Here is a 49,273-nt window from a genome sequence, read left to right as displayed (position 1 = left end):
TTCAGAGAACTCGTTTGTCACCGGAGCGACTTTACTAATATAACATTTCGTTATATTTTCGTCAACAACTTTTTTTATTTAAAAAGTTGTTTTTCATTTGTTTCTTGCGTTGCCTTTCGTGACAACGAATATAAATATACCAGCTAATTTATTAAAATGCAATAGTTTTTTTACAAAATTTTTAACCTAGTAAAAAAGTATAAAAACAGTATCAATCTCCTATATAAAGATACCTTCCTTCTATATAATAATGAGCAATTCTAAATTCACCATATACAAACACAGAGTAACAAAAAGAAAAGCTTTGGAGAAATCTCCAAAGCTTAGTCTTACTTATGACGCATTGCTGGGAATAACAGTACGTCACGAATAGATGGTGCATTTGTTAATAGCATAACAAGGCGATCAATACCAATCCCTAATCCACCTGTAGGAGGCATACCATACTCAAGAGCTTCGATATAATCATCGTCCATCATATGAGCTTCATCATTACCTTGTTCACGCTCTTTTAATTGAGCCTCAAAACGTTCTTTTTGATCGATCGGATCATTTAATTCTGTGAATGCATTTGCATGCTCACGAGCAACAATGAATAATTCGAAACGGTCTGTAAATCGTGGATCTTCATCATTCTTTTTCGCAAGTGGAGAAATTTCCACTGGGTGACCATAGATAAATGTAGGTTGAATTAATTTTTCTTCTACTTTTTGTTCGAAGAATTCATTAATAATATGACCAACTTCCATTGTATCTTTAATTTCCACACCATGTTCTTTCGCTAATGCACGTGCTTCCTCCACGCTCATCGGGCTCCAGAAATCTGCTCCAGAATATTGTTTAATTGCGTCTACCATATGAAGACGTGTCCATTCTGGCTCTAAATTAATTTCTTGCTCACCGTACTGAATTGTTGTCGTACCTAGTACTTGTTTTGCGATATGAGCAATCATATTTTCTGTTAGTTTCATAATATCTTTATAGTCAGCATACGCTTCATATAATTCAATCATTGTAAATTCAGGGTTATGACGTGTTGATACACCTTCATTACGGAATACACGGCCGATTTCGTATACTTTCTCTAAACCACCTACAATAAGGCGCTTTAAGTGTAACTCAATCGCAATACGCATATATAATTCCATATCTAACGCATTATGATGTGTAATGAATGGACGAGCAGATGCCCCACCAGCAATCGCATGCATCATTGGTGTTTCTACTTCAAGGTAACCATTGTCATCTAAGTATCTTCTCATTTCGCGAATGATTTTACTACGAGTAACGAATGTTTCACGGCTCTCCATACTCGTGATTAAATCTAGGTAACGTTGACGGTAACGCTGTTCAACGTCTTTCAATCCATGGTATTTATCTGGAAGTGGACGAAGAGATTTCGTTAATAGTGTAAATCCTGTTGCTTTTACTGAAAGCTCTCCTACATTTGTTTTGAAAACTTTCCCTTCAATCCCTACTAAGTCACCTAAGTCAGCTGTCTTAAACAATTCATATTGCTCATCTCCAACAGCATCTTTACGAACATAGATTTGAACTTGTCCATGTAAGTCTTGGATATGCGCAAAACCAGCTTTCCCTTTACCGCGTTTCGTCATAATACGACCAGCGATAGAAACAGAGATTTCTTTCTCTTCTAATTCTTCTTTAGAGAATTCTTCATACAAGCTTAGTAATTCTTTCGTTGAATTTGTACGTTCAAAACGTTTACCAAACGGATCGATACCTTGTTCACGTAAGCTATGTAACTTCTCGCGACGAACAAGCAATTGGTCGTTTAATTCTTCGTGGTTCATGTTATCCATGGTATTGATATCACTCCAGCTCTATTAAATTTTACAATATATACAGTATATCATTTTCTACCCAACTAGAAAAACTGCCAGCAAGTAACTGGCAGTTCTTCTTTCTTTCACGTAATTATAGGAAGTGAACGAGAGAATGTCAATCATCCCCTCTCACTTCCTCTTAACCAACATGAATTGTTTTTTGTTTCGCTTCTACTTCTTCTACAAATGCACCTAATAAAGAAGCAAGGTCTTGACGTGTATTAGAAGTATTAATCGCATTACGTACTCCCGCATTACCACGAACACCTTTTAAGTACCAAGCTGCATGCTTTCTCATTTCTCTCACTGCAATATCTTCGTTCTTTAAATCAATAAGGCGATCTAAGTGCAGCATACATACATCAATTTTCTCACGCACTGTCGGTTCTGGCATTAATTCTCCTGTTTCTAAATACTTTACCGTACGATAAATCATCCATGGATTACCAAGAGCTGCACGGCCAATCATAACACCATCTACACCAACTTCATCAAGCATACGTTTTGCATCTTGAGGAGTTTCTACGTCACCATTTCCGATAACCGGGATATTTACAGATTGTTTTACTTGTTTAATAATATCCCAATCCGCTTTCCCTTCATACATCTGTACACGTGTACGTCCATGAACCGCTACCGCCTGGCCTCCTGCACGTTCAACAGCTCTAGCGTTTTCAATTGCAAAAATGTGGTCTTCATCCCAGCCGATACGCATTTTAACTGTAACTGGCTTTTCAACAGCATCCACGACTGCCGCAACCATTTCATATACTTTATTTGGATCTAAAAGCCATTTCGCCCCCGCATCACACTTTGTAATCTTCGGAACTGGGCAACCCATATTAATATCAATAATATCCGCTGTTGTATTCTTATCTACATATTTCGCAGCACCAACAAGCGTTTCTTTCTCACCGCCAAAAATTTGTAAACTTAGCGGTTTCTCTCTCTCATCGATATATAACATATCTAATGTTTTTTGGTTATTAAATAAAATCGCCTTATCACTTACCATTTCAGCACATACTAGACCTGCACCAAATTCCTTTACCGTTAAACGGAATGCAGAATTACACACTCCTGCCATCGGTGCTAGTACAACTGGATTCTTCATCTCAATGTTTGCAATCTTTAACACTTGACTATCACCTTCCTTTATCCTCACTTTGGCATTAATTCGTCTATTGAAACATTTAATGTCTTCGCAACTTCTACAACGAAATCTTGAGAAGGTGATCTATTTCCTCTCTCAACTTCTCCTAAAACCGATACAGATACCCCTAATTCTTTCGCAAAACCTTCCTGCGTATAACCTTTTAACTTCCGAAAAGCACGAATGCGTCTTCCCCATTTTTCTGCTTCCATACCGTTACTCCCTCTCGCCTTTTCATTTCTTCTACTTGTGAACGTGAAATGTTTTGTTTTATATCTTGATTAATCTCTAACAACGGAACGATAACAAAAGCTCTTTCAAACATCCGCGGATGCGGAACAATAAGATTCTCTGCTTCAATATTTTCTTGATTATAGAGTAAAATGTCAAGGTCAATGGTTCGTGGCCCCCACCTAATTCCCCTTTTTCTTCCTAAGTCAACCTCAACGTTTTGCGTTACTTTCAATAATTCTTGCGGCAATAAATTGGTAGAAATTTTTATAACTAGATTTAAAAAACGATTTTGATCTGTATACCCAACTGGATCCGTTTCATATACGGAAGAAACATCCTCAACCTGAATATGAGAATTGTTATTTAACAACTCAATTGCTTGAGTTAAATAAGTATAACGATCACCGATATTTGATCCTAGTGCAACGTACGCTATATTTTTCATGGTCGCTCTCTCGTGATTTCTACCGCTACAGCACGATAATGTCCTGGTATCGGCGGATCTGGCTTAATAACCTTTACTGTACAACGCGAAATACTTACATACTGCTTTAATATGTTTGCAGCTATATTTTCCGCAATACTTTCTACCAGTTTATATGTTTGATCCTCCACAACTTGTCGGCACAGTTCAAAAAGCTCTCCATAGTTTACGGAATGCTCCAAGTTGTCACTCTCACCCGCTGGCTTCAAATCTAGCTCTACCGTCAAATCTACCTTAAATCGTTGCCCTAGTTTATTCTCTTCTGGAAATACCCCATGATAACCGTAAAACTCCATGTCATGGATATAAATTTTATCCAATCACTTTACCCCCTTACCGAGCATCGCGTCCATCATCTTCGCCATACGCGCCATTTCTTTTACGTCATGAACACGTATCATTTCACAGCCTTTTTCAATCCCAAGACAAATTGACGCCCCTGTCCCCTCTACACGTTCCTCTACCGGTAAATCTAAAACATGACCGATAAATGATTTTCTTGAAGTTGCAAGAAGAACCGGATATCCTAATACATTTAGTTGTTCTAAATTACGCATCGCTTCTAAATTTTGTTCAGGTGTCTTTGCAAAGCCAATACCTGGGTCTAAAATAATATTTTCATCACGTACACCTGCGTCTTTTGCAATTTTAACACTCTCATATAAATCCGCAATCATATCAGCCATCAAATTGCGATAATTTGTATTGTCACGATTATGCATTAAAATAATCGGTACATTATAATGTGCCGCAACTTCTGCAATCTTCGGTTCCGCCTTCGCTCCCCAAACATCATTAATAATATGAGCCCCCGCTTCAATTGCTTGCTTTGCAACTTCCGCTTTATACGTATCAATAGAAATAGGCAGTTTCACCTCTCTTGAAACCGCTTGAATCATCGGAATTACACGCTCTAACTCCTCTTCTACCGAAACTTTCGCAAAGCCAGGACGAGTCGATTCACCGCCAATATCAATGATATCAGCCCCACTACTTGCCATTTCTTTCGCATGACGAACAGCTGTTTCTACCTCGTTATAGTTTCCACCATCCGAGAATGAATCTGGCGTCACATTCAAAATCCCCATAATTAATGTTTTCTCATTTAAATTTAATGTATATTCGCCGCAGCGCAAATCATAATTCCACTTCAAACTATATATCTCCTCTCTGCAATTCATTTCGGCTCCAAAGATTTTCTCTATGCATTTCATATACATGCATTAGTTCCCTTGTAACCTTACCCTCTTTACCCGGGAAATCTCTTCCTTCAATATGACGAAGCGGGACAATTTCTTGAACAGAATTTGTTACAAACACTTCATCTGCCGAAAGCAACTCACCTTTCGTAAAGAAGCCTTCCTTCACTTGTATATTTAACATTTCAGCAATCCTTATAATAAAAGCACGAGTGATCCCGTTTAAAATTCCCGTTTCAAGCGATGGTGTATATAAAATACTCTCTTTCACAAAAAAGAGATTCGAAACAATCCCCTCAGCTACATAACCTGCTTGAGTAAAGAAAATCCCTTCTTTACTCACAACATTTCCAATTTCACGTTTTCCTAAAATGTTATTTAAATAATGATGGGACTTTAAACGAAAGGCTCCTTCCGGCGTATTCCGAGCTTGATTCAAAATAACGCCTTCCTTTTCTACCACTGCACCTGAAGCAGCTAATGGTTTTATAAATACAATAACAGACGGCTCTTCGTATACCCCTGTTTGTAAGCCTATTTCATCTATACCAGCCGATACATTGAAGCGAACATACGCATGGTCGAGCCCATTCCTTTCGAGTAGTTCCTGCAAAATACGAAGCACATCATCTTTCGTCAGCTTCCACTCAATTTGCAATGCAGAAAGAGCATCCATTAAACGTTCATAATGATCATCTAATAAAAATGGATGACCATTATAAATACGGAATGTCTCGAAAACCCCCAGTCCATATAAATATCCATGATCATAAGGAGAGATTTTTGCCTCACTAGCTTCTACATACGTACCATTCACATAAATTAACATGATGATACACTCGGGCTGTAACTCCGAATAAAGTTTTGTAATAATTCTTTCCCATGTGAAGTCATAATGGATTCTGGATGAAACTGTACTCCTTCGATTGGCAATGTTTTATGACGTAGTGCCATAATCTCTCCTTCTTCTGTCCAAGATGTCACTTCTAAACATTCCGGCAATGTTTCTTTTTTGACAATAAGAGAATGGTAACGCGTTGCTGTAAATGGATTTGGAATTTCCGAGAAAATTGTTTTTCCATCATGATACATTGGCGATGTTTTTCCATGCATTAAACGTTCTGCACGAACAACATCACCTCCAAATACTTGCGCAATGGATTGATGACCTAGGCACACGCCAAAAATAGGAATCTTCCCTGCGAAATATTTAATAACATCCATACTTATACCAGCTTCATTCGGACTACAAGGCCCTGGTGAAATCATTAAAAAATCTGGTTTCATTTGTTCAATATCTGAAATTGTAATTTCATCATTACGTTTAACAACAAGCTCTTGTCCAAGTTCTCCAAGAAACTGCACTAAATTAAATGTAAAAGAATCATAATTATCAATCATCAATATCATTTCTCTCACCTAACCGTTTCTTCGCTGCTTTCTTTTGCACGCCATAAGGCAATTGCTTTTTTCAACGACTCTTTATACTCATTTTCCGGATTTGAATCAATTACAATTCCTGCTCCAGCCTGTACATATGCTTGACCGTCTTTTGCAAGTAGCGTCCGAATTACAATATTTAATTCCATATCCCCTGAATAGCCAATCCATCCAATTGATCCTGTATAGATACCACGCCTTACTGGTTCCAGTTCCTCTATAATTTCCATCGTGCGAATTTTCGGGGCACCTGTGATTGTCCCACCAGGAAATACTGCTCTCACTAAATCGAAAGCATCCTTATTTTCTCGGACCTCACCGCGAACATTTGAAACGATATGCATAACATGCGAGTATTTTTCAATTACCATGAATTCATCCACTTCAACAGTTCCATACTTACAAACTCGTCCTAAATCATTTCGTTCTAAATCAACGAGCATCACATGTTCTGCTCGTTCCTTTTCATTTTCAATCAGCTCTTTCGCTAAACTTTCATCTTCTTGTTCATTTTTCCCACGAGAACGCGTCCCTGCAATCGGTCTAGTACTTACTTGGCTTCCTTGTTTTTTAATTAATAATTCTGGCGAGCCGCTAACAATTTGAAAATCTCCAAGTTCTAAATATCCCATATATGGTGATGGATTAATTTCACGAAGGTTCGTATAAATTTCAAACGGATGTGTTTGTAATGTTTTCTCCTGCCTTGTAGACAGGTTTACTTGAAACACATCTCCGGCCCCAATGTATTCTTGAATACGCTGAACAGCTTTCATAAATCCTTCTTCTGTAAAAGCTACCGCTTCATTTCTATTTTCAGGACATTCAAATGGTATTTTAACTTCAGGAGCTTCCTTCATCCAAAGACTCTTCCATTCATTTAAACGCCTTTCTGCGTCTTCACGTTCATCTATATAATGTGTAATAATCCATAGTACTTTCTCTTGTTGATCATACACAAACACGTCATCAAATAATAAAAAGAATATATCAGGTATATCCACATCATCCTCCGCGAAGGAAGGAAGCTTCTCAATATAACGTATACAGTCATAACTAAAATACCCGATTGCACCACCTTGAAATGGCGGATAATCTGGATTATGATTCGTTTCCCATCGTTCCATATACGTTTGCATTAAGTCTAATGGATTTCCTCGTTTTATTGTTTCCTTACCGCTCTCACTTATATATAACGTTTCATTCTTCCCCTGAATCACCGCTACAGGATCGAGCCCCGCGATACTATAGCGACCTCCACGTCCACTTTCTAACAAAATATGTTGATTCTTATTCTGAGAAAGAAACTTATACTGCTTAAAAAAATCTAAATGATATGGAATAGAAAGCGCTAAAGATTTTCTTTGCTGCATATCAACACCCCGTCTTCTTTTATCCCACTCCCTTAGACTAATCATCCTAAATCATAGATGGTTAGTATGAAATAATTGTCCTTGAGAGCTTGTGAAAATAATTTAACTTTACTACTATTTATTTTACATGAAGTTTTCTAGTCATTCACTCTTTTCCTATTTTCAAACGAAAAAAGAACAAGCATCCCTTTTTCAGAAATGCTTGTTCTCGAACATATGAGATTATGATTCAAATTGATAAAGTGGTGTACTTAAATAACGTTCACCATTACTCGGGATAATAACAAGTACCTTTTTCCCTTTACCTAATTTTTTTGCCACTTCTGTCGCAGCATAAATAACGGCGCCTGAAGAGATACCAACTAAAATCCCTTCTTCACAAGCTACTTTTCTTGCATATTCAAACGCTTGCTCTGTTTTCACTTGAATGATTTCATCATATATTTCTACATCCAATGTCTCAGGAACAAATCCTGCCCCAATACCTTGGATCTTATGTGGACCTGGTTTTCCGCCAGATAACACTGGAGAATCCGCAGGTTCTACCGCATAAATTTTAATGTCTTTATATGTTTCTTTTAACACCTCACCAGCGCCCGTAATCGTTCCACCAGTACCGATACCAGCGATAAATGCATCTAATTGATCACCCATTTGTTCAACAATTTCTGGCCCTGTTGTTAAGCGATGAATTTCTGGGTTCGCCGGATTTTGGAATTGTTGCGGTATAAAGTAACCATGCTCTTTTGCTAATTCAGTTGCTTTACGAATTGCACCGCCCATTCCTTCAGCCCCTGGAGTCAATACTAATTCAGCGCCATAAGCACGCAATAAATTACGACGTTCAATACTCATCGTTTCTGGCATTACTAGAATTGCTTTATATCCTTTTGCAGCTGCTACCATCGCCAAACCAATCCCTGTGTTACCACTTGTTGGTTCAATGATTGTATCGCCTTCTTTTAATAACCCTTTTTGCTCAGCAGCTTCGATCATTGCTAATGCAATACGATCTTTTACGCTACTTCCAGGATTCATAAATTCTAATTTTAAGTATATATCTGCGCTGTCTTGTTCTACGATGCGGTTCAACTTAACGATCGGCGTTTTCCCGATTAATTCTGAAACTGACTGTGCCACTCGCATTCCTGTCACTCCTAACACCGAGTATTTTTATTGGTTTTATCTATATTTCGATTTTGTCAGAAAATTCCTTGTTTGTCAATCTATTTGGATGATTGATTAACCATTACTAATGGTTATTATTACAGGCCTTCAATTAGGTTTGTAATATCTTCTTTAGAAAACTTATATCGTTCATTACAGAAATGACAATGCACTTCTGTTTCATCTTCTTCCTCACGAACTTGTTCCAATTCTTTTTTACCTAGACTAATTAACACACTTTCGATGCGCTCGCGTGAACATGTACAATTGAATTGAACATCCATCGTTTCTAACACTTTCACTTTGTCTTCCCCTAGTACTTCATATAGCAATTCTTCTGGTGAAAGACCTTGTTCAATTAATTTTGAAACCGGTGGGATTTTTTGTAGACGTTCTTCAATATATGAAATGGTCTCTTCCTGTGCCCCTGGCATAATTTGCAGAATAAATCCACCAGCTGCCAATATACTGTCATCCCCATTCACAAGGACACCAACCCCAACAGAAGAAGGTGTTTGCTCAGAAACAGCAAAATAATACGTAAAGTCTTCTCCTAATTCTCCCGAAACAATTGGGGACTGCCCGATAAACGGTTCACGCATACCAATGTCTTTAATTACTGTTAAAAACCCTTCTGTACCCACTGCCTGATATACACGTAATTTCCCCTGCTCCGTCGCTTCAAAATCAACATGCGGATTTGTTACATACCCACGCACATCCCCATTTGCATGAGCATCCACTAAGATTGGACCAAGCGGACCATTACCTTCTACCTTAATTGTTAGTTTCTGATCACCTTTTAACATAGCTCCCATCATTGCACCAGCTGTTAACGAACGGCCAAGTGCTGCAGAAGCAGTTCTCCACGTATCATGACGTCTTTGCGCTTCACTTACTGTATTTGTTGTACGCACACTATACGCACGAACTTCTCCATCAAACGCTAACGCTTTTACTAAATAATCTTTCATACTGATTTATTCACCCTTCTCATGTTGTAAATTTGCATTACGTTCATATAGCATATGCAAACCTTTTAATGTTAAGAATGGATCCACAATATCAATTACATTAGATTCTTCTGCAATTAACTTCGCTAATCCACCAGTTGCAATAACTGTCGGTTCTTGTTTAGCTTCTTCTTTCATGCGCTTCACAATACCTTCCACTTGCCCAACATATCCATAAAGAATGCCTGCTTGCATTGCACTTACTGTATTTTTCCCAACAATACTACTTGGTTTTGTAATTTCAATACGAGGAAGCTTTGCAGCCCTACTGTATAAAGCTTCTGCTGAAATCATAATACCTGGTGTAATTACACCGCCCATATAATGCTTATCCTCATTAATATAGCAATATGTAGTAGCTGTACCAAAATCAACAATAATAAGCGGACTTCCATATAATTGAATACCAGCTACAGCATTTACAATACGGTCCGCCCCAACTTCACGTGGATTTTCGTATTTAATATTTAAACCCGTTTTTATTCCTGGCCCTACTACAAGGGGCTTAATTTTGAAGTACTTTTCACACATGCGCTCTAAAGCAAACATAATTGGCGGTACAACCGAAGAAACAATAATCCCTTTCACATCCTGAAAAGAAAGACCTTCATGCTCAAGTAATTGTTTCACTAACATACCGTATTCATCTTCCGTTTTATGACGATCTGTTTCCATACGCCAATGCTGGCGAAGCTTCCCCTCTTCGAACACACCAAGCACCGCATTTGTATTCCCTACATCCAATACAAAAATCATATTCTCACCACTTATCTTATTTAATCTATATTTGTGCAATATGTACAAAACTTATAATGCCATCATATCATACATACCTATATAATCAGGTTTTCCATCTTTATCATTTTACAAAAAGATTGTTCACTATTTCAATTTTTAATGCAAGGAGAATGCAAATTTATATCACATACAAGTGCACAAGTCCTTCAACATAGAAAAAAGGAGTGACTATTGTCACTCCTTTGTTTCTTCCTTATCCTCTGCGTTTTCATCATCTTTTTTCATTGTGATGTTCACTTTCACATCACCTTCAGAAGATTTTTTACGCTCAGGTAAAGTTCCATGCTCATATAAATGATTGATTTGCTCTGCATCTAACGTTTCTACTTCAAGTAACGTTTTTGCGATAATGTCGAGCTTATCTCGTTTTTCAGTAAGAATTTGTTTTGCACGAGCATAACATTCTTTCATAATGTTTTGCATTTCTACATCAATGTCATGTGCAATTGCATCACTGTAGTTTTGCTCTGAATGGAAGTCTCTTCCTAAGAACACTTGACCTCCTTGTGAGCTACCAAATTGCATTGGACCAAGTTTGTCACTCATACCAAACTCCGTTACCATGCGTCTAGCGATACCAGTCGCACGTTGGAAGTCATTATGAGCTCCTGTACTTACTTCTCCAAATACAATTTCCTCAGCTACGCGGCCGCCAAGTAAGCCAGTGATTTTATCAAGCAATTCTGGTTTCGTCATGAAGTAACGGTCTTCTTTTGGAAGCATTACTGCATACCCGCCAGCTTGCCCACGAGGGACAATTGTTACTTTATGAACGATATCGGCCTCATCGAGGACAACACCAATTACAGTGTGGCCTGCTTCATGGAATGCAACGATATTACGTTCTTTTTCAGAAATAACACGACTCTTCTTAGCAGGACCTGCAATAACACGATCCGTCGCTTCATCGATATCAGACATGTCAATTTTCTTCTTATCTTGACGCGCAGCTACTAGCGCAGCTTCATTTAATAAGTTTTCAAGATCTGCACCAGAGAATCCTGGTGTACGAGTTGCAATTGCTCGTAAGTTAATATCCTCATCGAGCGGCTTATTACGAGCGTGGACTTTCAGTACTGCTTCACGTCCATTTACATCTGGACGATCCACTGTAATCTGACGGTCAAAACGTCCCGGACGTAATAACGCTGGGTCAAGGATATCAGGACGGTTTGTTGCAGCGATGATAATAATACCTTCGTTTGCACCGAATCCATCCATTTCAACAAGAAGTTGGTTCAGCGTTTGCTCACGCTCATCGTGACCACCACCAAGGCCTGCGCCACGTTGACGACCCACTGCGTCAATTTCATCAATGAAAATGATACAAGGAGCATTTTTCTTCGCATTTTCAAATAGATCACGTACACGGGAAGCACCGACACCGACAAACATCTCTACGAAATCAGAACCACTAATAGAGAAGAACGGAACGCCTGCTTCACCTGCAACAGCACGTGCAAGTAATGTTTTACCTGTACCTGGAGGTCCAACTAATAGGACACCCTTCGGAATACGGGCACCAACTTCAGCAAACTTACGAGGGTCTTTTAAGAATTCAACTACCTCAACAAGTTCTTGTTTCTCTTCGTCTGCTCCAGCTACATCTCTGAAGCGTACTTTTTTCTTTTCATCATTGTATAACTTCGCCTTACTTTTCCCAAAGTTCATAACACGGCTACCACCGCCCTGCGCTTGGTTCATTAAGAAGAAGAATAAAATGAAGATAATGACAAACGGAATGATAGAAGTAAAGAATGTTACCCAAGCACTTGTTTCCTCTGCTGGTTGGTACTTCACCTCTACGCCTTGCGCTTTATCATTAATTTTCTTTTGTAATTCTTCAGTATTTGGTGCATAAGTAACAAATTGTTCATCCTTACTAGCAGTACTGAATTGTCCCTTTACTTCAAACACACCATTTTTCGGTTGAAGCTGCACATTGTGCACTTCACCTTTTTCAAGTTTAGTAATGAATTTATCGTAGCTAACTGATGTCGTTTTTTGCGTCGAACCATTAAAATAGCTCACGATTCCAATTACTACTAAGAATATCAGTAAATAAAAGATGGTATTACGGAAGATACGATTCATTCCTAACCTCCTCTCACGGCATAAACACTATAGTAAATCGTAACATAAAAAAACTTTCCTATACAATTATAACGCCTGTATTTAATTAATTTGAGTAAACGCTTGGTTTTAATACTCCTACATAAGGAAGGTTACGGTATTGTTCCTTATAATCTAAACCATATCCTACAACAAATTCATGAGGAACAGTGAATCCAACATAATCTGCTTTTAGGTCTACTTTTCGACCAGTTGGCTTATCTAGTAGTGTAACAATTTTTACAGATTTCGCTTTACGATATTTAAACAGGTCTACTAAGTAGCTTAATGTAAGACCACTATCAATAATATCCTCAACGATTAAAATATCACGACCTTCTACAGAAGTATCAAGGTCTTTTAAAATCTTTACCTCACCTGTTGAAACTGTAGAATGACCATAGCTAGACACAGCCATAAAATCCATTTCAAGATATGTATCTGTTCTCTTTAATAAGTCTGCCATAAATGGCATTGCACCTTTTAATACACCAATTGCAAGAGGTACTGTATTTTTGTAATCCTCTGCAATGATTGCACCTAGCTCGTGCACCTTTTCTTGTATTTGCTCTTCAGAAATTAATACTTTTTCGATATCTTGATTCATCATTTCATTATCCTCCCGGAAGACTCCTTGCTTTTGTAGTGAATAATCATATATTTATCCTTATTTGCTGTTTCTTGCGAAATAGCAAATGCAGATCGTTTCAACAAGGGAACCCAAATAATATTTCCACTTGCATCACAAACAATCGGCCACTCTTCTCTTTTTTCTTTTGGCACTTTTGCTTCGATAAAAATAGCTTTTATCTTTTTCGTACCACTCATACCTTGTATTGACATGCGATCTCCATTTTCCCGAGAGCGAATAAGAAGAGGATATGATATATCATTATACTTAGCAACAAATACCGTTTCATTCATGTTACTTGGTATCTCCTCATTTATTTCTGCTATAATCTTATCTCCATTCGCTAATGTAACTGCTCCTGGCACTGATAAAACTTGCGAAAAAGGGAAAACAATTTCTTGCTTAAATCGGAAACTACATTCTTCATATGTACGAACAATTTTCAAACCTTCAGGGAAATCAAGTGAACCTGATGGCTGTGTTCGTTTAAAAAATGCAATTACTTTGTCAATATGTATAGAAGAAAGCGAAGACGGAATCTTATATTCATAAAGATAGTTTAATATTAGTTGAATCCCTCTCCTTTGTAAAGGCATAGACATGGATTCAAAGGCAGGAATTGATAAGACGATATGTTTGTTACTTTTTTTTGTAATTACTTTATTCATCTTTTCAAAAGCTAATTCCTGCAAATATGCCTCATCCTCTTGCATAAGCATACTAAATTTTTGAAATCGCTCATGCACATGCGGATTTTCCTCTTTTAAATAAGGAAGAACATATTTGCGTAATCGATTCCTCGTATATATTTCTTTTTCGTTACTCGGATCCATACGCGGTATGATTCCTAAGCTATTGCAGTAATTAACAATCTCTTCCTTTGTTACCGCCAATAACGGCCTAATTAAATATCCATTATGAAAAGGACGCTTCACAGCAATTCCCGCATATCCTTTCGGAGTGCTTCCTCGTACAAGACGCATCAAAATCGTCTCTACTTGATCATCTCCATGATGTCCAAGAGCTACATACGGTGCATCATATTTCTTCATTATTCTTTCCAAAAAGGCATATCGGCATTCTCTAGCAGCCACCTGTGCATTCATTCCATATTGCTGTTGATATTGCGATACATTAATTCTTATTGTTTCGCAAATAACCCCAATCTCCTGGCAAAGATTTTCTACAAATCGTAAGTCTTCATAGGATTCATCTCCTCTAAACATATGATCCACATGTGCGACTACAATTTTCAATTTCTTCTCTTCCCTTTTCTCTAATAAATAATATAAAAGGGCTAAAGAGTCAGGGCCGCCAGAAACTCCTACAACAATTGTCGAATGTTCCTCTAATACATCATGCTGCTTTACAAAATCATCTACTTTTTCAACAAATGTATCTTTCAACTTTGCAATCACCTTTCGTTAAAACCAAACAATAACATAATTTACCTTGCTTATAATGGTACAACTTTTACAAACTTTGTGCAAAAAAAAGGTGTACAAAATTCACATTTTATCTTACATCTCTCCCTATATCTTCATAGGAAGAACGAAACTGCTTCTCTCCATAGAAAAAAAGGCCTAGGAATTACCCTAAGCCTCAGAAATTACGTTAACACTTTTATTGTGCTTGCATACCTACAATTGGAATTGTAGCCCATTTTGGCATATTCTTCTTTACCTTCGCAACGACAATAGTCATATCATCATTGATATATCCATCACCAGAACGAATGACCTCTTCCATAATAATGTCGGCAATTTCTTGTGGATTATCTGTTTGTAGTTCCTTAATTTTACGTTTCATCCACAATTCATGATTTTCTACATGCTGTGCTCCTTCAAAAATCCCATCGCTCATCATAATTAAAATATCCCCTGTTTTTAACTGTTCACCCACAACATCCACTTCAACATCCTCAATAATTCCCATTGGCAAATTACTTGCTTCTATTTTTATAATATTATTTCCGCGTTTTACAAAGCTTGGTGTTGAACCAACCTTCAAAAACTTCGCACTTGCATCCCGTAAATCTACCATAGCTAAATCAAGTGTTGTAAACATTTCTTCTGTCGTTCTCAGAGAAAGAATTGAATTAATAGATTTAATCGCTATCTCTTCATCAATACCGGACTGTAATATTTTTTGCAGTAATTTTACCGTCTCTTTGCTTTCCATATGTGCTCTCTGCCCATTTCCCATCCCATCACTAATTGCAAGAGCATACTTTCCAACACTTAAATCCATCATCGCATATGAATCTCCTGATACAAATCCGCCTCCCTTTGCGGCTGTAGCAAGTCCTGTATCAAGAGAAAACGTTTTTGCAGATCCAAACGATATCATACTATGACCATTCGGATAAGCAGATCGTTCCTCATGTTTCACAACAATATTTTCTTTTAAAATGTCTGAAAGCATTGGCGCGACTAATTTATCACATTCCCCATGCTCATTAGATACTGCTGGAATCATCATTTCAATATCAATATTCCCTCTATCTAAGCAATAAATATCAACGTGCTCAACCTCAACCCCAAAATCCCGGAACGCTTGTAAAATTCGTTCTTCCTGCACTTGGTGATTTTCTCGTTCACGCTGAATTTCTTTTGCGAAATCCTCCATTACTTTCGAAACGCCTAATAATTGTTCCGCAACAATTCTACGATTCTCTCTCATTTGTTTTCGTAATTTTTGCCCTTCATAGAAGTGATCCAATTCGCCAGCTACTAAATCCGTCACTTTTTTCCCTCTGACACAGTGTTTATCCCATTCACGAACCAACTTACGATTATGCTGAAGTGTCCCTTCTTCTGTCTCATTCATAATTTGTTTCATATAGTCATATGTTTTATCAAAGTTCACTACCCAGCATTGATCTTTCTTGAAGCATGTTTGGCATGTCTTCGCTGTAATTGTACTTAAAAATAAATCTGCTTCTGTTTCTCTATCCTCCTCCTCTACATATCCATACACTGAAAAGCTATTAGATAATGCAGAAAATACATTTGCAAACTGATTAATTTTATTTGCTGTAACATCACGCATTCTTCGTAAGTATTGTTGTTGATCATGCGAATGCTCTTGTGTCCCTGGCATAAATTTAGCAATTCGATCCATAATGACCTTTGGTGTTAATAGAAAGAAAATGATTGCCACACCAGATTCGATTAAAGTTATGACGATGCTAGCTTGTTTATCTACATACAACGTAATTAAGCTTGTACCAATCAATAAACCTAAGCTTACCCCAATTCGCTTTCCCTCTTTTAACAATCCACCAAGCAATCCTGAAAAAGCTAATAAGCTAAGTTGAGATAAACTTGCCACATTGGCTAAACTCAATATTAATCCAGTCACAACCCCCACTGTCGAACCAGTAGCTGCCCCTGCGACAAAAGCAAATAATAATACTAAATATCTAGTGAAAATATGTTGAATAGACGCGTCGTAAACAAACCAATCTGTTGTACCAGTTAGTACAGACGCTAGTAATATAATTAAACAAACGATTTCTTCGGTTTCTAATGCTTGCTGTTTCCCTTTTCTTTCTGTTAACAGCGGTACACTTTGTAAAAAAATCATTGTTAATACAAAGCTAAGTCCCGCTTCAATTGTACTTACGAGTAGGTCATACATAGTGACGGTTTGCTGTGCAAAATAAACAACAACAAGATGTGCGGTTAACGCGGAGATAAATACTTGAAATGGTACGAGTCCAACAGTTTTACGTGTGAACCGACTAAAGAAGATATTATAAATGAAGAAAGTAAAGATAGATGCAAAAGTAAAAAGTAAATTGTCTATCGAAACAGAAAGTGCACCACCCATGAGGGCAAGAAATGCAAGCGGCATTTTATCCCGCTTCATTACATAAACGGCAGCAAAAAATGGTAATGCAAACGGTAAAATATTCGTTAATATATATGCTCGTCCCAAAAGAAAACCGATTACAACGATAACAAATCCCCATCTAAAGAAAACATGCTCCAACTTCGCCTTCAATTTGCTTGTCCGCTTTATTGTTCTTAGCTGTCCATCTCCCATCGCTAACGTAGTACCTGTATTCATTGTATTCCTTCCTGCTTTAGGCATATTTTTAACACCACCTGCATAGTTTAATTACTGTCATTATAAAAGATAATTATTGGGATTTTTGTCAAAACAACAGGCATCGCCCTTAGAATCGTTCGACTTTTTATTCAAAATAAACCTATATATATACAAGTTATCAAGAAAACGCAAGTTATGTAGATGGAATATTCGGAAAACACAGGATGTTTTTGTAGAAATATTGTATGTATTTATAATTACTTAATAAAAAAAGATCATGCATGTATGCATGATCTTTTTTAGATGACCCGTACGGGATTCGAACCCGTGTTACCGCCGTGAAAGGGCGGTGTCTTAACCACTTGACCAACGGGCCATTAAATAAAATATAGCGGCGGAGGGGATCGAACCCCCGACCTCACGGGTATGAACCGTACGCTCTAGCCAGCTGAGCTACACCGCCATGTCGTCGTATTTAACGGACAATTAGTATCTTATATCAAATTCAATTTAAAGTCAACATATTTCAAAAAAGTTTTTTATTCTTTTTTAAAATATATTTATTCACATAAAAAAGCACCCTGAGTAGCTTACTCTGGGCACCTCTCTATATGTTAAGAATAAAACGTTCGTTTTATCCGCGACGAGCGCCACGGCCACCACGTTTAGATTCTGTATTACGCTTTAAAGAAGTCAAACGATCTTCACTATCTTTTAAAAAGCGTGCCATTTTTTGCTCAAACGTTTCTTTTTGATTGCCGCCGTTATCACGGCCACCACGGTTATCTTTGTTAAAAGAACGATTACGTTGTGGACGTCCAGAACGTTGTTGGTCACCACCACGTTGGTATTCACCGCGTGGACGATCTCCTTCTGTTCTTTCACGTTCTTTCGCTTTTTTAATAGATAAACCAATTTTGCCATCTTTTTCAACATTAATAACTTTTACTTCTACTTGGTCGCCTACTTTTAAGTGATCGTTAATATCTTTCACATAATTATCAGCAACTTCACTAATATGAACAAGACCCGTTAAGCCTTCTGGCAGCTCCACAAAAGCCCCAAAATTTGTAATACCTGTTACTTTACCCTGTAACTTGCTGCCTACCTCGATTGACATAAAAAAAATGCTCCTCCTTAGTGGTTAAAAAGTCAAATTTTACTTTATTATATATAATCCTAAAATATAGTGTCAATAAGACATACTCTACTTAGAAACAGGAAAAATTATCTCCCCTTTTCCGGAGAAGAAATAATCCCTTCTAGCAATCTTTAAAACGTACTCTTCATCATTTAACTTTTGAACATCATCTTTTAGCTTTTTTTCTTTCTCCGTTAATGAATCCAATTCTTTTTTCATGTCCTTAACTTTTGCTTCTCTTACTTTAATATCATTATTTTGTTGATAAAACGTCACAATAATACTCACAATAATTGTAAAAGCAAAGACAAGAAAAACTGCTAAACGGCGATAAAGTCGTTTCCTGTTTTCATTCGTTTGTATTATATGTTCTTTGACAGGATTTGGATTCTGTTCTTCAATTAATCTTTGTTTCAGTTCCCTCATTTCCGAGGTCCCCCTAACTTCTTTTTTATACGCTCCCAAAATTGGAAGATATGCTCCTTCAATTTCTTTGCACGTTGCAGGAACCCCGCATGTCTCTTTATAAAAAGTGTAACACGGTTAGGGAGAAGTTTCCATATGAGCAAAGCAATAAATCGAACAGGCCAGAAAAAAACTTTCCATACGAAAAGTAATATCCAAATCAAACATTTCCATAATACATGTCCAATTGAAAGCATGATACGAAATAAAAATAATATAAATGCAATAACAAGCTGCGCTATAATAATAACAGGTTTTATCATAAGTAGCTGTATAATTCGAATAAAAAATCGAATCGCTTGTACAAAAACATAGATGAGAACATTTAGCATTTTCATGTACAATGATTTCAATAAGCTTTGATATGCCGCAAAACCACATAGTAAAGCCACAAATACATATACACGTAACTCCGCCTCGTTAACAAGCAATAATACATAAAAGACAAATAATGCTTGGACAATCCAAAATAGTATATCATGTATAAATACAACCCAACGTTTACGCTGCGTACGCTTTAAGAAACGTTGGTATGTATCTAAGGCTGCTCCAATCCAAGCACCCATTCCAATCATCGAAAGCATTGTATACAATTGGACTGTTAAACTCATTTAAATAACTTACTAAAGAAGCCTTTAGCTTTCTCCCCTTGATTCTCATCAATATAAAGTATTTCATGAATTTTTCCTTTAATCGATACAATGCCCTTTTCCACATCTAAATTTTTCATCTGTAAGTTTTGTCCACGAATCGTTAAAAAACCCATTACGGTTTCTAATAAGAATTCTTCACTATCAAAACTTTCTACTTGTTTTACACCCGTAATATCAATTACACGTCTGCCACGCATAATAATATCATGCTCTACAGAAACATTTTGCTGATTAGAAGACATAGCTGAGTAGCCATTATTCACGCAAATCCCCCCATAGCTTTATACTAGCTAATAGTAATGTATGAGGGGATGAAAAGATTTAGAACAAGCCTTCTTCAGCTTTTACCTTTTCCTCGCGAACGACAGTATACATATTAGCTGCGTCTTCTTTTTTTGTTGTTTCTTTTAATTCATTTACTTTAACAGTTACTACCTTCTGCCCAAAACGAATTGTTAATTCATCTTCCACTTTTACAACAGAACTTGCCTTTGCAGCTTGTCCATTAATTGAAATTCTCCCTTGATCAGCTACTTCTTTTGCCAATGTTCTTCGTTTAATTAAACGTGATACTTTCAAAAACTTATCTAAACGCATTTTATTTCCCCCTTATCGTTTCTCTGTCCGTTTTGCTTCCTCCCACAGAACGTCCATTTGTTCTAATGTTAATTCCTGCATTTCTTTATTCATTTCAGCTACTTTTGCTTCCATGTATAAAAAGCGACCCATAAATTTTTCATTTGTCATATGAAGCGCTTCTTCAGGATCCAATTTATAGTGGCGAGCTATATTCACAAAGGCGAATAATAAATCACCAAACTCGCCTAGCATTTTTTCTTTATCCATTTTCGCAACTTCTTGCTGGAATTCCTTCCACTCTTCTAATACTTTATCCATCATTGGTTGTACATCAACCCAATCAAAGCCAACTTTCCCAGCCTTTTTCTGAATTTCATGAGCACGCATTAATTGCGGTAAGCTTTTTGGAACTCCTGCTAGAACAGATTCTCTTGCATTCCCTTTTTCTTGCTTTTTAATCTCTTCCCAATTTGAAATAACTTCTTCTGCATTATCTACATCTATATCTCCAAATACATGTGGATGGCGGCGCACCATTTTTTCAGATAATGTTCGAATAATATCATCAATAGAGAACCATCCTTCATCCTCTCCAATTTGAGCATGGAGCATAACTTGTAATAATACATCACCGAGTTCTTCAATTAGATGATCATCATCTTCTTCATCAATTGCCTCTAGTACTTCATACGCTTCCTCAATTAAATATTTCTTTAAAGACTGGTGTGTTTGCTTTTTATCCCACGGGCAACCATTTGGTCCACGAAGCTCAGCGATAATTTCCCGAAGCACATCAAATTGCTGATATAAGGATGCACGTTCTACAACTGGCGGCACATACACACTCGTTAAGTTATTCAGTTCTGTTTCGTGATCCAACATATATAGTGGTACCTTTTTTACCTGTTCAAAAGATGTCCCCGCTGCTGTTACAATATACACCTCGTACTCGTCAGGTAACATTTCCATCAATGTTAATTTCACATCGGATGCAACGAACGCATCATATACTTGGCAAAAAATTAGATGTTGCCGTAATTCTAATTGCCCTCGTTCAAATGATGTAGCATCAATCAATTGAAATCCTTCGATTGGATCTATTTTCAAACTAGCAAACATTGGATCCAAGAAGCTTTGTCCACCTTCAATTCGAACTTCAACCTGTGCATCTTTTCCTTTTTGTAAAAGCAACTGAACAGTCCTTTCCGCAACAAGCGGATGACCTGGTACAGCATAAATGATGTCTGCATCTTGTGCTTTTTCTAGTAATGTATTTGCAATTGTTTCATATACAATCTCAAATGTATCATGCGCTTCATATACAGCATCAAAAGCAGTATATTTAATTCCTTCTTTTTCTAATTCTTCTATAACCGGATGTTCCTTTGTTCGTACATACATGTGAGTTGCTTCTTTTATTTTCCGGTATACACCCATTGTTAACTGATCTAACTCACCAGCACCTAATCCTAAAACAGTAATTACTCCACTCACAATCCTTCACCCCTATCCGCTCTTTTTTAAAGAGTCCTTTACTTTGTCTCGCTTCATAAAAGTTCCTAATTCTTCTTTTGTAAAAACATGCATTTTCAAAATCAAGAATACATATATTAAACCGCCAATCACTACACCTAATAGTGCCTCAACTGTCGCCATTCCTCTGTATCCTTCCTCAACTAATCCAACGCCTTCAGACATACGCATAAATATCATTAATATAAAAGTCATACCTAATCCACTGGCCATTACACCAAATATATTTTGTTTATAAATGATTGGTTCTCCTACAACTCGAATAAGTAGTGCACTATTTAAAAAAGCAATGCCCATAAGTGCGATTAAAGTTGCAATCGCTGCCCCTGTTACACCAAAATGTGGCATTAGCATATGATTTAGCAGCAATTTTAAGCAACCTCCAAATATAACAAACAGGGCTGGCTTCAATGCTTGTCCCAATCCTTGTAAAATAGAAGCCGTTGTAATAGATAATGAACTAAATAAAATGGAGATAGCTAATATAGCTAGCACACTTGATCCATCACTATTTTCAAACAACATAATATTTGTTGGCTTAATAATACAAGCTAATCCAAGTGCTGCTGCAGATCCAATTACAACTGTAATTTTCAACGCTAACTGCACCTTATCTCGAATAAACGAATGATCTCCTCTTTCTTTCGCTGCCGTAATAATAGGAATAAGCGAAAGTGAAAATGAAGTCGTTATAACTGTACCGAGTTGCATTAAAGGGATACTTCTATCATAAATACCTTTTAATACCTTTGCGGTTTCTGACTGTTCTCCTGCCTGAATAAGCAAAGTATAAAACGAAACTGAATCTGCCATTTGGATAAAAATTAATACTAAATTACTAACACAAATGGCTATCCCTTGCCAAAAAAGAACTCGAATTAGCTTTTTCTTATTTCTTATCCTTTTCCATCCTTGCAAGAAGATCGAACGAAAATCATGACGCATATACCATAAAAGCACAACGATACCAATAAACCCACCTGCAATCGATCCTAACATTGCTCCTGCACCAACCGTATATAAATCAAACTCGTGAGCTATAAGGAACATTGACAAAAATACAATGATTGAAACACGAATTGTTTGTTCGATCACCTGTGAAATAGCTGTTGGCATCATATTATTAAATCCTTGAAAATATCCTCTTGCTACAGATAAAAAAGGCATTAATAAAAATGAAAATGAAATAACCCGTAGCAACTTATCTAAATGCCCATCGCCCATGGCCGATGCAATCGTATGAGCACCAAAAAACAATATAAAAAAGCCTATACAACCGATACCTAATAAAAACCAAAAGGAAACACAAACAATCTCTTCCGCTTCTTTTGGCTTACCCTGCTCCAAACGTTCTGCCACCATTTTAGAAATAATAATCGGAAAGCCATAGGTAGCTAGAATTAAGCAAAATCCATAAAAGGGATAAATTTGTTGGTAAATATAAAACCCAACATCTCCTGCTATATTTTGATATGGAATACGGTAAAAAGCGCTTAATACCTTCGTAACAAAACTTGCAATTGTTAATATGATAGCCCCACGCCAAAAGGCCTGATATTTCTTCGCTTCCATACAAAAAAACTCCTTTTTCTATTCTCACCCCTCGTATTATATCACAAAGAAAAAAGCAGGATTCCATTTCACTGTATCCTGTTTTTTGCAGGCAGTATCCCTATCCATAAAAGCCTGATTTGTGGGGACTAACAATCAGTATGAATAAATCATTTCTTTGTTCAATGAAAAAAGGTAGCAAAGTGCTACCTTTTCACAAACATTAGTCCTATCTACAAATAAGAATCCCATTTTCTCATAAAAAAATATCATAACTAAGAAAGATTGCTACTTATAAAAACTCTATTCCTCTACTGCTCCATTTGCTTCGCTAAAAAGCTTGCTGCAGTATTTACCGCTTTATGTTCTACCTCGCTTATAATTGCATCTTTCGAAAAGATGATAACAGCTCCAATGGGGTCCCCATTTGCGACAATAGGACCGACCGTATAAGAGTTGACCTTTTCTGTTACTCCATCAATAATTGAAATTTCGCTTTCGTCTGTCATAATAACGGACTTCCGCTCTTCCATTGTCTTTTCAACTAAATCACCAACACTTTTATTTAAGTATTCTTTTTTAGATACTCCCGATACAGCGATAATGGAATCACGATCGCATACGAGTACATTATGCCCTAAGCTATCGTATAAAGCATCAGCATATTCTTTTGCGAAGTCACCTAATTCGCTAATTGGAGAATATTTTTTCAAAATCACTTCTCCATCGCGATCAACAAAAATTTCTAGTGGATCTCCTTCTCGAATACGTAAAGTTCTACGGATTTCTTTCGGAATTACCACCCTACCTAAATCATCAATTCGACGTACGATTCCAGTTGCTTTCATTCTAATGCTGCCTCACTTTCTACTGATGATGAAAGTGGTGAATTTACCTGTTCATGTAAAAATCACCAACTGTTAAACATAGTATTTTACACATTAGTTCTTCTATGCACGCCGAATTGGATTTTTTATTTTGTTTTAAGCATTTATTACTTCTTTTTTTACGTCTGGCAGGCCTTTTAATAAATTTTCAGCAATCGTTAACCATTTTGATGTCTCTAATCCATTCGTTTTCATAACAATTTTCAAACGAGAACCTTCCATACCAAGACCAATCATGCGACCAAAGCTATTCCCGAGCATAAATAGTTTTCCGCCATCAATATTTTGGCTTGCTTGTTCTGAGAATAAGAATGTAACTTCAAATTTCGTTTGTTTAATTAACTCAATTTGTTCTTTCGTTGCCAGCACCTTAATATTCGCAATTTGCAATAGATATCCAACCTCTTGTGGATAATCACCAAATCGATCGATTATCTCTTCTTGCAACTCTTCAATGTCCTCAATTGTAGAAACACCTCTAAATTGTTTGTACATCATAATTTTTTGTTTACTATCTGAAATATAAGCATCTGGCAAGTATGCATCCACTTCTAAATCAATTTCAACATCAATCGTATTCTCAATTCCTTGCGTTCCCTTACGTTGTTCAATTGCATCTTTTAACATTTGTGAATATAAATCAAATCCGACGGAATCAATAAATCCATGTTGCTCAGCTCCTAACAAGTTACCAGCACCACGAATGGATAAATCTCGCATCGCAATTTTAAATCCTGATCCAAGTTCTGTAAATTCCTTAATTGCTTGTAAACGTTTCTCAGCAACTTCTGATAACACCTTATCACGCTTATATGCAAAATATGCATAAGCAACGCGATTTGAGCGTCCCACGCGCCCACGAAGCTGATACAATTGCGATAATCCCATACGATCCGCATCAAATACAATTAATGTATTTACATTTGGAATATCAACACCTGTTTCGATAATCGTTGTACTCACAAGAACATCATGCTGTCCCTCTAAAAACGATAGCATAACAGATTCTAGCTCACTCTCGTTCATTTTTCCATGCGCATACGTCACACGTGCATCTGGAACTAACATGGAGATTTCGTCTGCTTTTCTTTCAATGTCTTCCACACGATTATATAAGAAGTAAACTTGACCACCTCTTGCAAGTTCTCTTTCTATCGCTTCTCGAATTAATCCTGGATTATACTCAACTACATATGTTTGGACTGGGAAACGATTTTCTGGTGGTGTCTCAATAACAGATAAATCTCGTACACCAAGCATAGACATATGAAGCGTACGCGGAATCGGTGTTGCAGTTAATGTTAATACATCCACATTCGCTTTCAATTGTTTAATCTTTTCTTTATGCGTAACACCAAATCGTTGTTCCTCATCAATAATAAGTAGACCTAGATCTTTATACGTTACATCTTTAGATAAAATACGGTGCGTTCCAATAACAATATCAACTGTTCCATCTTTCAAACCTTTAATCGTTTCATTTTGTTGTTTTCTAGTACGGAACCTGCTTAACAATCCAATATTAATTGGATAGTCTTGAAAACGCTCTCGAATTGTTTCATAGTGTTGTTGCGCAAGAATTGTTGTCGGTACTAAAATCGCAACTTGCTTTTCATCCATAATCGCTTTAAATGCTGCACGAATAGCCACTTCCGTTTTTCCATATCCAACATCACCACAAAGAAGCCGATCCATTGGGCGTCCACGTTCCATATCTTTCTTAATTTCTTCAATAGAACGCAATTGATCCTCTGTTTCTTGATATGGGAAAGATGATTCGAACTCCTGTTGCTCTGCAGTATCCGGTGTATATGCATATCCTTTTGAAGCTTCACGTTCTGCATATAGTTTAATTAAATCATCCGCAATATCTTGTACAGATTTTTCTACTTTTGTTTTTACCTTTTTCCAATCATTACCACCGAGTTTATAAACTTTCGGATCTTTTCCTTCTGAACCTACATATTTTTGCACTTGGTCAATTTGTTCAATTGGAACATATAACTTATCGTTACCTTGATATTTAATGTTCAAGTAATCTTTATGGACACCATTAATTTCTAACGTTTCAATTCCTAGGAATTTACCGATACCATGATTTACATGAACAACGTAGTCTCCAACCTTTAATTCCGAATAACTTTTAATTCGCTCTGCATTCGATAGTTTTTGCTTACGCTGTGATTTTTTTACCTTTTTATGAAAAAGCTCTTTCTCTGTAATAACAACAAGTTTTTGCATCGGCATTTCAAATCCTGCATGCAAATCACCTACAGCAATTTGCAGGCGCCCAGGGAGTAATATATCTGTAGATTCTACAATATCTGCTTCAATATCATAATCACTTAAAATATGTTGTAATTTCTTTGCACGTTCTTCATCCGTTCCAAGTACAACCGTTGTAAAATGTCCCTCATTCCATCTATCAATTTCGGTTTTTAACAGCTGCATTTGTCCATGGAAATCCTGCATTGTTTTACACGTTACATTTACAATATTTTGCGGGTGTGTATGTGCAATGTGACGTAGAAACAATGTTAAATACACAAAACTTCTTTTTTTATGGTGTAGGAACTCTTCAAATGAGTGAGAGAACACTAAATCTTGAATAATTGCCCCTTCACTGAGAAGTGATGTATACCATTCTGCTTCTTCCGTTTCAAGATGTGATGCAGTCTCTTGAATACGAGAAATCTCATCTAAAATGACCACGCTGTTTTCAGGTAAATAATCTATTAGACTAGCGGGTTTTTTGTAGAAGATAGATAAATATTTAAACATTTGCTCGATGCTCTGACCATTTTTTAATATTTCTATCTCATGACTAACCGTTTCAAGTACCGCTGTCTTAATTTTGTCATCAGAGAGCTTTTGTATCGTCTTCCTTAAACCTTTTTCAAGACTCTCTATCCCTGAACTTAGTTCTTCTCCCGAAAATAGAAACTCTGTTGCAGGACCAAATTTAACGCTTTCCTTTTTATCTTGAGAGCGTTGTTCTTCTACATCAAATAATCGAATAGAATCTACCTCTGTATCAAAAAATTCAATACGAAACGGTAGTTCTTCAGTTAATGGATAAATATCCAATATCCCTCCGCGTAAACTAAACTCTCCTGGAGCCTCTACCATCGACTTACGCTCATAACCAATATGATGTAATGTATGGAGCAGTGCATCTAAATCAATCTCTTGCCCTAGACTGATTTCAATTTGCTTTTGCTTCCATAATTCTTTTATTGGTAAAAATCTACGTAGTCCAGCAACGGGGACAACAATGATACCATTCTCTCCCATGGCTAAACGATTTAATACTTCGATACGTTGCGCCTTAAGTTCAGGGCTGGCAACCCCAATCTCCGACGCAATTAATTCATTAACTGGATATAGCCACACATCTTTTTCACCAAGCAGTGATACTAAATCTTCATATACTTTTTGTGCTTGATATAAATTGTGTGTCACAATAAGCTGTGACTGCTTTGTTTTTTTATATAAAGCGGCCATTAATAAAGAACGAGAAGAGGTTGCCATCCCTGATACGAGTTGCTCCTTTAGCCCTTCTTCTAAACCATTTATAATGGATTGAATTTCTTTATTTTTATAAAATTGCTCTAATAACCCTATCATTTTCAAAACTCCTCTCAACATAAAGAGCAAGTTAATATTATTTTTATGCAAATATTTTGGAAAAAGAAAACAGAAAAATGCTTTGGGCATGCCAAAGCGACAACATTTTATTGCAGAAATTTTTCATATTCATAGTACTCAGGATAAGATGCGAGCGTTTCTTGGCACGATTCACAAATTGTTTTTATATATATATTTCCATTTTCATGAAAATGAATCATATCCAATTTTTCTTGCTCTGTTAGTTGAAACAAAACGTTGCTATATACTTTTTCTGCGGTAATGGAACCTACGTTACATCCACAATGCCTACAATAATAATGTCCTTCCATACTATCCTCCTAAGTATACAATTATTATTAGTATGGATAAAAACATTATAAAATATTCCAGTTTGTGAGATTAACTATTAAAAGTATTCATAATTTGAAGAAACGGTTTCTTTAACCACTCTTCACATGCATCCGCAGCGTTTTCAATGGAATGATTCACATCAGGCATTTCTTCTGCTGTAAAACGCCCTAATACATAATCCACTACCTTCATACCATTTTTCGGACGATCAATACCCATACGAATACGCTGAAATTCTTGCGTTCCTAAATGAGTAATTGTTGACTTTACACCATTATGTCCGCCTGCACTACCTTTCATACGAAGACGTAATTTACCTACAGGAATATCCAGGTCATCATACATGACAACAAAGTCTTCCACATCAATTTTATAATAATCCATGAGAGGACGAATACTTTCCCCAGATAAATTCATGTACGTAAGTGGCTTTAGTAAAATTACTTTCTCTCCATTAACAAATCCTGCTCCAAATAAACCTTTAAACTTTTGTTCATTTAAAGAAATATTCCATCGCTTTGCAAGTTCATCAATCGCCATAAATCCGATATTATGCCTTGTTAATTCATATTCTCTACCTGGGTTCCCAAGTCCTACTATTAATTTCATTCTTGTACCACTACTTTCTTTTTACGATACGAAAAGACGTAACCAAATTTGGTTACGTCTCATTCTATCCAATTAATTGAATAACACACTTACAGATTCTTCTTCATAAACGCGAATAATTGCTTCCCCGATTAATGGAGCAACAGAAAGCTCGTGTACTTTATCAATTTTCTTCTCTTCTGGTAATACGATAGAGTTCGTTACAACTAACTCTTTAATATTTGAATTTTGAATACGCTCAATTGCTGGACCAGATAGAACTGGGTGTGTACAGCAAGCATATACTTCAGAAGCACCGTTCTCAACAAGAGCATTTGCCGCTAATGTAATTGTACCAGCTGTATCAATGATGTCATCAATTAAAATTGCTGTCTTACCTTCGATATTACCGATAATATTCATTACCTCTGCTACGTTCGGACGCGGACGACGTTTATCAATAATAGCGATTGGTGCTTTTAGGCGGTCTGCCATCTTTCTTGCACGTGTTACACCACCATGGTCAGGAGATACGATTACGATATCTTTAAGGCCTTTTGTCTCAAAGTAATCAGAAAGAATCGGTACACCCATTAAGTGGTCGATTGGGATATCAAAGAACCCTTGAATTTGTGGAGCATGTAAATCTAGAGTGATTACACGAGTTGCACCTGCTGTTTCAAGCAAGTTTGCTACAAGCTTTGATGTAATTGGTTCACGAGAACGCGCTTTACGGTCTTGACGCGCATAACCATAATAAGGAATAACAATGTTAATTGTTTTTGCAGATGCACGTTTTAATGCATCAATCATAATAAGTAATTCCATGATATGTTCGTTTACTGGAAAGCTTGTAGATTGAATAATGAATACATCGCAACCACGAATACTTTCTTCAATGTTAATTTGAACTTCTCCATCACTAAAACGGTCAACAGAACATTTCCCTAACCCTACTCCAATATGCTTTGCAATTTGCTCAGCAAGTTCCTTATTAGAGTTTAAAGAGAATACTTTCAAATTAGAATTTAGATATTGAGTCGACATCTAGATTAACCCTCCACATTATGATTTTTTCTTATTCAGCAATTGATCAACATAGTCTTCTTTGTTAACTTGACGTGCACGTGCAATTGATAATGCTTTTGATGGAACATCCTCTGTAATTGTAGAGCCTGCCGCCACATAAGCACCATCTTCAACTGTTACAGGAGCAACAAGGTTTGAATTACAACCAATAAATACGCCATCTCCGATAACTGTTTTAAATTTATTCTTGCCATCGTAGTTCACCGTAATTGAACCACACCCAAGATTCACTTCTTCTCCAATTTGTGCATCGCCAATATAACTTAAGTGTGAAGCTTTACTTCTATTACCAAAAACAGTCTTTTTAATTTCTACGAAGTTTCCAACGCGTACTTCATCACCAATGACTGAATCTGGGCGAATGTGTGCAAATGGACCAATCGAAACTTCTGTACCAACCTTGCTGTCGTGTACAGTAGATTGACGAATTGTTGTCTGGTCTCCAATTTCACTATCGCGTATTACTGTATGCGGGCCAATTTCACAATCAGAACCAATTACAGTTTTCCCCTCAATAATCGTTCCTGGATGAAGAACTGTATCACTGCCAATAATTGCATCCGCAGAAATGTATGTGTTACTTGGATCAATAATTGTAACACCATTCACCATATTCTTACGGTTGATACGATTTTTCATAATAATTTCCGCTTGCGATAGAGCGACTCTGTCGTTAACACCTAACGTTTCATCGAAATGCTCCGTTTGATAAGCTGATACAATATGCCCTTCGTTTTTCAAAATTTCAATTACATCTGGAAGGTAGTATTCACCTTGTACGTTGTCATTTGAAACTTTAGAAAGTGAGGCAAATAGTGCTTTATTATCAAAACAATACGTACCTGTATTGATTTCTTTAATAGTTAGCTCTACTTCATTTGCATCTTTATGCTCAACGATTTTTTCAACATGACCACTTTCATTACGAACAATACGGCCATATCCAGCAGGTTCTTCTATGTATGCCGTTAGCACTGTCGCCTTCGCCCCTGCTTCTTCATGATGCTTTAACAATGCTTCCATTGTTTCTGCAGTTATAAGTGGTGTATCACCACAAATAACTAAAGTTGTTCCTTCTTCATTCGCAAGTACATCAGCAGCTTGATCAACAGCGTGTGCTGTACCAAGTTGTTCTGCTTGTAATGCAAACTCACTTACGTTCCCTAGTTGTTCTTGTACTTTTTCAGCACCATGTCCAACTACCGTTACAAGTTTCTGCAATCCTAATTGAGATACTTGATCGACTACATGCTGCACCATTGGTTTTCCGCATACAGGATGAAGCACTTTGTATAGCTTTGACTTCATACGTGTGCCCTTACCTGCAGCTAGAATCACTGCAAATCTGTTTGACATATAGACCCTCCATCGCAACCTATTTATCCATTAAAGATATTATCCTAAATCTTTATATATTTCAAGAAACACAGCATAACTATTAAATTTTACCATACTTCTTATAAGATGTTTTACTCTTTAGTATCTTTTTTCAGAAATAAGCTATACTATTTTATATGATTTTAAATAAATTAGAAGTTTACATATAACGAGGACAATAGTGGAAGCTTTAATTAACGGAAATCTTCATCCAAAACAAGTACTGTATAAGTACAAATTGAAAGCCCAACATAAAACCTTTCTTTTTAGGTGGGAGAGTATCGATCATGCATAGAAGCGGTCAGATCCTTTTCCTGCCCCATGCCAAGTTAAAACAAAAAGAGAAAACGAGTGCAAGTCACATTTTATTCTTCATAGCAACAACTTATATGTTAGAAAAAATATTCATTTATAAAAATATAATGATATTAAATCAATTAAACTTTTGCAGGTAGATTATCCTCTGCCTAATTTCTTTTCTCACCATTTCACCTTAAGGCTATATATCAATACCACAGATAACTAAATAATAAAAAACAAACTCCTGTAAGTGTTTACAGGAGTTTGTTGCAAAATTATAGAGCTCTTTTTATTAGAGCCCTTTTTATTCGAATTTTACGAAGCTCCAGCTTCTTCAAACTCAACTTCTTCTAATTCGCCTAAACGGTGATACTCAGTTAAAACCGCATCTTGAATTTTAGAGCGTGTGTTAGAATTAATTGGATGTGCAATGTCACGAAATTCTCCATCTGGAGTACGTTTGCTTGGCATTGCTACAAATAATCCATTATTGCCATCAATTACACGAATATCATGAACAACAAATTCATGGTCTAGGGTAATAGAGGCAATTGCTCTCATACGGCCTTCTGTGTTTACGCGGCGTAATCTTACGTCAGTCACTTCCATCTTGTGTTCACCACCCTTTTCTAAATAAGCGATATATTTGTATAAATTCCACAAATTTTCTATTTTCCCTCTAATTTTTTAAAAATTTTTAAGATAAAATTTTTTTATTTTAATGGAATATGAGAATTAATTGGAGATATCGCTTACAAAAGTTTATTTTATAAGAGCGATTACTTCGATTTCGACAGAAACATCTTTCGGTAATCTTGCAACTTGCACACAAGAACGCGCTGGCTTATGTATGGAAAAATAAGAGCCGTACACTTCGTTTACAGCATTAAAATCATCCATGTCTTGCAAGAATACAGTTGTTTTTACAACTGTATCGAATGACGCTCCAGCTTCTTCTAATACAGCTTGTAAATTTTGAAACACTTGCTCTGTTTGTACTTTTACATCACCTGTTACAAGTTCTCCACCTGCTGTTAATGGAATTTGTCCTGAGCTATAGAACATATTATTCACAATAATTCCTTGTGAATATGGCCCAATTGCTTGTGGTGCCTGATTTGTTTGAACAACTTTCATACTTCTCACCCTTTTATTATTTTATTTTTACCATCAAAATGCCCATACAAACTTAGTTTCATCTATTCTAAAATAAATAGAATGCACTGTGCTAGTAGGCGGTAAGACTTTAACGATATAAGAAAAGACTTACCGCCTACTAGCACTTTCATTTACAAAAAAAGATAAAGCCTTTTGCTTTACCTTTTTATTCACCTTCTATGAGCCCTTCATCAAATGGTGCAAGTGAATAATTCCCTCTTTCCACCTGAATGGTTTTGTTCTTTATATCTACTTCTGATAAACGAATTAACGAAACAAAGTTATTAATAAGTCTTTCTTCGATATCTGTAGATTCTACTAATACACCAATTCCAACTACATTCGCTTTAAACTCTTCTAGCATACTAATCATGCCTTGAATCGTTCCTCCAGCTTTCATGAAGTCATCAACAATTAAAACATTAGCTCCTTCTGGAAGACTACGCTTCGCTAAAGTCATTGTTTGAATACGCTTAGATGAACCTGATACATAGTTAATACTAACCGTTGGTCCTTCTGTTACCTTATTGTCTTTTCTTGCAATTACTACTGGCACATCTAAATAGTTGGCCACTGCGTAAGCAAGTGGGATCCCCTTTGTTGCTACCGTCATAACCGCGTCAATTGATTGTCTTGCAAAAACAGAAGCAAATAAACGCCCTGCACCATTAATATGACGAGGATTACTTAAAAGATCCGTCATATATAAGTATCCACCTGGTAAAATACGATCTGGATTTTCAAATAAGTTACACAGCTCGTTAATAATCAGATTCGCCTCTTCTTCACTTATATATGGAATATGTTTCACTCCTCCTGCTGCTCCTGGTATCGTTTGCAATGTGCCGACTCCTTGTTGTTCAAACGTTTGCTTAATAATAACTAAATCTTCACTAATAGAAGATTTAGCAGATTGATACCTTTCAGCAAAAAAAGTGAGAGACACTAGCTGACGAGGGTTTTGTAGCAAATAATAAGTCATATCGACTAACCTTGTACTTCGTCTAATTTTCACACTCTCACCTCAAATCACGAATATTCTAAACAAATAATAACTTATTATACGTCTTTATTCAAGCGTTTCTCGCTCTCCTAATAGACGTACTGCATATACTTGTTCGCAAAAACCTTTCAAACCATTATAAATACGATGCATGCGTGAATCATGATGTACAAGCCCAAACACAGTTGGACCACTGCCGCTCATTAAAACGGCATCTGCGCCAAAGCGCTTCATCTGTGCCTTAATACGAGCAACTTCAGGATGCATTGCAAACGTCACATCTTCTAATACATTTCCAACTGTATTACATATTCCTTTATAGTCACCTTGATTAATCACTTCAACCATTTTCTCTACGTTTGGATGTGTAACACGATTTAATTGTAAATTCCCATATACGTCAGCAGTAGATACACCAATATGTGGTTTCGCTAAAATTACCCAACAAGAAGGAGGTGTCTTGATATGCTCAATTTTTTCTCCTCTTCCTGTAGCAATTGCTGTTCCTCCGTACACACAAAAGGATACATCTGATCCAATTTCCGCACCAAGTTCTGCCAATTCATCTATTGTAAGACCTAAGTTCCACAGCTTATTAAGGCCACGTAATGTAGCAGCCGCATCACTGCTTCCCCCTGCCAATCCTGCTGCTACTGGAATTGTTTTTTCAATAGCAATAGATACACCTTGCTTCACCTTAAACTTCTCTTTTAATAATTTTGCTGCTTGATAAGCTAAATTACGTTGGTCGTCTGGGACATACCGATTATGGGATACAATTTCAATACGGTCTTCTAATAATTCTGTTAGCTCTAAACGATCCGCTAAATCAATTGTTGTCATAATCATTTTCACTTCATGATAGCCGTCTTGTCTTTTTCCCAGTACATCTAACGACAGATTAATCTTTGCTGGTGCTTTCACTAGTAGCTTCAATCTATTCACCCACTCTATGTACTCAATCTTTTATCGTTTATTTTACCATAAATTTATAGTAAGACGATGACACTTCCCTAATTATAACGAAAAGCATTCAGAATGAAACTACTTATACAAAATGATGACACCTTTTAGCGTGCAAAAAGCCGAGGAATTTCTCCTCGGCTACCGTAGCATAGAAGTTATCTTACAACTACTGGTTTTGTTTCATTAATTGCTGCTCTGCAATCTCAATGGCCCGCTTCACCATATTACCAGCATCTTTCGCACGAATTCCGCCCCATCCTTCTTTCTGAACAACATCATAAAATCCAAGCTCCTTTGCAAGCTCTTCTTTAAACTGATTTGACATGACTCCTCTTCGTCTACTCAATGCAGGGTCCCTCCTTATTTTGCTACGGTATAGTTAGTATGCAAAATAATATATCGTTTCATTTATGGGAATATATGTAACAACAAAATACTTATCCTAAAATAACCTCATTATGAGGATCATCATAAAACGTTAATTCTACTGTCTCTGTTAAAACATCTGCATAGCTATACGAAACACGCTGCAATGTATCTTCCTGTTGATCTAGCTGTACAACAAATACAGAGCGATATGTCTCTGCTAGCACACCGGATTGTTCCACCGTCTTTCTTCTTCCACTATTCGCCTTTAACATAAGGCGCTTTCCAAGATGATGGTCTAGTTCGCTTTTAATTTCATCTAAACGTTTTGACATATACCATGCTACACCTCGCTGTAATTTAGATTGAATACTTAAAAACACGATATATCTATCCCAATATTAATTGCAAGTAACAGATAATATAGTTACAAGAACCTAATGCGTTCGAATAGATAGAAGAAATACTATATTGTAAAAGTATCATTGTATAGTCTGTACGCTCTTACCTTTTTTTATCCAAACTCTTTCAAATCATTATTTATACACCTATCGCTTACTAAGCTAACTAAAACCTTCAAAAAAAAGCAAGGCACCCATGTACCTTACTTACTCATCATAATATTGAAAGGGCAATCCAGTTCGCAAAATCCCCCGTGTTTCAATCCCACCAAGGCCCTTTTCACCAGTAATCGTATTACGTACAACATCCCATACATTTACGCGTTCCATAAAAGAAGTAAAACTGATTTTCCCTACTACATAAACGGGATCTAAAGCATGAATGTTAATTCTAGAGGGGGAACTGGCAAAATTGGCGCCAGCCCGAATCAACGCCTCAAAATGAGATTGACATGCCCCAGCAAAAATAACAAGCTGATCTAATGATGGATATTTCTTTCGCACTTCTCGAACAGCCTGTACAAAATGTCTAGAATGACGATAAGCAGCTAAATCCCCCATCAATCCCTTTGACTTGGTATACGCATCATGACCTGTTATTACTAAGATATCAGGGCGAAAATGATCAATCAAATCGACTACTTTTTCATGCATTTCTGTTTCTTTACAATGAACACCTTGAACCGGAACACCTATCTTGGTATATAAATCTAAACACTTTCGTAAATATAGTGGGTCTCCATCTATATGCAAAACCCGCCCTGGCATTTGAAAATAATTGACTTCACTCGTATATCCACCTGTAGAAGTATGTTCATGGCGCTGCTTCATCAACACATAATCTTGCTGAAATAAGCGATATGTGCGCTCCATTGTTTCCTTTTCACGTTTTTCTCTTTTTTTATATTCGCGCTGATCAACGAGAATTAAATCTTCAAGCGGCGCATCTGCTACAAGCCTAACTTCTTCGCCAAACAATATTGCCATTTCACCTTTTATTTCTGTAATCCGAAAAAGAATATCTCGATTATACGAATGTCGTTCTACTAGATCTCCAACATGTACAGCCATTATCCTACCTCCAAACCCATTAGGCCATCTCACTAACCATCTTCTGTTCTTAACGTATGAATTCAGAGTGGAAAGGGTGACAAAAAAGACAGCTCAATTGAGCTGCCCCTTTATTGCTTATCTAGCTATTTGCAATCAGCTATCCTCATTCATTAAAGTTTTACTTTATGAGGAACTAATGCATTACTTAATGCTGCAAATTCTTCAATTGATAATGTTTCGCCTCGTCTTTTCGGATCAATTCCTACCTCTGTTAAAATACGATCTAATAACTCTTTATCTTTTGGGAAACCATTTAGGTTATTTGATAAATTGTTCATTAAAGTCTTACGACGTTGTGCAAAACTTGCTCGTACTACCTCAAAGAAGAATTTCTCATCTTTTACTTCAACAATCGGCTTTGGACGTTTTAGAAGACGAATAACCGCTGAATCTACATTCGGTTGTGGTACAAATACCGTACGTGGAACAGTCATAACTGTCTCTACTTCAGTATAATATTGAATCGCAATAGATAAAGAACCGTAATCTTTCGTTCCTGGTTTAGCGGCTAAACGATCTCCTACTTCCTTCTGCATCATAACAACAAATCCACGAACTGGTAACTTTTCTTCAAGCAATTTAAATAAAATTGGTGTTGTAACATAGTACGGTAAATTAGCTACTACCATTACGTCTTGTCCTTCTTCAAATTGTTTTTTGAATACTTCATGCACATCTGCTTTTAAAACATCTTTATTAATGACAGTTACATTACCATAAGGAGCTAATGTCTCATCTAAGATTGGTAATAATCGCTGATCAATTTCGAAAGCTACTACTTTTTTCGCACGTTTTGCTAATTGCTCTGTTAACGCCCCAATACCAGGACCAATTTCAATTGCTCCACTCTCTGATCCGATTTCTGCATAATCTACAATACGATTTAATACATTTGTATCAATTAAAAAATTTTGTCCTAGACTTTTTTTGAATGAAAACCCGTACTTTTCAACAATATCTTTTGTACGATTCGGTGTTGCGATATCCTTCATTTCTTTTCCTCCTGTAATACTTTTTTATAAGCTTCTGCAAATGCTTCTTTTGAAATTTGAAACACTTGTAAACGTTTATGTAACTGCTTTGCATTTGTATAACCAATCTTTAATAGCTTACCCATTCTTTCCCTGCGGCTTTTTGCCATTTCTCCGCCCACTAAGCCAGCATCTACTAAGTCGCTCCAACTAATTTCGCTCATATAAGCTTCCATTTCCTCATGAACATTTTCTAAAGCACGGCGAATGGATTCATTAGAAGCATGTTCTATGCCGACGCCTTTTTTCCTTTTAGCAAGTGCTTCCTCTTTTGGTAAAAAAGCATGTTTACAACCTGGAACTTTCTCAGAAATAATTTTCCGAATACGTTCTCCTGGATAATCCGGGTCTGTCAAAATAATAACGCCCCGTTTTTGCTGTGCTAATTTCACCTGCTCAATAACATGATCACCGATTGCTGAACCGTTCGTTTCAATTGTATCTGCATCAACAGCACGCTTAATCGCAACTGTATCATCTTTACCTTCTACAACGATAATCTCTTTAATTTTCATGCCTGCCTCCACACTCATTTCGTCTCTACTTAGTAAAACAAAAAAACGAATACTTTTCCATTATTATTTTCCCATTCATACAATTTAAAAAGCAGAGGAGAAAAAAACCCTCTGCCTACCATTCTTATTGTAACACTTTACTCTTTACTTGTTTTCTTCTCCACGAGTATACCTGTGCCTCAGTGGGCATTAACAAATCCACTCTGTCCCCAGCAAAGCCATTTCTATAATCTTCTATCCAAACCTTTGTACCAAGTGGAATAACACGAGAATCAACAGTGATTCATTTCATATTAAGATCAAGAAATTATATCCATCTGCACTTACAACCTTCATTGCAACACTTTTACTTATTCTCAGCCCCATTAACATGCTTTTCTTATCAAGATCTATAAGAAGATGCCCCTTTTCCTCAACTATATAAGTACAAATTGAAAAATCGACATAAAACCTTTCTTTTTAGGTGGGAGGGAGAATCCGGCCATGCATAGAAGCGGTCAGATCCTTTTCCTGCCCCATGCCAAGTGAAAACAAAGAGAGAAAATAAGTAGCGGTCACTTTTTGTTCTTCATAGCAGTGACTTATATGCTGGAAAATCAAAATGGATACATATAGCTTGTACTTCTCTTCCACTATTTTTAGCAGCTTTTTTCACCGGAAGATAACGATAAGAGAAGGTAATAAAGGAAAAGAATGGGGAGCCCCATTCTTTTCTCTTATTTAACACCAAATAAAGCTTTTGCATTTTCTGTTGTTACTTGTGCAACATCTTCATATGAAATTCCTTTTAAGTTTGCAATTTCTTCTGCTACAAGTTTGACATAACTTGGTTCATTTCGCTTACCACGAAATGGATGAGGCGTTAAGTATGGACAATCTGTTTCTATCAGTAATTTCTCCATCGGGATTTCCATAGCAACTTCTTTTGGTTTCTTTGCATTTTTGAACGTTACCGGTCCTCCTAATGAGATTAAGAAATTCATATCAATACATTTCTTCGCTACTTCCACACTGCCACTAAAGCAATGCATAATCCCTCCTACTTCAGCCGCATTTTCTTCTTCTAAAATATCTACAATATCTTGCGTTGCGTCACGATTATGTATAATAATAGGTAATTTTACTTTCTTAGCTAACTGAATTTGTTTACGAAATACTTCTTTCTGTATTTCTTTCGGAGACTTGTCCCAATGATAATCCAATCCCATTTCACCAAGAGCAACCACTTTTGGATGAGTAGCTAACTCCTCTAACCATACTAAATGCTCTTCTGTCATATCAATTGCATCAACAGGGTGCCAACCAACTGCTGCATAAATAAAATCATACGTTTCTGCGAGTTCAATTGCTTTCTTTATTGTCACTTCATCAAAACCGACAACAACTGTATATGTAACCCCAGCTTCTTTCATTCTTGCAATGACTTCCTGCAAATCTTCTTCAAATTGCTCTGCATTTAAATGTGAATGTGTATCAAACAACATGACAAATAACTCCTTTTATTTGAAATAAATTCTATTAATAGAAAAAATCACTTTCCTAACAACGTAATGACAACAATATCACAATTTTAATACAAAAAAGGGAATTTCAGAAAGGTTTCTAACAAGAAAAAAGATGCTCCACGAATGTTACACGTGAAACACCTCCTTCTTTGTCATAATTACTTGATTTTTGTACCATTTGGTAAATTTTGATCAATTGTCGCCAACGATAATATACCGTTTTCTTCGCCTGCTAAAATCATGCCTTGTGATAATTCACCGCGTAATTTTACTGGTTTTAAATTCGTTACACAAATAACCTTTTTCCCTTTTAATTCTTCTGGTGTGTAAAATTTAGCGATTCCAGAAACAACTTGGCGTTTTTCTGTACCTAAATCAAGTTGGATTTTTAACAATTTATCTGCTTTTTTTACAGGTGTAGCTTCTATTACTTCTGCTACACGTAGTTCTACTTTAAAGAAATCATCAATTGTAATTTCTTCTGCTTTTGGTTCCTCTTCCTTTTTCTCTTCTACTTTAGGAGCAGAACCCTTCATTTGTTCTTTAATATATTCAACCTCTACTTCCATCTCTAAACGTGGGAAGATTGGTTGTCCTTTCACTACTTTCGTACCAGCTGGAATGCAACCAATCGTAGAAAGACTTTCCCAAGATTGATGTGCTGCATCAGTAATGCCAAGTTGTGCAAAGATTTTACCTGGTGTTGTCGTTAAAAATGGCATAAGCATAATACCTGTTTGGCGAAGCGTTTCTGCTAAATGTGCCATTACGGATGCAAGTTTATCACGATCATTCTCATCTTTCGCCAATACCCAAGGTTGCGTTTCATCAATATATTTATTTGTACGGCTAACCAATTGCCAAATAGAACTTAATGCTACTGAAAACTCCATGTTTTCCATTGCTTCTTCTACTTTGTTCAATGTATCTTGCGCAAATGCTACCAATGTTTCATCAAATTCTGTTACATTGGCCTTAAACGCAGGTATTTCTCCATTAAAGTACTTATCAATCATCGCTACTGTACGATTTAATAAATTCCCTAAATCGTTGGCAAGGTCAAAATTAATACGTTCAACAAAGCCTTCTGGTGTAAATACGCCATCTGATCCAAATGGAACTTCACGCAGTAAGTAATAACGCAATGCATCTAATCCATAACGATCAATTAATGTAACAGGATCCACTACATTTCCTTTCGATTTACTCATTTTTCCATCTTTCATTAAGATCCAGCCATGAGCAAACACTTTTTTCGGAAGTGGTAAATCTAATGCCATTAAAATAATTGGCCAATAAATTGTATGGAATCGAACAATTTCTTTTCCAACTAAATGAACATCTGCTGGCCAGAATTTCTTATATTTCTCTTCATTCGATGTTCCGTATCCTAGTGCTGTAATATAGTTAGATAATGCATCTACCCATACGTAAATAACATGCTTCGGATTTCCTGGAACACGAATTCCCCAGTCAAATGAAGTACGAGAAACTGCTAAATCTTCTAATCCTGGTTTAATGAAGTTATTGATCATTTCATTTTTACGGGATTCTGGTTGAATGAAATGAGGATTCTCTTCATAGAACTGTAAAAGTCGATCTACATATTTCCCCATTCTAAAGAAATACGATTCTTCACGAACAAGTTCAACAGCGTGGCCGCTATCTGGGCTTTTTCCGCCGACTACTTTGTCACCTTCCATAATCGGATCAACAAGTTGATGCTCTGTATAGAATGTTTCATCTTGTACAGAGTACCATCCTTCATATTCATCAAGATAAATATCTCCTTGATCAACAAGTTGTTTAAAAATCTTTTCGACAACTTCTTTATGACGATCTTCGGTTGTACGAATAAAATCATCATAAGATATATCCATTTTTTTCCATAAATCTTTAATTCCCGCTACAATGTTATCGACATATGCTTGCGGTGTAACTTGTAATTCTTCTGCTTTCTTTTGAATCTTTTGTCCATGTTCATCAGTACCTGTTAAATAATGAACATCATACCCTTGCATGCGTTTGTAGCGTGCCATTGCATCTCCCGCCACCGTTGTATAAGCATGTCCAATATGGAGCTTTCCGCTTGGGTAATAAATTGGAGTAGTAATATAAAAGGACTTATTTTCCTCTGTCATTGTTTTGAACCTCCCAAATGACCTCATATGTATTTATAAACAGTATATCAAAAACTGACGCATAAAAACGAATTAATAATCGATATCTTTATCATCTATTACTCATATTCCAAAAAAATATACAAAATATTTATCTGAAATATTGATAAAGTCAGAAAATAAAGTAAAATACTTATACAAGTCTTGCCTATTCTATTATATATAAGAAATAAGAAGGATAAAAAATCTATAAATCTTTTATAAAATATAGAATTTAAGAATTGACGGAAATGTAAATGATTGGTATCATATGTTCATAGGGTATTTTGTCGAAAAATGACGAATCAAAATATAGACTCGAAAACTTACAAAATATGAGGAGGATAACGAATATGAAATCTACTGGTATCGTTCGTAAAGTTGATGAATTAGGTCGTGTAGTAATTCCAATCGAATTACGCCGTACATTAGGTATTGCTGAAAAGGATGCTCTTGAAATTTACGTTGATGACGAAAAAATCATTCTAAAAAAATATAAACCAAATATGACTTGCCAAGTAACTGGTGAAGTATCTGATGGCAACCTTTCTTTAGCTGAAGGTAAAATCATCTTAAGCAAAGAAGGCGCTGAACAAATCTTAAACGAGCTTCAACAATACATTCAAGCAGCAAAATAAGCTTCTCAATTATGAGAAGCTTATTTTTTATCAACATGATAGATTTGATAGACGTCCCGTTTCGACAAATCTCGCTCTTTAGCGACTGCTTTAATGGCCTCTTTTGAAGACATTCCTTGTTCGTTTATGTATTGTTCAATATGCTCATACACTGAAACAGATTCCCACCATTGTTCCTCTGGGGCAGCTTCTTCTGTTGATCCAGCTACTAAAATACAAAATTCGCCACGAACCTCATTTTGTTTTGTCCATTCAATTGCTTCTTCGACTGAGCCACGAATAAACTCTTCAAACTTTTTCGTTAGCTCTCGGCACAATACAATTTCTCTATTCCCAAGTACTTCTTTCATAGAAATTAATGTATCATCTAGTCGATGTGGTGCTTCATAAAACATCATTGTAGTTGGGATATAACGAAGTTTTTCTAATTCGGCTTTACGCTCTTTTTTATTCCTCTGCAAAAATCCATAAAAATGGAAATGTCTCGTTTCTAATCCTGATGCAATTAACGCTGTAAGTGCAGCATTTGCTCCTGGAAGCGGAATCACATGATATTGCTCTGCCACAGCTTCTACAACAATATCGTAACCAGGGTCAGAAATACATGGCATACCAGCATCACTCACAAGTGCTACTGTCTTACCATCCTCTAACTTATCTAAAATTTTTCGGCCACTTACTTCTTTATTATGTTCATGATAACTCATAACTGGCGTTTCAATTTCGAAATAGTTACAAAGTTTTTTCGTCTGCCTTGTATCTTCAGCAGCAATAACATCCGCCTCTTTCAATATCCGAATAGCACGGAACGTCATATCCTCTAAATTACCAATTGGAGTCGGAACTAAGTATAGTACTCCCTTTTCATTTTGTTGAAAGCTTTTTTGCTGCCACATAACGTTCTCCTTTTTGCATGTATTCTTCTTTTTCTCTTCGTTTTAACTGCTTAAAATGATATTCAGCTTGCATAGCTGTTCGTTTATCTTCATGAACCTCCAAGTATTTCAAAACAACCGGGAGCCTAGCACGCGTATACTTAGCCCCCTTGCCATTGTTATGGGTTTGAATTCGTTTCTCTATATGATTGGTATATCCGGCATAGTAACTTCCATCTGAACATTCCACAACATAAAAATAATGTTTATTCTTCTCCATACAAAATCGAACGAAGCTCCTTTGTATACTCATTATTTTCCTCATATACAAAAAGAGGTGGTAAAATTTTCAAATCTGCATTTCCATCCTTAATTCCTTCAATTAACAGTGTATTCGCCTCTTTACCAGCTTTTGGATATACAAATTGTACACGTTTTGGTTCAATTTTATATTTTCTCATTAACGTTATAATATCAAGCAAACGACCTGGACGATGAACAAATGCCACTTTACCACCTTGCTTCACTAATTGACTACTAGCGTATACGACATCTTCCAATGTACACATAATTTCATGACGTGCTATAGCTAAATGTTCATTCATATTTTTCTCAGATGCTTTTGGTGTTTGAAAATAAGGTGGATTACATGTTACAACATCGTATTGATGGCGTCCCAGCTTTTCTGGCATATCCTTTAAATCTCCGTGAATTAAATGAATGCGTCCTTCCAGATTATTATACCGAACGCTTCTAACCCCCATATCATATAGACGCTCTTGAATTTCTACACCTGTGATCGTACCTTTTGTTCTTGTACTTAATAAAAGCGGAATAACTGCATTTCCTGTACATAAATCAAGTAGATTGCCTCTTTGAATCGGAACCCAAACAAAATTTGCGAGTAAAACTGCGTCTAAAGAAAAATTAAACACAGATGGACTTTGAATAATTTTCATTTCTTCTGCTAGTAAATAATCTAAACGCTCATCTTCATATAAATTCATATGCTATTTCCTTTCTTACACTTAACCTACCCTATTTGATTCTCTATTAACGTAAAAACACGATTTATTCTCTCATGTATAAAAAATTACCTTTCCAAGTATATTGGAAAGGTAATTTCATTTTTTATTTAAAAATGACAGACAGAATAAACAATCTCCCTCTTTACGTACACTTCCATAATGTAAATTACAGATATGGAAACCTTCTTGATATAAGCGTGCTAAATTATCATATCCTTCGCCAATATCTGTTTTTGGTTTCATTTCTTTGCGTTTTTGAGTTTTTTGTTTTTCCTTATTCTGCACTTCTTCAAAACGACGTCGCAAATTTTCATTTTCCATTTTAATATGTTGGTTTTCTTCCAGTAATTCTGCAAGATGTTGCTTTAATTCTCCCAACTGTTTATATAAATGCCCAATTTGCTCTTCCATGCTGGAAACCGCTGCAAAAATATCCTTTTTCTCCACAAGCACCCACCTCATTAATCTGTGGTTTGACTCGAAACGACCCCTTCATTAATTAATTCATCTAACGTATATTCTACTATCCGTTCCTTGTCTACTAGTTCCACTTGAATTAATCTTTCTAAAATATTTAATCCGATGACACGTCCAAGACCATGTGGTGTTTGTATACGTTGATCTAAATCAGGAAGTTGCTCTTTTGCCGCCTCATATTCGTCATTCTCATATTTTAAGCAACACATTAAGCGGCCACACAAACCAGAAATTTTTGCAGGATTTAATGATAAGTTTTGATCCTTGGCCATTTTAATGGATACAGGTTCAAAATCCCCTAAAAATGTAGAACAACAAAGCATACGACCACATGGACCAATACCACCAAGCATTTTTGCTTCATCGCGAACACCAATTTGTCTTAGCTCAATTCGTGTCCGAAAAATTGCTGCTAAGTCTTTGACCAGCTCGCGGAAATCAATCCGACCATCTGCTGTAAAATAAAAAATAATCTTATTACGATCAAACGTATATTCTACGTCTACAAGTTTCATATCAAGATTGTGTTCCCCCACCTTTTGTTGACAAACTTGATATGCCTCTTTTGCAGCATGCTTGTTCTCTTCAACAATGGTTCGATCATTTTCATTTGCAATTCGAATAACCTTCTTTAGCGGTAATACAACATCGTTTTCATCAACTTGTTTTTTTGTAATAACCACTTTTCCATATTCAATACCTCTTACCGTTTCCACGATCACAAACTCATTTTCTGAGATATCAAATTGATTAGGATCAAAGTAATATACCTTTCCGGCCTTCTTAAAGCGAACACCTACTACATCATACAAAACGGTCATCCCTCCTGCAACCGCAACACTAACTGTTCGAACACAAGCTGCGCATTTACATTAGCGTTGATTCTATTTTTTGCCTCTAATATATTAAAAAGAGCTGATACAATGCGCTTCTGAGCATAGGAGAAAGATTGGAACATCTCCTGTTGCTCCTGGAAAACAAGACGATCTTCCTCTCCTAATTGAACATATAATAAATCCTTATAAATAAGGAGTAACATATCTAAACCTTGCTGTAATTGTTCCTTCTCTCCAAAGTGTTTCCCCCATTTTTCTTGTACAAAAAAAAGAGAGGCCGTATCTTTTTCGAGCGCTTCACATAATTTTATCACTAAAGTTCGTGCTTGTGCAAACCATTCATCATTGCACAGTAATAATGCTTCCTCAAAACTATTCGTAATTTGTGCAGCAAGAGTAGATAAAGAAACTGTAATACCTTCACTCTGCAATCTCTCAATTAAAGATTCAGTAGGAAGTGGTCTAAATGTAACAACTTGGCAACGAGATAAAATAGTATTTAAAATTTGATGACTTTGTTCAGTAAGTAAAATAGCTGTTGTATCACTACTTGGTTCTTCTAAAAATTTCAATAAGGTATTGGCAGCATTTGCCGTCATGCGGTCTGCATGCTCAATAATGTATACCTTCTTATTTGCTTCTAAGCCTGTTTTTGAAAACTCTTCTTGTAAATCATGAATTTGTTGTTTTTTAATAGATAATCCATCCGGTTTTACAATATGTAAATTAGGATGATTACCCGAATCAATTCGGCGACAATTCGTACATGAATGGCAAGGCTCTACACCATTTCTTTGTAAGCAAAGAAAGCTTTTGGCCATTTGAATTGCCGTTGCGAATTTTCCTGTTCCTTTTCCCCCTTCTAACAAATACGCATGGGATATACGCTCTTTTACAATGCTATTCATCAACATCTTTACACCAATGGGCTGTATAGCAGAAAGCTGCTCCCACGTCTTCGTCATAATGCATACCTCACTTGTCTCATACTTGCCTTCTATTATAACAATTTACCTTCTATAAGCTGAATGGCTTCTTCTACAATCTTTTCCATTGGCTGGTCAGCATTCACAACAGCAATACGGTCTGAGAATCTTTCTACAACTTGTAAATATCCCTCACGTACGCGCTTATGGAATGTGATACTTTCCATGTCTAAACGATTTACTTCCCTACCAGCATCTTTTTCAATACGTGCTAAACCTACTTCTGGCTCAATATCTAAATAAATTGTTAAACCAGGCATACAATCTTCTGTTGCAAAGCGATTAATTTCAAATACTTTATTAATCCCTAAACCTCTTGCATAACCTTGGTAAGCAAGAGAGCTATCAATGAAGCGATCACATAATACAAGATAATTCTCCTTCAATGCTGGCATAACCTTTTCTACTAAATGCTGCCTACGCGCCGCAGCGTATAATAGTGCTTCCGTACGTGCTTCCATCATCGTGTATTCTTGTTTATGTAAAATAGTTCGAATCTCTTCTGAAATTGCAATACCACCTGGTTCTCTTGTCGCAATTACCTTTTTCGCTTTCTTTTCAAAGTACGGTAATAACTTGGTAATTAATGTTGATTTACCTGAACCTTCTGGTCCCTCAATTGTTACAAATAATCCCTTCATCCTAAAACCTACTTTCTCTCTATACCATATACATCTATAGATGTTGTATTTCCTTGAAAACGCGCTCCAGTTTCTTCTAAATAAGAAATTTGTTTAACATGCTCTTCCGTAATTTCCTCCCCATACATGATCAATGGAATTCCTGGTGGATATGGAATAACCATACCGGCCGAGATCATACCAACAGCCTCTTGCATGGGTACCACTTTTTTCTCATACCCTTCTAATTGTTTATACGTAAATTGCAAAGGAGAAATTCCCCCATTGTAAGTATACCGAATAGATGGTGTCTTGTCTTTCACCTTATAATTCTGTAATGCTAGTCGTATTGACTGCACCGCCTCCATATACTGATCGTTTACTTGTAATGGTAAAATAAACAAAACATTATATGGATCTGCCATTTCTGTATATATACCTACTTTTTCAAATATGGACTGTAATTCGTATCCAGATAACTGGCAGCGTGTTTGTACTGTAACCTTTAGTTCATCCTGCAAGGGATACTGTAAAACAGCAAGTTGGGGAATTGACTGCAACCTCGCCCTAAATCGCTGCATAAATTCTATAATTTTATGACATCCCTCTTCTTTCCTATTTGCTAATGCAAAACGAGCTACATCAAGTGATGCCATAATTGGATAAGATGGGCTGCTAGATTGTAACATATTTAAATAGGAAGAAACCTTTTCTTCATTTATTAAATGACTATTTATATGTAAATACGATCCCATGGTCATAGCGGGTAATGTTTTATGTGCTGAATGTACAACAATATCCGCACCATATGCCAGTGCAGACTTTGGAAACGGCTCTCCTAGGCAAAAATGTGCACCATGTGCTTCATCCACTAAAACAGGAATTTTATGCGTATGTGCGTAAGCAATACTTTCCTTTAGATTTACTCCCATACCGTAGTAATTGGGATGTGTTAAGACTAGTGCCTTAGCACTTGGATATTGTTCAATAGCCTTCTTAATAACCACATGCTGAACTCCAACCGGTACACCATACGCTTCATCCACCCAAGGTTCTAAAAAGACTGGATGAACTCCAGCTAATTTCAAACCATTGATAACAGATTTATGACAATTTCTTTGTACAAGTACGATATCATGCTCTCCGCAGCAGGATAAGATCATTGCCAGGTTCCCGACAGTAGAGCCATTAACTAAAAAGTAACTTTTTTGGACGCCATATACTTCAGCTAACAGTCGCTGTGCTTCATCTATACACTCAAATGGACTATGCAGATCATCTAGCCCTGTCAATTCTGTTACATCGATAGAAAGTATGTCGCTAAAACCAGTTCGGGCCTCCTTTGGAAAATCTAAGCCATTCTTATGCCCTGGAACATGTAAAGATAAAGGTTTCTTATTTTTAAACTGGATTAATGCCTCATATAATGGCATTCGACTTTGATTCATATTTATCTCTTCCTTACTTTTCATTCTCTATCTATTATACAGATATTAGGGCAAAAAAAATAATAGGCATGCGCCTATTCATGAATATGATATTTCGATCTTTCGCAATTGCTGTAAATAGTATATATATTTAGGATCATTTGTATCTGTTCTCACCATATCTCGTTCACAATCACCACATATAAAACTAGTGCGTACATGTATACCATTATCTCTTTTATTTTCACATACAATACAGACTTCATCTTTTGATTTCATAGCTTTATCCATCTCATTCTTCTCTAAATAAAAATGAGTTAGGACATTTCCTCCCCTCTCTTTGAATTCAAGCATTTCATATTTCTATTCCTTGACACTTTTCAAAAAAATATACATCGTTTCGTTATATATATGATATGAATCTTATTTGGGCAATGTGTTTGTTCTTTATAATCTTTTCAAATACAAAAAAGACGAGTCATTCTGACTCGTCTTAAGGTTGCTTGGCGACGTCCTAC

Annotated in this window: 50 protein-coding genes and 2 tRNA genes; 1 reads left to right on the top strand and 51 read right to left on the bottom strand. The window is 36.4% G+C overall.

Annotated elements, in window-relative coordinates; genetic code table 11:
* Window positions 1–329: 329 nt before the first annotated feature.
* From lysS to metG, 42 genes are all read right to left on the bottom strand, one after another.
* Window positions 330–1,823, bottom strand: a complete 1,494-nt coding sequence (lysS, locus tag V7183_RS07750) for a lysine--tRNA ligase (protein ID WP_097897727.1) — start codon at window positions 1,821–1,823, stop codon at window positions 330–332.
* Window positions 1,824–1,986: 163 nt separating this feature from the next.
* Complete coding sequence (dusB, locus tag V7183_RS07745) at window positions 1,987–2,985, bottom strand: tRNA dihydrouridine synthase DusB (RefSeq protein ID WP_097897728.1); 999 nt, start codon at window positions 2,983–2,985, stop codon at window positions 1,987–1,989.
* 23 nt (window positions 2,986–3,008) lie between these two features.
* Window positions 3,009–3,212 carry a helix-turn-helix domain-containing protein gene (locus V7183_RS07740; protein WP_002009706.1) on the bottom strand — a complete coding sequence of 68 codons (204 nt, stop codon included), beginning with the start codon at window positions 3,210–3,212 and terminating at the stop codon, window positions 3,009–3,011.
* A complete protein-coding gene (gene folK, locus V7183_RS07735) occupies window positions 3,164–3,679 on the bottom strand; it encodes a 2-amino-4-hydroxy-6-hydroxymethyldihydropteridine diphosphokinase (protein WP_097897729.1) in 516 nt (171 codons plus the stop codon). The genes V7183_RS07740 and folK overlap by 49 nt, the downstream gene beginning before the upstream one ends.
* Window positions 3,676–4,038, bottom strand: a complete 363-nt coding sequence (gene folB, locus V7183_RS07730) for a dihydroneopterin aldolase (protein ID WP_097897730.1) — start codon at window positions 4,036–4,038, stop codon at window positions 3,676–3,678. The genes folK and folB overlap by 4 nt, the downstream gene beginning before the upstream one ends.
* Window positions 4,039–4,899, bottom strand: a complete 861-nt coding sequence (gene folP / locus V7183_RS07725) for a dihydropteroate synthase (RefSeq protein ID WP_141523162.1) — start codon at window positions 4,897–4,899, stop codon at window positions 4,039–4,041.
* Window positions 4,874–5,746, bottom strand: a complete 873-nt coding sequence (gene pabC / locus V7183_RS07720) for an aminodeoxychorismate lyase (protein WP_335359116.1) — start codon at window positions 5,744–5,746, stop codon at window positions 4,874–4,876. Before pabC ends, folP begins: the two co-directional genes overlap by 26 nt.
* Entirely contained in the window at window positions 5,740–6,327 is a 588-nt protein-coding gene (gene pabA / locus V7183_RS07715) for an aminodeoxychorismate/anthranilate synthase component II (protein ID WP_097897732.1), read from the bottom strand. The genes pabC and pabA overlap by 7 nt, the downstream gene beginning before the upstream one ends.
* 5 nt (window positions 6,328–6,332) lie before the next feature.
* Window positions 6,333–7,730: an anthranilate synthase component I gene (gene trpE / locus V7183_RS07710; protein WP_097897733.1), complete on the bottom strand. Its 1,398-nt coding sequence runs from the start codon at window positions 7,728–7,730 to the stop codon at window positions 6,333–6,335.
* A gap of 222 nt (window positions 7,731–7,952) precedes the next feature.
* A complete protein-coding gene (cysK, locus tag V7183_RS07705; protein ID WP_097897734.1) occupies window positions 7,953–8,876 on the bottom strand; it encodes a cysteine synthase A in 924 nt (307 codons plus the stop codon).
* Between the two features lie 119 nt (window positions 8,877–8,995).
* Window positions 8,996–9,871, bottom strand: coding sequence for a redox-regulated molecular chaperone HslO (hslO, locus tag V7183_RS07700; protein WP_097897735.1), 876 nt, complete (start codon window positions 9,869–9,871; stop codon window positions 8,996–8,998).
* 6 nt (window positions 9,872–9,877) lie between these two features.
* The gene (locus V7183_RS07695; RefSeq protein ID WP_097897736.1) at window positions 9,878–10,666 is read right to left on the bottom strand and encodes a type III pantothenate kinase; all 789 of its coding nucleotides are present in this window, start codon (window positions 10,664–10,666) and stop codon (window positions 9,878–9,880) included.
* Between the two features lie 216 nt (window positions 10,667–10,882).
* Window positions 10,883–12,802, bottom strand: coding sequence for an ATP-dependent zinc metalloprotease FtsH (gene ftsH / locus V7183_RS07690; protein WP_097897737.1), 1,920 nt, complete (start codon window positions 12,800–12,802; stop codon window positions 10,883–10,885).
* 85 nt (window positions 12,803–12,887) lie between these two features.
* Window positions 12,888–13,430 carry a hypoxanthine phosphoribosyltransferase gene (gene hpt, locus V7183_RS07685; RefSeq protein ID WP_000981837.1) on the bottom strand — a complete coding sequence of 181 codons (543 nt, stop codon included), beginning with the start codon at window positions 13,428–13,430 and terminating at the stop codon, window positions 12,888–12,890.
* On the bottom strand, window positions 13,427–14,857 hold the full coding sequence (gene tilS, locus V7183_RS07680; protein ID WP_335359115.1) for a tRNA lysidine(34) synthetase TilS: 1,431 nt from the start codon (window positions 14,855–14,857) through the stop codon (window positions 13,427–13,429). The genes hpt and tilS overlap by 4 nt, the downstream gene beginning before the upstream one ends.
* Before the next feature lie 217 nt (window positions 14,858–15,074).
* On the bottom strand, window positions 15,075–17,549 hold the full coding sequence (spoIIE, locus tag V7183_RS07675; protein WP_141523163.1) for a stage II sporulation protein E: 2,475 nt from the start codon (window positions 17,547–17,549) through the stop codon (window positions 15,075–15,077).
* Window positions 17,550–17,811: 262 nt separating this feature from the next.
* Window positions 17,812–17,883 (bottom strand) — tRNA-Glu (locus V7183_RS07670).
* 13 nt (window positions 17,884–17,896) lie between these two features.
* Window positions 17,897–17,970: transfer RNA gene (locus V7183_RS07665), tRNA-Met, on the bottom strand.
* Between the two features lie 171 nt (window positions 17,971–18,141).
* Window positions 18,142–18,627 (bottom strand): S1 domain-containing RNA-binding protein, encoded by a 486-nt coding sequence (locus V7183_RS07660; RefSeq protein WP_097897739.1) that lies wholly within the window; start codon window positions 18,625–18,627, stop codon window positions 18,142–18,144.
* 87 nt (window positions 18,628–18,714) lie between these two features.
* Window positions 18,715–19,074: a cell division protein DivIC gene (gene divIC, locus V7183_RS07655; RefSeq protein WP_097897740.1), complete on the bottom strand. Its 360-nt coding sequence runs from the start codon at window positions 19,072–19,074 to the stop codon at window positions 18,715–18,717.
* The gene (yabQ, locus tag V7183_RS07650; protein ID WP_097897741.1) at window positions 19,071–19,724 is read right to left on the bottom strand and encodes a spore cortex biosynthesis protein YabQ; all 654 of its coding nucleotides are present in this window, start codon (window positions 19,722–19,724) and stop codon (window positions 19,071–19,073) included. The genes divIC and yabQ overlap by 4 nt, the downstream gene beginning before the upstream one ends.
* Complete coding sequence (gene yabP, locus V7183_RS07645; protein WP_373605252.1) at window positions 19,721–20,008, bottom strand: sporulation protein YabP; 288 nt, start codon at window positions 20,006–20,008, stop codon at window positions 19,721–19,723. Before yabP ends, yabQ begins: the two co-directional genes overlap by 4 nt.
* A gap of 79 nt (window positions 20,009–20,087) precedes the next feature.
* On the bottom strand, window positions 20,088–20,363 hold the full coding sequence (locus V7183_RS07640) for an RNA-binding S4 domain-containing protein (RefSeq protein ID WP_335359114.1): 276 nt from the start codon (window positions 20,361–20,363) through the stop codon (window positions 20,088–20,090).
* A gap of 12 nt (window positions 20,364–20,375) precedes the next feature.
* Window positions 20,376–21,839, bottom strand: a complete 1,464-nt coding sequence (gene mazG, locus V7183_RS07635; RefSeq protein ID WP_335359113.1) for a nucleoside triphosphate pyrophosphohydrolase — start codon at window positions 21,837–21,839, stop codon at window positions 20,376–20,378.
* Between the two features lie 12 nt (window positions 21,840–21,851).
* Window positions 21,852–23,450: a putative polysaccharide biosynthesis protein gene (locus V7183_RS07630; RefSeq protein ID WP_097897745.1), complete on the bottom strand. Its 1,599-nt coding sequence runs from the start codon at window positions 23,448–23,450 to the stop codon at window positions 21,852–21,854.
* 290 nt (window positions 23,451–23,740) lie between these two features.
* Window positions 23,741–24,277 carry a stage V sporulation protein T gene (gene spoVT, locus V7183_RS07625; protein ID WP_097897746.1) on the bottom strand — a complete coding sequence of 179 codons (537 nt, stop codon included), beginning with the start codon at window positions 24,275–24,277 and terminating at the stop codon, window positions 23,741–23,743.
* 135 nt (window positions 24,278–24,412) lie between these two features.
* Complete coding sequence (gene mfd, locus V7183_RS07620; protein ID WP_335359112.1) at window positions 24,413–27,943, bottom strand: transcription-repair coupling factor; 3,531 nt, start codon at window positions 27,941–27,943, stop codon at window positions 24,413–24,415.
* 107 nt (window positions 27,944–28,050) lie between these two features.
* Window positions 28,051–28,275: an anti-sigma-F factor Fin family protein gene (locus V7183_RS07615; RefSeq protein WP_335359111.1), complete on the bottom strand. Its 225-nt coding sequence runs from the start codon at window positions 28,273–28,275 to the stop codon at window positions 28,051–28,053.
* A 70-nt stretch (window positions 28,276–28,345) separates the two neighbouring features.
* The gene (pth, locus tag V7183_RS07610; protein WP_097897749.1) at window positions 28,346–28,906 is read right to left on the bottom strand and encodes an aminoacyl-tRNA hydrolase; all 561 of its coding nucleotides are present in this window, start codon (window positions 28,904–28,906) and stop codon (window positions 28,346–28,348) included.
* A gap of 72 nt (window positions 28,907–28,978) precedes the next feature.
* Window positions 28,979–29,932, bottom strand: coding sequence for a ribose-phosphate diphosphokinase (locus tag V7183_RS07605; protein WP_017154389.1), 954 nt, complete (start codon window positions 29,930–29,932; stop codon window positions 28,979–28,981).
* A gap of 18 nt (window positions 29,933–29,950) precedes the next feature.
* Window positions 29,951–31,330 (bottom strand): bifunctional UDP-N-acetylglucosamine diphosphorylase/glucosamine-1-phosphate N-acetyltransferase GlmU, encoded by a 1,380-nt coding sequence (glmU, locus tag V7183_RS07600; RefSeq protein ID WP_097897750.1) that lies wholly within the window; start codon window positions 31,328–31,330, stop codon window positions 29,951–29,953.
* A gap of 636 nt (window positions 31,331–31,966) precedes the next feature.
* A complete protein-coding gene (gene spoVG / locus V7183_RS07595; protein WP_000454042.1) occupies window positions 31,967–32,260 on the bottom strand; it encodes a septation regulator SpoVG in 294 nt (97 codons plus the stop codon).
* A gap of 153 nt (window positions 32,261–32,413) precedes the next feature.
* Complete coding sequence (locus V7183_RS07590; protein ID WP_097897751.1) at window positions 32,414–32,788, bottom strand: RidA family protein; 375 nt, start codon at window positions 32,786–32,788, stop codon at window positions 32,414–32,416.
* A gap of 187 nt (window positions 32,789–32,975) precedes the next feature.
* Window positions 32,976–33,824 (bottom strand): pur operon repressor, encoded by an 849-nt coding sequence (gene purR / locus V7183_RS07585; RefSeq protein ID WP_097897752.1) that lies wholly within the window; start codon window positions 33,822–33,824, stop codon window positions 32,976–32,978.
* A 54-nt stretch (window positions 33,825–33,878) separates the two neighbouring features.
* Entirely contained in the window at window positions 33,879–34,748 is an 870-nt protein-coding gene (gene ispE / locus V7183_RS07580) for a 4-(cytidine 5'-diphospho)-2-C-methyl-D-erythritol kinase (protein WP_335359110.1), read from the bottom strand.
* Window positions 34,749–34,944: 196 nt separating this feature from the next.
* On the bottom strand, window positions 34,945–35,124 hold the full coding sequence (sspF, locus tag V7183_RS07575) for an acid-soluble spore protein SspF (protein WP_001985066.1): 180 nt from the start codon (window positions 35,122–35,124) through the stop codon (window positions 34,945–34,947).
* A gap of 91 nt (window positions 35,125–35,215) precedes the next feature.
* Window positions 35,216–35,479, bottom strand: a complete 264-nt coding sequence (gene veg, locus V7183_RS07570; RefSeq protein WP_026593109.1) for a biofilm formation stimulator Veg — start codon at window positions 35,477–35,479, stop codon at window positions 35,216–35,218.
* 273 nt (window positions 35,480–35,752) lie between these two features.
* On the bottom strand, window positions 35,753–36,616 hold the full coding sequence (yabG, locus tag V7183_RS07565; protein WP_097897754.1) for a sporulation peptidase YabG: 864 nt from the start codon (window positions 36,614–36,616) through the stop codon (window positions 35,753–35,755).
* A 152-nt stretch (window positions 36,617–36,768) separates the two neighbouring features.
* Window positions 36,769–37,650, bottom strand: a complete 882-nt coding sequence (rsmA, locus tag V7183_RS07560) for a 16S rRNA (adenine(1518)-N(6)/adenine(1519)-N(6))-dimethyltransferase RsmA (protein WP_335359109.1) — start codon at window positions 37,648–37,650, stop codon at window positions 36,769–36,771.
* The gene (rnmV, locus tag V7183_RS07555) at window positions 37,647–38,204 is read right to left on the bottom strand and encodes a ribonuclease M5 (protein WP_097897756.1); all 558 of its coding nucleotides are present in this window, start codon (window positions 38,202–38,204) and stop codon (window positions 37,647–37,649) included. Before rnmV ends, rsmA begins: the two co-directional genes overlap by 4 nt.
* Before the next feature lie 716 nt (window positions 38,205–38,920).
* Complete coding sequence (locus V7183_RS07550; protein ID WP_097897757.1) at window positions 38,921–39,688, bottom strand: TatD family hydrolase; 768 nt, start codon at window positions 39,686–39,688, stop codon at window positions 38,921–38,923.
* Between the two features lie 179 nt (window positions 39,689–39,867).
* Window positions 39,868–41,850 (bottom strand): methionine--tRNA ligase, encoded by a 1,983-nt coding sequence (gene metG / locus V7183_RS07545; RefSeq protein ID WP_438825160.1) that lies wholly within the window; start codon window positions 41,848–41,850, stop codon window positions 39,868–39,870.
* A 371-nt stretch (window positions 41,851–42,221) separates the two neighbouring features.
* Here metG and V7183_RS07540 point away from each other — a divergent pair, with 371 nt between their 5' ends.
* Window positions 42,222–42,506, top strand: a complete 285-nt coding sequence (locus V7183_RS07540; protein ID WP_097897759.1) for an AbrB/MazE/SpoVT family DNA-binding domain-containing protein — start codon at window positions 42,222–42,224, stop codon at window positions 42,504–42,506.
* 20 nt (window positions 42,507–42,526) lie between these two features.
* Here the strand turns inward: V7183_RS07540 and rsmI are convergent, their stop codons facing one another.
* The 9 genes from rsmI to V7183_RS07495 all read right to left on the bottom strand — a co-directional run bounded on the left by rsmI (window position 42,527) and on the right by V7183_RS07495 (window position 49,034).
* Window positions 42,527–43,402 carry a 16S rRNA (cytidine(1402)-2'-O)-methyltransferase gene (gene rsmI / locus V7183_RS07535; protein WP_097897760.1) on the bottom strand — a complete coding sequence of 292 codons (876 nt, stop codon included), beginning with the start codon at window positions 43,400–43,402 and terminating at the stop codon, window positions 42,527–42,529.
* Window positions 43,371–43,661 (bottom strand): GIY-YIG nuclease family protein, encoded by a 291-nt coding sequence (locus tag V7183_RS07530; protein WP_335359117.1) that lies wholly within the window; start codon window positions 43,659–43,661, stop codon window positions 43,371–43,373. The genes rsmI and V7183_RS07530 overlap by 32 nt, the downstream gene beginning before the upstream one ends.
* Window positions 43,648–44,388 carry a tRNA1(Val) (adenine(37)-N6)-methyltransferase gene (locus V7183_RS07525; protein WP_097897762.1) on the bottom strand — a complete coding sequence of 247 codons (741 nt, stop codon included), beginning with the start codon at window positions 44,386–44,388 and terminating at the stop codon, window positions 43,648–43,650. The genes V7183_RS07530 and V7183_RS07525 overlap by 14 nt, the downstream gene beginning before the upstream one ends.
* Before the next feature lie 117 nt (window positions 44,389–44,505).
* On the bottom strand, window positions 44,506–44,856 hold the full coding sequence (gene yabA, locus V7183_RS07520; RefSeq protein ID WP_000412052.1) for a DNA replication initiation control protein YabA: 351 nt from the start codon (window positions 44,854–44,856) through the stop codon (window positions 44,506–44,508).
* Between the two features lie 14 nt (window positions 44,857–44,870).
* Window positions 44,871–45,698, bottom strand: a complete 828-nt coding sequence (locus tag V7183_RS07515) for a PSP1 domain-containing protein (protein ID WP_141523165.1) — start codon at window positions 45,696–45,698, stop codon at window positions 44,871–44,873.
* Window positions 45,699–45,703: 5 nt separating this feature from the next.
* Entirely contained in the window at window positions 45,704–46,687 is a 984-nt protein-coding gene (holB, locus tag V7183_RS07510; protein ID WP_335359107.1) for a DNA polymerase III subunit delta', read from the bottom strand.
* A gap of 35 nt (window positions 46,688–46,722) precedes the next feature.
* On the bottom strand, window positions 46,723–47,349 hold the full coding sequence (gene tmk / locus V7183_RS07505) for a dTMP kinase (RefSeq protein WP_097897765.1): 627 nt from the start codon (window positions 47,347–47,349) through the stop codon (window positions 46,723–46,725).
* 8 nt (window positions 47,350–47,357) lie between these two features.
* On the bottom strand, window positions 47,358–48,776 hold the full coding sequence (locus tag V7183_RS07500; protein WP_097897766.1) for an aminotransferase class I/II-fold pyridoxal phosphate-dependent enzyme: 1,419 nt from the start codon (window positions 48,774–48,776) through the stop codon (window positions 47,358–47,360).
* 78 nt (window positions 48,777–48,854) lie between these two features.
* Complete coding sequence (locus tag V7183_RS07495) at window positions 48,855–49,034, bottom strand: sigma factor G inhibitor Gin (RefSeq protein WP_097897769.1); 180 nt, start codon at window positions 49,032–49,034, stop codon at window positions 48,855–48,857.
* Window positions 49,035–49,273 lie beyond the last annotated feature (239 nt).

The sequence above is a fragment of the Bacillus sp. JJ1127 genome (assembly GCF_036965845.1).
Classification (GTDB): domain Bacteria; phylum Bacillota; class Bacilli; order Bacillales; family Bacillaceae_G; genus Bacillus_A.
The sequence above is the reverse complement of the archived record's forward strand: the minus strand, read 5'-3'. Positions and strand labels throughout refer to the sequence as shown.

Excerpts from the sequence above, each read along its gene's own strand:
- lysS (WP_097897727.1), bottom strand. The coding sequence starts at position 1,823 with ATGGATAACATGAACCACGAAGAATTAAACGACCAATTGCTTGTTCGT.
- V7183_RS07740 (WP_002009706.1), bottom strand. The coding sequence starts at position 3,212 with ATGGAAGCAGAAAAATGGGGAAGACGCATTCGTGCTTTTCGGAAGTTA.
- folK (WP_097897729.1), bottom strand. The coding sequence starts at position 3,679 with ATGAAAAATATAGCGTACGTTGCACTAGGATCAAATATCGGTGATCGT.
- folP (WP_141523162.1), bottom strand. The coding sequence starts at position 4,899 with ATGAATTGCAGAGAGGAGATATATAGTTTGAAGTGGAATTATGATTTG.
- pabC (WP_335359116.1), bottom strand. The coding sequence starts at position 5,746 with ATGTTAATTTATGTGAATGGTACGTATGTAGAAGCTAGTGAGGCAAAA.
- pabA (WP_097897732.1), bottom strand. The coding sequence starts at position 6,327 with ATGATATTGATGATTGATAATTATGATTCTTTTACATTTAATTTAGTG.
- trpE (WP_097897733.1), bottom strand. The coding sequence starts at position 7,730 with ATGCAGCAAAGAAAATCTTTAGCGCTTTCTATTCCATATCATTTAGAT.
- cysK (WP_097897734.1), bottom strand. The coding sequence starts at position 8,876 with ATGCGAGTGGCACAGTCAGTTTCAGAATTAATCGGGAAAACGCCGATC.
- hslO (WP_097897735.1), bottom strand. The coding sequence starts at position 9,871 with ATGAAAGATTATTTAGTAAAAGCGTTAGCGTTTGATGGAGAAGTTCGT.
- V7183_RS07695 (WP_097897736.1), bottom strand. The coding sequence starts at position 10,666 with ATGATTTTTGTATTGGATGTAGGGAATACAAATGCGGTGCTTGGTGTG.
- ftsH (WP_097897737.1), bottom strand. The coding sequence starts at position 12,802 with ATGAATCGTATCTTCCGTAATACCATCTTTTATTTACTGATATTCTTA.
- hpt (WP_000981837.1), bottom strand. The coding sequence starts at position 13,430 with ATGATGAATCAAGATATCGAAAAAGTATTAATTTCTGAAGAGCAAATA.
- spoIIE (WP_141523163.1), bottom strand. The coding sequence starts at position 17,549 with ATGCCTAAAGCAGGAAGGAATACAATGAATACAGGTACTACGTTAGCG.
- V7183_RS07660 (WP_097897739.1), bottom strand. The coding sequence starts at position 18,627 with ATGTCAATCGAGGTAGGCAGCAAGTTACAGGGTAAAGTAACAGGTATT.
- divIC (WP_097897740.1), bottom strand. The coding sequence starts at position 19,074 with ATGAGGGAACTGAAACAAAGATTAATTGAAGAACAGAATCCAAATCCT.
- yabQ (WP_097897741.1), bottom strand. The coding sequence starts at position 19,724 with ATGAGTTTAACAGTCCAATTGTATACAATGCTTTCGATGATTGGAATG.
- yabP (WP_373605252.1), bottom strand. The coding sequence starts at position 20,008 with ATGTCTTCTAATCAGCAAAATGTTTCTGTAGAGCATGATATTATTATG.
- V7183_RS07640 (WP_335359114.1), bottom strand. The coding sequence starts at position 20,363 with ATGCGTTTAGATAAGTTTTTGAAAGTATCACGTTTAATTAAACGAAGA.
- V7183_RS07630 (WP_097897745.1), bottom strand. The coding sequence starts at position 23,450 with ATGGAAGCGAAGAAATATCAGGCCTTTTGGCGTGGGGCTATCATATTA.
- spoVT (WP_097897746.1), bottom strand. The coding sequence starts at position 24,277 with ATGAAAGCAACTGGAATCGTACGTCGAATTGATGATTTAGGTAGGGTG.
- mfd (WP_335359112.1), bottom strand. The coding sequence starts at position 27,943 with ATGATAGGGTTATTAGAGCAATTTTATAAAAATAAAGAAATTCAATCC.
- V7183_RS07615 (WP_335359111.1), bottom strand. The coding sequence starts at position 28,275 with ATGGAAGGACATTATTATTGTAGGCATTGTGGATGTAACGTAGGTTCC.
- pth (WP_097897749.1), bottom strand. The coding sequence starts at position 28,906 with ATGAAATTAATAGTAGGACTTGGGAACCCAGGTAGAGAATATGAATTA.
- V7183_RS07605 (WP_017154389.1), bottom strand. The coding sequence starts at position 29,932 with ATGTCGACTCAATATCTAAATTCTAATTTGAAAGTATTCTCTTTAAAC.
- glmU (WP_097897750.1), bottom strand. The coding sequence starts at position 31,330 with ATGTCAAACAGATTTGCAGTGATTCTAGCTGCAGGTAAGGGCACACGT.
- spoVG (WP_000454042.1), bottom strand. The coding sequence starts at position 32,260 with ATGGAAGTGACTGACGTAAGATTACGCCGCGTAAACACAGAAGGCCGT.
- V7183_RS07590 (WP_097897751.1), bottom strand. The coding sequence starts at position 32,788 with ATGAAAGTTGTTCAAACAAATCAGGCACCACAAGCAATTGGGCCATAT.
- veg (WP_026593109.1), bottom strand. The coding sequence starts at position 35,479 with ATGTCAAAACGTTTAGATGAAATTAAAAGCGAACTAGACCATCATCTT.
- yabG (WP_097897754.1), bottom strand. The coding sequence starts at position 36,616 with ATGGCTGTACATGTTGGAGATCTAGTAGAACGACATTCGTATAATCGA.
- rsmA (WP_335359109.1), bottom strand. The coding sequence starts at position 37,650 with ATGAAGGATATCGCAACACCGAATCGTACAAAAGATATTGTTGAAAAG.
- rnmV (WP_097897756.1), bottom strand. The coding sequence starts at position 38,204 with ATGAAAATTAAAGAGATTATCGTTGTAGAAGGTAAAGATGATACAGTT.
- V7183_RS07550 (WP_097897757.1), bottom strand. The coding sequence starts at position 39,688 with ATGTTGTTTGATACACATTCACATTTAAATGCAGAGCAATTTGAAGAA.
- metG (WP_438825160.1), bottom strand. The coding sequence starts at position 41,850 with ATGACAGAGGAAAATAAGTCCTTTTATATTACTACTCCAATTTATTAC.
- V7183_RS07540 (WP_097897759.1), top strand. The coding sequence starts at position 42,222 with ATGAAATCTACTGGTATCGTTCGTAAAGTTGATGAATTAGGTCGTGTA.
- rsmI (WP_097897760.1), bottom strand. The coding sequence starts at position 43,402 with ATGTGGCAGCAAAAAAGCTTTCAACAAAATGAAAAGGGAGTACTATAC.
- V7183_RS07530 (WP_335359117.1), bottom strand. The coding sequence starts at position 43,661 with ATGGAGAAGAATAAACATTATTTTTATGTTGTGGAATGTTCAGATGGA.
- V7183_RS07525 (WP_097897762.1), bottom strand. The coding sequence starts at position 44,388 with ATGAATTTATATGAAGATGAGCGTTTAGATTATTTACTAGCAGAAGAA.
- holB (WP_335359107.1), bottom strand. The coding sequence starts at position 46,687 with ATGACGAAGACGTGGGAGCAGCTTTCTGCTATACAGCCCATTGGTGTA.
- tmk (WP_097897765.1), bottom strand. The coding sequence starts at position 47,349 with ATGAAGGGATTATTTGTAACAATTGAGGGACCAGAAGGTTCAGGTAAA.
- V7183_RS07500 (WP_097897766.1), bottom strand. The coding sequence starts at position 48,776 with ATGAATCAAAGTCGAATGCCATTATATGAGGCATTAATCCAGTTTAAA.
- V7183_RS07495 (WP_097897769.1), bottom strand. The coding sequence starts at position 49,034 with ATGAAATCAAAAGATGAAGTCTGTATTGTATGTGAAAATAAAAGAGAT.